The sequence below is a fragment of the Thiomicrorhabdus arctica DSM 13458 genome, assembly GCF_000381085.1.
Lineage (GTDB): Bacteria > Pseudomonadota > Gammaproteobacteria > Thiomicrospirales > Thiomicrospiraceae > Thiomicrorhabdus > Thiomicrorhabdus arctica.
In genome coordinates this window covers 57,672-115,342 of record NZ_KB905900.1, presented here as the reverse complement: position 1 = coordinate 115,342, position 57,671 = coordinate 57,672, and the positions used below count along the sequence as shown (strand labels likewise).

Genomic DNA, 57,671 nt, shown 5'->3' with positions numbered 1-57,671 from the left:
AACTTGAATGCCATTAAAGGTCGCATAAATAAGCGTGACACTGTGGCCGAGCGTAAATGCAGTGATGTATTTAATAATGTCTTTAAACTTGGTTAGAAAAAAGATAATACCAAATATGAACAATAGATGATCATAGCCCGAGAGCATATGGGTTGCACCAATCCATAGGTAGCTCAAATTGCCTCCATCCATAATCGTTTGTTTTTCAGCTTCCGACATACCATGTCCAAAAACTTGGCTAACGGCCAGCATCGCAAATGCGGCCAGTAACCATCGTGACTTTTTAATAAAAGATAACATAATTTTCTCAATAACAATTTATTCAAGGTGTAGTAACCCCTTGAAATGATTAGATCTATTTAAATGTGTGAGGTGTTATGAGAAATAAGGAGGTGCGCGAGGATTGGCCGCTGATTGATCTAGAGAATGGTAAAAAAGAGTCTCTGTAAAGGGTTGTTCAAGCCTGACGGATTGCAGACAAGCATCTTGCTGAAAATAATTTGGGATAGTTGCTAAGTCAGGATGCTTATTGTGACCTGAAGGTGCATTACACTGGTTATCCAGTTCAATGGTGCTTGAAGTTTCGGTAAGCTGAGACGACTCTGTTGCGTCGGAATAGTGCCCGGTAAAATCATGCGCGTGACTTTCTACTTCATGGTAATGAATGCCACCATGATCATGATATTCTGCTAAATGAATATGTGCAGAGGCCCACTGCATGCTGATAAAAGCAAGAATGAGGATAAATAGCAGAGGAGAGTGTCGCCGTAATTTGGTCACGTATCATTTCATTCATTTGTATTGAGTGCAAAACTATACCAAAATTAAACGGAATGTACGAGTTTGAAATGAGTCATTTCATTATGTTTATCACTGACATGCCTAAATAATTTCTAGTAATTCATCCTTTTGCCAATTGAAAAACCGATAGTTTTAAAATAAGGCCGTTAATCCAAGCGTTTGTGAAAACGTTTACTGGCCAGCCATAAGGTTATGAGCATAAAACCAATTAAGGCCAGCAGTTCGGGGAGCAGTTCGCTTAAGCTGGCACCGCGTAACATAATGCCTCGAATCAAGCGTTCAAAATGCGTCAGGGGTAAGAGTTCGGCAATCCACTGTGCAACCACGGGCATACCGCTAAACGGAAACATAAATCCAGAAAGTAAAATCGATGGCAGCATAATAAAAATAGCCATTTGTAAGGCTTGAAGTTGGGTTTTTGCCAAGGTTGAGAATAACAACCCCAACGTTAAATTGGCAGCAATAAACACCATTGCGACAATATAGATCTCTGCCAAAGAACCCACAATCGGCACATTAAAAATCCATACTCCCAAAGCCAAAATCAGCGTCACTTGAAAAAACCCGATGACAATATAGGGCAGAATTTTGCCTAACATTAACTCATTTGACGTGATTGGTGTATTGATAAGTAGCTCAAGGTTACCCTTTTCACGCTCGCGCACTAAAGAGATCGATGTAAAGATCACCATGGTCATGGTGAGAATCACACCGATAAGTCCAGGAATGGTATTAACGGCGGAGCGACGTTCTGGGTTGTAATAGTGGCGCACGGAAAACAGTGTACTTGGCGCTTGGGTTTTTTGGGTGTCTTGATGCCGCTGCAGACTGGTTAATTGACGTGCCGATGCTAAGATAATCGGGTCCGTGCCATCGACCAATAATTGCGCGGCGGCGCGGTCATTTTGTTGCAAACGACGTTCAAAGTCGGCCGGAATAACCAAACCTATACTGACCTTTCCGGTACGCAACTGAGCTTCAATCTCGTTTATTGTCTGAACATAGCCCGTAATTTTAACGACTTGAGAAGCCTCCAAATCAGAAATTAAGTTACGCGATGATTGGGTGCTGGCACTGTCCATCACGACGGTGGGAATCCAGCGAATATCCGTGTTAATCGCATAACCGAAGAGCAAAATTTGGATAATGGGAATGCCAAAGATCATCCCAATGGTCATACGATCTCGTTTGAGTTGCCATACTTCTTTGCGAAAAACGGCCCATAAACGACTGAAAGAGATCACTGGAAATGACTCGCGTTTGTCGTGACACTTTTTTCAGCAGGTGGCATTGGTTGTCTGTGTAAGGTTGCCATGACAAACACATCTTCAATTGATGCTGTGATGGGCGTAATCCGTAAGGATTGGTCAATAGGCGCTAACAATCGCTGCAGATAATCTTGAGGATTGGCGATTTTTTTGGAGAGTAATACCCGTAAACGTTCACCGAGTTGCATCATGCTTAACACCTCTGGACTGGTCGCAAGTTGATGCTTTAAAGGCATGATCGAGGTACCTTCTATTTGGAACACCGAGGCATCAATTTGGGCGATGAGGTTGGCTGGACTTTCATCTGCGACCTTTACACCGTGGTCGAGAATTGCCAAACCATGACAACGTTCTGCTTCATCCATATAGTGAGTAGACACTAAAATAGTAACGCCATCGTTGACCAGTTCAAATAACGACTCCCAAAAATTACGCCGGCTTTGTGGATCGACCCCGCTGGTCGGCTCATCTAAAAACAACAGTTTTGGCTTGTGCAATGTGGCAGCCGCCAGAGAAAGACGTTGTTTTTGTCCACCACTCAGCGTGCCAGTCATCTGTTTTTGCAGTGGTTGTAGCGCATAACGCGAGAGTGTTTCAGCAATACGTTGCGCCTGGGTCTTGCCCGGTAAATTATAGGCTTTTGCCATAAAAGAGAGATTTTCGGCTACGGTTAAATCGTCATAAAGCGCAAATTTTTGCGCCATATAGCCAATTTGGTGTTTGAGTTGTTCGGCTTGTCGCGGAATCTCCAAACCCAGTACCTCTACTTGGCCCGAGCTTGGGGTGAGTAAACCACACAACATGCGCATGGTGGTTGACTTACCGGAGCCATTTGGACCCAGAAAACCGTAGATACTCTGCTTGGGAATGCTCAAATTTAGGTGGTCAACCGCTTGTAAAGAGCCAAAGGATCGGCTGAGTTGCCGACATTGAATGACCTGCTCAACATTCATGATTATTTCGAGGTCGCTTCGGAGTGAATGGATTTTAATTTATCCAGGTTAAACGTCACCGTGAGCGGCAGTCCTGCGGGCAGATTTGTTACCTGGGCTTCAACAAAGTCTAGTTTTGCCAAATAGCTTAAACGTGAACGGTCGGTTTCGGTCAATGCGTAATAGGGGGTGAAGTCCGGGGCTGTGTGAATGCTGCGTACCTTGGCCGTAAAATGTTGATTGACGCCATCAATTTGCACCGTGGCTGGCGTACCGGGCTTAATCCAAGCGCGGATTTGTTCGGGAATGTGAATCCGTGCATAGGGTTGTTTACCGCCGAGCATCACTGCGACCGTACTGCCCACTGGCGGTTGTTCACCGATTTCAAATGGCAAACTGTCTAAACGTCCGGCACGCGGCGCGCGAATTTGCAAGTGTTGTAATGTGATCTCATCATGTTTTACTTGTTGCTCAGCCACTTGCAGTGCTTGTTTAGCCTGTTCAATTTGTTCTATTCGGTTACCGGCCTGTAGTTTGTGTAAGTTGGCGTTGGCGGCAGTCAATGCAGCACCTTGGTTTTGTAAAGCATTAAAGGCCTTATCTAATTCCTCTTGGCTAAGATGGTGTTGTTTCTGGAGTGTTTTAATGCGCTGGTATTCCAAGCGCGCGAGAGTTAACCCACTTTGGCTTTGAATGACACTCTGTTTTGCTTGCTCAACGTCCTCTATACGGCTACCCGCGACCAGCTCTTGTAGCTTGGAGGCAAGCAGGTTTCGGTTGGCGATCAAAGCTTGTAAATTCGCGGCGGTACGCCGGGGGTCCAAGCTTAAAATTAATGCTCCAGCTTGGAGTTCATCACCTTCTGCGGCATGGCGTGCAATGATCGGTTCACTCAACTCATTAATGAGTTCAATCCGTTCCCATTCAAGTTCACCAACGACGGGTAAGGTATGGTTATTATGTTGGCTGCAACTGGTGGTTAAGAGAATAAGAAAAGAGCATACAAAAAGTTTTAAACGCATTCCGAGTAAGTCGTGAGTATCCATAGTGAGCCATTCATCTGCCAGTCATGTGATTAGGTTTTTTACATGAGTTGATTATGAGATCATGTCCATGTCTCATTAATGCTACTCCAATCCGAGGATATATAACAGTTTTTATAGGGTATTTTCAAAAAACGTCTTTTTGGATTCATACTAAGTCAATAAATCGAATAATTTTTTGAGCAGACAGACTCATTAAGCCACTTTGTACTGTTGAAGTTACTCTACAAATGCCATCGCTATGCCTCAAAAGTATTGAGGATGTTTCGCAACAGAATAAAAGGGTTATGCAGAAATTAACGCGGTAATAAAATGCTATTTTTTTCATTATGTAAAAAGCATGAATGAGCTTTTAGCAAGAGTGACCCAGTCAGTCTAATTAAGATAATATGATCAGTGCGATAGAAAAATTAAATCCGTTATCCCGAAATGCTTCTCTGATTGTAACCAAGTGAAGCTTGCTCATTGATTGGCAACGATCCCGGTACGCTGATGAGAAGGTGTTTATATGAAGTTAATCTTTTGTTAAAGGTTTTAAAACCTGTTTTTGTGAAGAAAGCTAATAATAGAACAACGTGTTAGGAACATAATATGACCTCATTGGTGTGGTTACAAAGAGAGTTTAGATTAACAGCCTTGCCGGCTTTACAGATGGCCTTGTCTTCCGCATGGTCTTCAATAGAAGCCGCAGAGAGTTCTCTTGAGCAACGCTCTGAAAAGTCACCAGGCCAGGTCATTTTCGCTTATTTTCATGACCCTCGGCAGACGGTGGGTGACGCGAATACACTGTGGTTAGCGCAGGGTTTGCAAACGTTGCAGCAGACGATTCGAGCGAAAGGCGGTGATTTGTGGATTATTGAAGGTGACTTTGAATCCAAGTTTTCTGAGGTGTTGTCGTCTTATCACGTCAATCAAGTGTTTTACACTTTTCAAGTCGGTGCGCCTTTTAAAAGCATGCAGCAGCAAGCCATGACGGTTTGCCAAAATCAGGGGGTGGTCTTACAACCATTTTACTCAGAGTTTCTGGTAGAGCCTGACAAAATTCGCAATCAACAGAATAATCCCTATCTGGTGTTTACGCCTTTTTATAAAACATTACTCGCTAAACAAGTCCTGATTGAACCTTTAGATGAATCGGTAGGCGATTTGTCTGCCACTGCCATGCTGAAACCCTATGACCAGGCCTGGTTGGGATTTCCGACCTCTTTGCAAATCCTGTTGAGGTTGCCGTGGGCACAAAAAATGATGGCCAATGTGCATGCCTCTCACTCTTGGCAGGTCGGAGAAGAGGTCGCGTGGCAAACGTTACAGCACTTTATTGAAAACGATTTGCCAAGTTACGATGAAGATCGGGATTTTCCAAAACTCAGCGCGACCAGTCTTTTATCGCCACACTTACATTTTGGAGAGATCAATCTGCGTGACATCTTCTTTTATCTGCAAGCTTTAATAGCTGATGGCACAGTTAAATATGACCAAGCCATGCCGTGGTTTAGGCAGTTGGCATGGAAAGAATTTGCGGCTCATCTGTTGGTGAATTTTCCGCAAACGGAGACCGAACCGTTTCAAAGCAAATACCAAAGCATGTCTTGGCAAACCGACAAACAATCCTACCAGGCCTGGCAGAAAGGTTTAACGGGGATTCCAATTATCGATGCTGGAATGCGTGAGCTTTGGCAAACTGGTTTCATGCATAATCGGGTACGGATGCTGGTGGCCTCTTTTTTAACTAAGAATTTAAATCAGCACTGGTTATTAGGTAAGAATTGGTTTGACCACACCTTATTCGATGCAGATCCTGCGAATAATGTCATGGGTTGGCAGTGGGTGGCTGGTTGTGGCGTTGATGCATCACCCTATTATCGGTTGTTTAATCCAGTGACTCAGAGTACCAAATTCGATGCCGATGGCGAGTATATTAAAACCTGGCTGCCCGAGCTGAAGGCTTTATCTAAAAAAGCCATTCACTCGCCCTGGGAACATTCCGCGGAGTGTTTGGCCAAAGGCATTGTATTAGGTCAAGATTATCCATTACCGATTGCAGATTTAAAACAGAGTCGTATCGCGCATTTAGAGCGTGTCGAAGCCATGAAGTCCATGGGACGAAAAGCCTGAAGTCGTGCCAATTAACGGTGCTTGAGTCTAACCTAATTTAACAAGCCTTAAGTAGAAGAGCCACTTCAAAACTTAACGCCACAGATAAAGTCCGTTAACGCTCACTAACGATAAGCTGAGGTTTGGGAGCGCAAAGCCAAATCCGCAGGGTAAGGGTGGAAAAACACCTGCGATGCAAGATAGTCTGAACCATAGTGTTTTAGAAACTGTTCTAAGACCTTAATGACGGCAATCAACGGCACAATATCGTTTATAAATTCGGCAACCGTTTCGAAGTAATGTTCTTTTTCGAGCGGTGTCACCTCATTTTTAAAGTAACCATAGATATGGTCCAGCACATTCTTCATATGGCCTTTTGTAGAACGACAGGCTAATAAAGCAAACATTTTTTGCTCATACTTCAATAGACTTTCAGCTAAATTATGCTTGCGGGTCGCGGCTACTAACGCGCCGAGTTCACGGTAAATCGCTTCGTTTTTAGACTGAAAGAGATATTTGTGATCGCGATGAAATGCCTGAAATTCCACCACGTTTGGCTGTGCTTCAGAAAACTCGCGCCAACGTGCCGACGTGAAAGCATGCAGCATAAAAGATTCTCTTAACCAAGCATCGGTCAAACGACCTTCTTCTTCAATGGCTAAATGCGGGGCGGCTTTTTGTAAGTCACCTGTAAAAAGCCCGGATTGCATCGGATCTTTAGAACCGTGCCATTCCCCGTTTGGTTGGTAAACTTTAATACGTTCTAAACCACAGCTTGGAGAGCGCGATTTTACGACAGCACCATCCATTTTATGGCTTAAAATTTTTGGGATAATTTTGTCATTGTAGGCTTGCAAACCTTCAGTGTAGTCCGAATTCGACTTAGGGCCAATCACCCGTACTTCCGTATCGATTCCAACTAAACGAATGGTTTCCCTTGGCGTACCCATGACCGCCGCTTCGGGACAAAAAGGGTAAAAATCTGCATATTTCGCTAGATGATCATTCACAAAGTCATCTTGAGCATGACCGCCATTGTAACGGCACTCTGTGCCTCTTAAACAATCGGATACGGCAATTTTCAATCTTGGATAATTCATATTTGATCCTTTTACAAACCACGGCTACTGTCTTGATTAAATATAACACAAGAGCGATACATCATTAAAAGTGCTCTTTAAATAAGCGGTCACCCTTTTAAGAATATTTAAGAATATTTAAGAATGTTTAATAAGGTGAAACGTCAGTTATAAAGAAGATGATCCCAAGATTGAATCGGCAGTGACCGATGTATTGGATGAATGGCGGTTGGTAGACAAGCAAAGTACGTTAAAATTTTTGTCGTGATGAATCTTGACCAGGTCTGGTCAAGATAGTTTGTTTAGGGTTCAGTGCAGACACTTTACAAGGTGCACCCTATAATAGGCTGTCTTATGTACTCCATAGAGTAGTTGTTAGGCTTCTTCTTGTGCTTCTCGAATACGTTCTAGACGATTTTGCTCTTCTTCCATAGCGGCTTTAATCTCTTGCATGACGCTATCGACATCCGCATCTTGTTCAACTTCATCAAAGGTTCCGCTGAGTTCAATCTCGGGAGAGAGTTCACCTGCTTCAAATAAAGCCCAAATTTCTTTGGCATATTGAGTGTTTAATAAATCGGGAGCATATTGCGCATAGTAGTTGGTCATGTTGTCGACATCTCGGGTCAGCATGCGTTTGGCGTTATTATTCGCTGCCGCATCAACCGCTTGAGGTAAGTCAATAATCACTGGTCCGTAGCTGTCTACGAGTACGTTAAATTCCGATAAATCGCCGTGTATTAGGCCTGCGTAAAGCATGAGCATTATATAATGCATAACCACAGCATGGTCTTCACGGGCTTGCTCAGCATCCATAGAGACATCATTCAAGCGGGGCGCCACATGATCATCTTCATCGGTAATGAGTTCCATCAATAGAACGCCATCAAAGCAACCGTAGGGCTCTGGTACGCGAACGCCTACAGCGGCGAGGCGATAGAGCGCATCGACTTCGGCATTTTGCCAAACGTCTTCTTGCTCTTTGCGGCCAAATTTAGAGCCTTTTTCCATCGCTCTAGCGCGACGGCTATTGCGAACCTTACGGCCTTCTTGGTATTCCACCGCTTTTTTAAAACTACGTTTATTCGCTTCTTTGTAGACTTTGGCACAACGAATTTCGGTACCCGAGCGAACCACAAAAACGTCGGCTTCTTTACCGCTCATGAGAGGGCGCAGAACTTCATCGACCAGGCCGTCTTCGACTAGGGGTAAAATGCGTATTGGTGTCTTCATGGAGTCCTTATCCGATTGAGAGTGTTTTACAGCGCGTTATGATACACCTCTTAAGCTTCTAATATAATAGGTTTTAACTTGTTGGTATTCAAGCCAAGGAAGATTTTGTAATGGATCACCATCATCTCAACTTGACGAGCGGTTATGGACGCTTATAAATCTTGGTTGTGAGAGATTTAAGAGGTCTCTTCTGGGGTAGCTTTTTGAGCGATTAAGTGCCTTAATAGCGTGAACAGTATGATTGCTTTGCGACGCTTATATAGGTGGTGTAAAGTGGTTATTTGATTTTTTTGTCACATTTGGTAACAGACCGTGTTGAATGCTAAAGTGGCAAAACAGCGTCAGTATGAATGCCTTTGTTCATTTTATCTTATGAATTATTAGTGGTTAGGAGCCAAATTATGAAAGCATCAGATCTCTTTGTTAAGGCTTTGGAAGCTGAAGGCGTCGAATATATTTTTGGAATTCCAGGAGAGGAAAATCTGGATTTACTGAACTCACTCAAAGATTCCCACATCAAACTGATTGTGACACGACATGAACAAGCGGCAGGTTTTATGGCAGCGACCTATGGTCGTTTAACCGGTCATGCAGGTGTTTGCCTCTCAACATTGGGGCCTGGTGCAACTAATTTGGTGACCGCGGCCGCTTATGCCAATTTGGGCGCGATGCCGATGGTGATGATCACTGGGCAAAAGCCCATCAAGTCAAGCAAACAAGGCCAGTTTCAGATTATTGATGTGGTTGATATGATGCACCCTATCACCAAATACGCTTGTCAAATTACCAGTGGTCATAATATTCCTGCCCGTATTCGCGAGGCGTTTCGTATCGCAAAAACCGAACGCCCAGGTGCGGTACATTTGGAGTTGCCGGAAGATATTGCGGACGAAGAGACAAATAGTCAGGTGATTGAGCAAAGCGCCCATCGTCGACCTTTAGCTGAAGACAAAGGGGTGGCAACCGCGGTGAAAATGATCGAAGATGCCAAACACCCATTAATTTTAATTGGTGCCGCAGCCAATCGAAAAACCGCCGGGAAAATGATTCGCCAATTGATTGATCAAACCGGGATTCCCTTTTTCACCACACAGATGGGCAAAGGTGTGGTCGATGAACGTCATCATCTGTATTTGGGATGTGCCGCCTTATCGGATCACGATTTTGTCAATGCTGCACTCAAAAGGGCAGACCTGATCGTGAATATCGGCCATGATGTCGTTGAAAAGCCGCCTTTCTTTATGAAACAAGATGGTTTTAAAGTCATTCATGTCAACTTTACCAATGCTTCAGTTGACCCCGTCTATTTTCCGCAGGCTGACGTTGTCGGGGATATCGCCAATAGCGTTTATCAAATAAAAACTAAATTACAAAATCAATCTCATTGGAAATTTGGCTGTTTTATGGAGGTTAAAGTCCATATTGATCGGAATTTAGCAGAAGGGACTCAGGACAATCGTTTTCCGGTTTATCCACAACGTTTGGTGAGTGATATTCGCAAAGTGGTGCCCGAAACAGGTGTGATTGCCTTGGATAATGGTGTCTATAAGATCTGGTTTGCGCGTAATTTTTTGGCTTATCATCACAATACTGTTTTATTAGATAATGCACTGGCGACCATGGGGGCGGGACTGCCGTCAGCGATTGCGGCTAAGTTGGTCACACCAGAAGCAAAAGTCATGGCGATTTGTGGCGATGGTGGGTTTATGATGAATTCGCAAGAGTTAGAAACTGCCGTCCGCCTGAAATTGGATTTGGTGGTACTAATTTTAAATGACAATGCTTTCGGCATGATTCGCTGGAAACAGGCCAATATGGGTTTTGAGGACTTTGGGCTTAAATTAAATAACCCAGATTTTGTGCTCTATGCCCAAAGTTATGGAGCTTATGGGCATCGCGTGTCGAGTGCCGATGACGTGATTCCAACGGTTGAGAAGTGTTATGCGCAAGGTGGCGTGCACGTTATTGAAGTGCCCATTGACTACTCTGATAATGACCGTATCTTAAACCATGAAATTAGAGAGCAAAGTGACGCTTTAAATGAAATACTGAGTAAGGCCGAAGAACGTTCCATACACGCTTAAAATTAAATATTAAATGATAAAAAAGGCAAGTCAGTCATGTTTTGACTTGCCTTTTTTGTGGGTAAGTTGAGTGAACCCATAGCAATCTCTAGTGAAGGAAGTAAATCAATAGGCTAATGTTGAAGACGAAAGACAAGAGTGTGGTGGCTTTCCAAAAGAGTAACGGATTGCGTTCCAATAGCGGTTTGAAAGCCTCTTCATATTGACTCTCTTTCGGAGTGCTTAAGTCATGCAAGAACTCAGAGAGCAGTTGATAGCGTTTACTTGGATCGGGCGCACAGGCTTTTTTAAGCGTACTATCAACCCACTCGGGCAAGTCAGGGCGATAGTGGCGCACTGAAATATACGACATGTGACTGTAGTTTTTTAACTGGAATTTATGAATGCTCTGCTCTTTAAAGGGGTATTTTCCTGTGAGCATCTCATAAGTGATGACCCCAAGCGAGAACAGATCGGCATTTTTGCCAGCGCGTTCGCCCATCATATACTCGGGCGCTGTATAGTTAAGCGTGCCTTCTGGTTGCTGTCGTTCCAATACGCTGGCCAGTTCCGCCAGGCCTGCCGCATGGACAGCACCAAAGTCAATGACCTTAATACGATCAGCACTGTTAATCATGACATTATCGGACTTCAAATCCTGATGAATCACATCTTGGCGGTGCAAGCTACGTAATGCACTGGCAAGCTGTTCAATATAGTCTCGCACCTGTTTCAACGGTGGGTTAGGGTGGTCAATAATCCATTGACTAACGGTCTGTCCCTTGATGTATTCGGTTGTAAAATAGAGAAACTGTTTAGGACGATTCGAGCGATACGTTTTCATCAGGCCTGGGTGCGATAGGCGTTGGCCAATCCACTCCTCTCTGACAAAACCATCCAAATACCAAGGGTCATCGCTGTAGTTTTGTGATGGCGTCTTAAGGACCAACTCCTTGCCTGTTTCGAGATCTTTAGCCAAGTAGATTTGGCTGCGTGCAGATAAATTGAGCTCTTGGGTGATTTCATAACCGTCGATTTTCATCCCGGGTTCGAGCTCCGGTGGGAACGGCAGTTGTGACAATTTGTTATAGACTTCATCCTTCGTCTCATTCGGTAACTGCTTGATGCGAATCACTTGCGCGGTGAGGTTGTCATTGGATTGATTGGCAATGGCTTTTTCAACCAATCTCTGCGCCATTTCAGTTTCCGAACCATTAGAGCTTAAATGTTGGATCATGACATCGTCGGTGATGAAATCATGCACGCCATCCGTTGTGAGTAGAAATAGATCATCTTGCTCGAGAGCTTCGGCTTTAAAATCGATTTGCAAAGAGGTGTCTACCCCTAAAGCTCGGCTCAGATAACTGCGGTCCTTGTTAAGCCAGGTAATATGGTCTTTCGTCAGAAGTTTTAATTCGCCCTGGCGAAAGCGGTACACACGAGAGTCGCCAATGTGTAAAAGATAAGCGGTGGTCGATTTAAAAATAATCGCATCAAATGTCGTGACCCATCCTTTAAGATCGGATGCTTGGCTACTGCCCTGCTTGTAGAGCCAGCTGTTGATCGAGCTAATGATCTGCTGACAAGATTTTTTGGTGCTCCAAGTATCAGGCGTCGAGTAATAGTCTTGAATAAAGCTTTTGACGGCTGTTTCACTGGCCTGCTTAGCTGCTTCACTGCTGCTGACACCATCGGCAATAACAGCAACAGCGCCTTTAAAATCTAGGGCACTGTCTCGCGGAATGCAATAATTCACAGAGTCTTGATTTTCAGGTTTAATGCCAGCCGTTGTGTGAAACCCCGCACGGATGATTAAAGATAAAGCCATTCAGAACCTCTTTGCTAGAGATGAAAAAAGCCAGGTGGCATTCGCAACCTGGCCTTTCTGTTGTAGATCGAGTTAGATTAACTCAACGATTATTTTACATCAATCATTTGTACGGTACCATCCGGCATCACTTCAGTCATTTGACCTTCAGGCTCCTCTAGGAAGAAGATAATCAGTGTTAAGACAAATGCCGCGACAACGCCAATCACTAAGAAAAATACATCATAGTCGACTAAGCTATTGACCGTCAGGAACATGACTGCACCGACGTTACCATATGCCCCTGCCATGCCTGCGATTTGCCCCGTCATGCGACGTTGAATCAAAGGGACCATCGCATAGACAGCGCCTGAACCTGCTTTAGAAAAGATGCCCGCGATGATGGTGATACCGACCACAAACTCAACTGACCATGTGTTATCTACCGTCCCTAAAAACAAGAAGCTGGCAGCAATTCCTGTGAAAACCACCAATAAGGTTTTACGACGTCCGACTTTATCACTGATCCAGCCGCCACCAGGACGTGCCACTAGGTTGATGAAGGGATAGATACCGGCGAGTAAGGCGGCGGTGATTTTAGGCAGTTCGAACCAGGAGACATAGAACATCGCTAGCATAGAAACAACCGCTAATTCGGTACCGAAGGTGACTAAATAAGCCCAGTCTAAAATCGCAACTTGCTTAAATTTATAACGGTGTAGTTCTGGCACCGGCGCTGACAAAATATGCTTGTTGACTTGCCAAATTTTCCAGACTTGTAATGCATAAGTTCCAACTAAAGCAGCATAGATCGCCAGGGTTGTTTCCGTGGTAATCAAGCCCATTTTTTCGGGAGAAAGCTTCCAGGTTAAAACGGCTAAAGCAAGGTATAAAGGGATGTTCATAACAATGTATAAAATCAAATCACCCTTAGAGGTCACTTCCATCGCACCGGTTTTCTTTGGCTTAAAATACGTTGAGCCTTTAGGTGTATCCGAGACACTGAAGAAGTAAATGACACCGTATACCATCGCTGCAATACTGGCGAAGGTAATCGCATAACGCCAACCGTCCACATCACCCATTGAGACCGCAATAAACGGTAAAGTCATCGCGGCACCCGCAGAACCAAAGTTACCCCAACCACCGTAAATCCCTTGTGCAATTCCCGTTTGCTTTGCAGGAAACCATTCAGAGATCATGCGAATGCCGACCACAAAACCCGCTCCAATGAAACCCGATAAGAATCTTAATAATGCCAGTTGTTCATAAGTCTGAGCCCATGCAAATGCGATACTGACGGATCCCCCTAAGATGAGAATAGAGGCGTACATGATTTTAGGTCCGTACTTATCGACCAATATACCCACCACAATTCGAGCAGGGATTGTCATGGCGACGTTTAGAATCAGCAGGACTTTTGCTTGTTGATTGGTTAAGCCGAGCGCTTCTTGAATAAAAGGCATCATGGGTCCTAAACCTAGCCAGACCACAAAAGACATAAAGAAGGCAAACCACGTTAAGTGCAGTATGCGAGAGTTTCCTGAAAAGGAAAGTAAGTTGAATTTACCATCATTGGCCGACATCTTAATACCTCAGTGTATTTATAAGTGAATCCTGTCTCTTAAAGAACCATTCGTGCCACTTCCAATAAATATAGATATATCAATTAATTAGGCGTTTTTGGGCGGGTATTGTGTCCTCAAGTGGGGGGTTGTTCTGTCAAATCGGTGCGTTTATGTATCTTCATTGGTGCGTTAAGAGTGGTCTGATGTCTGTCGAGCATTGGTATTTAGTTCTAAGTTGTTGATAATAAATATAAAAATTATTAAAAATAAAACTGGCATAGAAGTTGTTATTACCTAGCAAAACTTAACCATTTGGATTCATTACTTTAGACTTTTGCTTATTAGAAGCGCTAAATTTGAATGCCAGTCTGAGGAATGCAATGAAGCAAAAACTGATTCTTATCGGTTCAGGCATGGTCGGTGCGCGATTTATCGAACGCCTATTACATGAAGCGCCTGATACTTACGATATCCGTGTCTTTAATAAAGAACCGACCGGTGGTTATAACCGCATTATGCTTTCTCCAGTACTTTCTGGCGAGAAAACCCTACCCGAAATAATGACCCACGATCATGACTGGTTTGAAGAACGCGATGTTCATCTGCAAGCCAGTACTGAGGTTGTTGATGTCGATCAACACGCTAAGACCGTCACCACGGATTTAGGCGCTGTCTATTCTTACGATAAATTGGTAATTGCCACGGGTTCAAAACCTTTTGTCATTCCTGTTTCAGGCGCGGATTTACCAGGTGTGGTGACGTTTAGAGATACGCGTGATGTCAAAATCATGCTCGACGTTTCTGATGCAGATCAACAGCAACCGCATAAAAAACTGTCAGCAGTGGTCATTGGTGGTGGGCTATTAGGCCTTGAAGCGGCCAATGGTTTAATGATTCGCGGCATGGACGTCACGGTGGTACATCGCGGCGACGTCCTAATGAATATGCAAATGGACGCCGTTTCTGGAGAGTTGTTGCAAAAAAGCCTTGAAGATAAAGGCATGAAGTTTGCCATGTCAGCCAATACCGCTGAAATTTTAGGTGACACCTGTGTCACCGGTGTGAAATTAGCAGATGGCCAAGTCCTTGAGGCTGATTTAGTGGTGATGGCGGTCGGAATTCGTCCCAATGTGGGGGTGGGCAACAAGCTTGGTTTACAGCTCAACCACGGCATTATCGTCAATGACCAACTGGAAACGTCTGCTGAGAGCATCTATGCCTTAGGCGAGTGTGTTGAACATCGTGGTTTGCTCTACGGTTTGGTGGCACCTCTCTATGAGCAGGCTCAAGTCTTAGCTGAGACCTTGGCGGGTAAACCGTCCGCTTATCAAGGCAGTTTTATCTCTACCAAGTTAAAAGTGACGGGTATTAGCTTGTTTTCAGCAGGGGAGTTCGAAGATTCAGAGGATGCAGAATCCCTGGTCTATCAAGATTTAAGTCAAAACATCTATCGCAAGATTGTTTTGAAAAACAACAAAATTCAGGGTGCAGTGATGTTTGGTGATGTCACTGGCTCTAATTGGATATTTGATAATTTGGTAACGCAGAATGATATGTCTGCTTATCGAGATACATTAGTATTTGGCGAAGGTTTTCAGCCTTCGTCAGACAAAAAGGCAGAAAAGGAAGCAGTCGCATGAGTAAGCAAAAAATAGTCGTTATCGGTAACGGGATGGTGGGTCATAACTTCATCGAGAAACTAGTCGCCAGCGAAGGCTACGATAACTTTGAGGTGCATACTTTTTGCGAAGAACCTCGCCTAGCTTACGATCGTGTTTACCTCTCTTCTTATTTTTCAGGGAAAACCGCTGAAGACCTCTCTTTAGTGAAACCTGGTTTTTATGAGCAGAATGGCATTACCGTTTATCTAAATGATAAAGCCGTGGATATAGATCGTACGGCTAAAACAGTGACTTCTGAGGCAGGTGTCACGATCGCTTATGACAAGTTGATTATGGCGACCGGTTCTTATCCGTTTGTGCCACCCATTAAAGGCAATGAGCGCGAAGGCTGTTTGGTCTACCGAACCATTGAAGATTTAGAGGCCATGAAAGACACGGCGGCCAAAGGTAAAGTCGGCGTCGTTGTCGGTGGTGGTCTGCTTGGATTAGAAGCCGCGAAAGCGCTCGTCGATTTAGGGCTAGAAACTCATGTTGTCGAATTCGCACCGCGCTTAATGCCAGTGCAGTTAGATGAAGGCGGTGCGGCACTGCTGAAACGCAAAATTGAAAACCTGGGTGTGACCGTGCATAACAGCAAAGCCACCACGGAAATCATCGATGGCGAAAACTGTATGAATAAGATGGTCTTCGCCGATGGTGAATCACTGGAAACCGATATGATTCTGTTTTCAGCCGGGATTCGTCCGCGCGATGATTTGGGCGGAAAAGTCGGTTTAGAGCTTGGCCCACGTGGTGGGATTCAGATTGATAATCACTGTCAAACCAATGACCCAGATGTGTTTGCAATTGGTGAGTGTGCCCTGCATGACGGCATGATTTACGGTCTGGTAGCACCTGGTTATGCCATGGCACAAGTTGTTGTGAATCTGTTAAATGCCAATCCAGGCAGTTTTGAAGGTGCAGATATGAGCACCAAGTTGAAACTGATGGGCATTGATGTGGCCTCTATTGGTGATCCGCATGGCAGTGATGAAAATGCACTCTCTTATGTCTATGAAAATGGCCCAGAAGAGATTTATAAAAAGATTGTCGTCACCGCGGATGGTAAGAAACTATTAGGCGCCGTCTTGGTGGGTGATGCTGAAGATTTCGGTAATCTATTACAGATCATGTTGAACGACATGGATCTACCAGAGCATCCAGATATGTTGATTCTGCCTAATCGTGATGGCAGCGGTGCGGATCTGTTTGGTCCGGATGCTTTGCCGGACACCGCGCAGCTGTGTTCTTGTTATGACGTTTCAAAAGGCGATATTATCAGCGCGGTGGAAGGCGGCTGTTGTACTATGTCTGACATTAAAGCCACTACTGAAGCCGGAACGGGCTGTGGCGGCTGTGTGCAGTTAGTCACCAACGTACTCAATAACGAATTAGAAAAACGCGGTGTGGAAGTCAATACCGATATCTGTGAACACTTTGGCCATACGCGTCAAGAGCTTTACCATATCTGTCAGGTTGAAGAGATTAAAGACTTTGACACCCTCATCGCGTCTCACGGTACAGGCTGTGGTTGTGAAGTCTGTAAACAGGCTGCGGGTAGTATCTTTGCTTCGCTTTGGAACTCATATGCTTTAGAAGCCGATAAGGTGGCTCTGCAGGATACCAACGATAACTACCTTGGTAATATGCAGAAAGACGGAACTTACTCGGTTATTCCACGTGTGCCTGGGGGCGAAATTACGCCTCAAAAACTGATTGTTTTAGGTCAAGTTGCCACAGACTATAAGCTGTACACTAAGATTAATGGTGGTCAGCGTATCGTCCTGTTCGGTGCTCAAATGAATGATCTGCCGGCCATCTGGAAAGAGTTAATTGATGCTGGTTTTGAATCTGGACAGGCTTATGCTAAAGCGTTACGTACCGTTAAGTCTTGTGTCGGTTCGACTTGGTGTCGATATGGTTTAGACGATTCCGTCACCATGGCGATTGAATTAGAAGATCGCTATAAAGGCTTACGTTCACCGCATAAAATCAAAATGGGGGTTTCAGGCTGTACCCGTGAGTGTGCTGAAGCACAAGCAAAGGACATTGGCCTTATCTCAACTGAGAACGGTTGGAACTTATTTGTCTGCGGTAACGGCGGCATGAAGCCTCGCCACGCAGACCTGTTCGCCACAGACCTAACCAAAGAACAAGTTTTTAAGTATGTTGATAGACTGTTAATGTTCTACATTAAAACAGCCGACAGACTACAGCGTACGGCGACTTGGATGGATAATATGGAAGGTGGTTTATCGTATGTTCAGGACGTTGTTATCAATGATTCACTGGGCATGGGCGACGAGCTAGAAGCGCAAATGCAAGCCTTACACCAGACGTATAAGTGTGACTGGAAAACAGCGATTGAGAACCCAGAGTTCATCAAACGTTTCCGCTCATTCGTCAATGTTGAAACGCCTGCAGAGCAGTTATTCGTGCAAGAACGTGGTCAAATCCGTCCTGCGACCGAAGCTGAAAAGTTATCAGGCATCGCCGTTGAAATTAAACAGATTGCTTAAACAGCTGAGTTAACCACGAAGACACGAAGGCACGAAGAAAGATTAAAAGTAGGCTCGCTATAAGCCCCTGATTTTTCATCAAGAAATGACACAATGTCTGTTGGGTTAAACCAATCAAACCTTCGAGCCTTCGTGGTTCAAAAAGTTTTAAAAGGAAAAGAAAATGAGTGATTTTGTACAAGTTTGTTCAATAGATGATTTAGTTAAAAACTCTGGGGTGGCCGCATTGATAAACGGCACCCAAGTCGCTTTGTTCTATATTAACGATGCTGTCTATGCGTTAAATAATTACGACCCAATTGGTAAAGCTAATGTTATGTCTCGTGGCATGATTGGCGACTTAAAAGGTGAGTTAATGGTCGCTGCACCGTTGAAAAAGCAGCACTACAGCTTAAAAACCGGTGTGTGTTTGGATGTAGAAGGGGTTTCTATCCCAAGCTATGAAACCAAAATCGAAAATAACCAAGTGTTTGTAAAGCTCTAAAACCGAGCTTGGTGCAAACCCTATTCGATTCAACTGAAACACTCTAAAAAAAGCTGTGCACTATGTCCATGTATACGTCCATGTCCACGACCCTGTCAGAAAATAAAATTATCCAAACCACCTGCCCTTATTGTGGGGTTGGCTGTGGCATGGATATTTCACCTAAAATGGCTGAAAATCCAGATAACACGCCTGCAACGGGGATTTCATCCTACGAAGTAAAAGTGATTGGCTCGGAAAGACATCCCGCCAATTACGGTCGTTTGTGTGTCAAAGGGTCTTCTGCGGGTGAAACGGTTGATTTTGATGGCCGTATGCTGGAGCCTCAAGTTAACGGTCAAGTGGTCAGCTGGGATTCTGCTCTAGCAACCGTGGCCGATAAATTTCAATCGGTGATAAAAGAACATGGTTCGCAAGCCGTGGCGTTTTATGTGTCGGGGCAGTTTTTAACCGAAGATTATTATGTCGCCAATAAGCTGATTAAAGGCTTTATGGGCACCGCCAATATCGATACTAACTCGCGTTTGTGTATGGCATCGGCCGTGGTCGGTTACAAACGGGCGTTTGGTTCCGATACCGTTCCCTGTTCTTATGAAGATTTAGAGTTAGCCGATCTCATTATCTTGGTCGGCTCTAATGCCGCCTGGGCGCACCCGATTGTTTATCAGCGCATTGCCGCCGAAAAACGTCGTCGTCCAGAGATGAAAATTGTCGTAGTGGATCCTCGTAAAACCGCGACCTGTGATATTGCCGATTTACATTTAGCGTTAAAGCCAGGCACCGATGCCGTGTTATTCAACGGCTTGCTGTCGCAGTTTGCACAGGCGGGTGTGTTGGATGGTGAGTTTATCAAATTCCATACAGAGGGCTTTGAAGCGACGTTGGCTAAGGCCGAAGAAGCCCAAGATTGTCTGCATGCGGTCGCCGAACAGTGTGAGTTAGACGAAGATGATCTGGTAAAGTTTTTCGATTGGTGTATTTCCAGACCCAAAATGGTCACCCTGTATTCGCAAGGCGTTAACCAGTCTTCATCGGGGGTGGATAAATCCAATGCCATTATCAACTGCCATTTAGCCACCGGACGTGTGGGTAAAGAGGGCTGTGGGCCTTTCTCCATTACCGGTCAACCGAATGCGATGGGCGGTCGAGAGGTCGGTGGTCTAGCCAATCAGTTAGCCGCCCATATGGACTTTAATGACCCTGAAAATATCGATAAGGTTTCGCGTTTTTGGCAAGCCGAAAACATGGCTCAAGAAAACGGTCTTAAAGCCATTGAGATGTTCAATGCGGTGGCCGACGGCACCATCAAAGCCATCTGGATTATGAACACCAATCCCGTAGTCTCTATGCCGGATGCCGATGCCGTCAAAAAAGCCCTGTTAGCCTGTGAAATGGTGGTGGTCTCCGACTGTGTTCAAGCGACCGATACCACCCTGGTGGCGGATGTTTTACTGCCTGCACTGACGTGGGGCGAAACCGATGGTTCAGTCACCAACTCCGATAGAACCGTCTCGCGCCAACGCAAATTTATGGACGGCCCGGAAAATGCCAAAGCCGATTGGTGGATTTTGTCGCAAGTCGCTTTGAAGATGGGCTTTACTAAAGCATTTGATTATCAAACGGCAGCGGATATCTTTAGAGAACATGCCGCGCTTTCAGGTTTTGAAAACAATGGATCACGTGACTTTGATATCTCGCTGTTAGATGAGATTACCGAAGGCGAGTATTCAGCGATGCAGCCATTCCAGTGGCCGCTGAATGCTCAAAACCCACACGGCACCAAACGCATGTTTACCGATAGTAAATTCTTCACGGCCAGTGGCAAAGCGCAGTTTATCCCGATTACACCGCGTGCGCCGGTGCATCCAACCACGCAAGCATTCCCGTTAATCTTGAATACCGGCCGAGTACGTGACCAATGGCATACCATGACGCGTACCGCCAAAACGGCAAAGTTGATGGCGCATAAAGATGAAGCCTATGTGAGTATTCATCCAAAAGATGCCCGACGATATGAGCTAGTACACGGTGAACTCGCGAAATTAACCAGTCCACTGGGTCAAGACAAAATCGTCATTGCACGGGTCGATGTCACCGACACAGGTCGTCCTGGCAGTGTCTTTATGCCAATCCATTGGACAGCACAGTATTCGAGCCACGGCCGAGTGGATGTCTTAGTGCAAGCCGTCGGCGATCCGCTTTCTGGTCAGCCAGAGTCAAAACACAGTCCCGTTAAAATCGAAGCCTATCAAGCAAAATGGCATGGCTTTATCTTAAGTCGTGAGCCGATTGAGACTGAAGGCTTAGAATACTGGGTTAAAATAAAAGGCAAACAGTTCTATCGTTACGAGATTGCGGGCGAACAACCGATTGAAAGTTACCAGGCCTGGTCAAAAAATATTTTAGGTTCAAAAGGCGAGTTACTCGATTATGCCGACACCGCAGGTCAACGCTATCGTGCCGCACATATAACAGACGGACAATTACAATCCGTTGTGTTTATCGCGCCGACCACCGAACTGCCGCCTAGAGGCTGGTTAGGCAGTCTGTTCACCAAAGAGGAACTCGATGCCAAAACCCGTTTAAGTCTATTAGCCGGTCAACAATCGGGTGCCAAAGACGAAGGTAAAACCATCTGTTCTTGTTTCGGAATCGGCATCAACACCATCATCGAAGCCATTGATAAAGATAAACTGATTTCGGTAGAAGCCATCGGCCAAGCCCTAAAAGCCGGAACCAATTGTGGTTCTTGTCTGCCTGAATTGACTGAAATCTTAGCGACAGAGCTGGCGACTGAATTGAAATAGCGTTTAAGAGGCGTTGAACCACGAAGACGCGAAGGCATGAAGTTTTAAAGATTCTTGAATTCACATAAACATTGTCATTTTTATGCAGTAAATTCCATAAAATGACCAGGCCTGGTTGGTTTTGAACTACAAATTGAGTCTGAGCTTTTTAATCTCTAATCTCTAATAACCTAATCCTTTTAACCTTCAGATTTTGGCGGCTGAAATTAAATAACATACGAGATAATATGAAACCGACTCTATTAAAGATTTTTGCACCGATTCTGAATTTGTTTGAAGCACCAGACGATGGTTCAGAATACAGCTACAGTCCTTCGCATCGTAAAATATTAATGGTGATGGGCTTCTTGTTTTTAGGGGTAACCAGCGTTGGAATTTTCTTCGCAATCCAACTCAATGCCATGGCCACTTTGTTGCCGATCATTTTGTTTGGCTCGATTGGTCTGCTGTGTTTAATCGTTGCAGGTTTGGGCAGTGATAGAGCGGTGTCTAAACTATGGAGAAATCGCTGAAATCGGCTTTTGTAGTTACGTTTTGATTCGTTGGTTTTAAATATTAAACCTACCAGGCCTGGTGGGTTTTTTTATGGCTGTAATAAATGATAAAGCTGTGTTTTGTATAAAGGTGGTATACGTAGAGTATCTAGTTTAGGATGGCTGATTATAGTTATACATATGGGGGGCACAATGGCAAAGAGGACGTCGATTCCTAAAAAGGTTAAAGAGATCCTACGCACTGAAGTCGGTTTTGGTTGCCCTGTTCGAGATTGTGGCAATCCATATTTGGAGTATCATCATTTTGATCCACCAGTTCACATTACTCCTCATAACAATCCAGATGGCATGATTGCTCTCTGTGCACAACACCATAAAAAAGCTGATGGAAGTGCTTATACTAATGAACAATTACATGCCTTCAAAAAGAATAAAGTTCATTCGAAGAGCGTGCAAGGTAATCTTGATTGGTTGAGGCGAGATTTACTTTCGGTAGTTGGAGGAAACTTATTTTACGAAACTCCAATAGCTGTTCAAATCGATGGTCATAACGTGGTTTCGTTCAAGAGAGATTCTGAGGGTTACCAAAGACTTAGTGTTTGTATGCTTTCTTTATTACCCGAAGAAAGAATTATAATCGAAGAAAATTCTTGGGAGAACATTGGTGAACCATTAGACCTACGCACCCCTCCTCAAGGTAAAGAGCTAGAGGCCACTTACAATAATGGGGATTATTTATATTTAAAATTTTCAGAAGTGATTAATGAAATCGATCTTCAAGTAAAATTTAATATTTCTCCTAATGTAAGCACTGAGTTTAAGTTTCCGATTACTGTCGTTGAAATTAATTTCGCAATTGGTGGTACAAATATAAGTTTCTCTTCTGAAGGTATTCAAGCATTTGGTGTTAGCGCAAAGCAAAGTGTCATAAGTCATTGTGGTGTTGGCTTTTGCTTAAATTATGGTATCGAGTGGAAGCAGAATCCAAAATGGAAATTGGAAAAAAGGTACGAGGTTAGGCCTGGAAACATTATCAAAGTTGCATTCGGTAAATAATGTATAACAAGTTGCTGTACCTAGGTAAAAGAGAGACGCTACCCTTTTATTTCAACAACCAATTGAGAAGCCTTTCTGAAATTTGTAATTCACCCTTATTTTCGATAAAGGCTTCCCCTGACTATTTTGCTTGTCCATACTACTGTCAAAACCAGTAAGCACAAAAAAACACCCCGCTCAATCAATCGGCATTCCCTAAACTCATTCACTGAAATCCCAGAACTCGCTCGTGCACGCGTAGCAAATGCCCTTGGGGTACTCAGACACCTGGGATTTTTAAATGTTCATTTCGTTAAGGGAATTGCACGATTGCTTTCAAAGGGGACTTCGGCATGGGGTTTAAACGTTCTGATAAACTTAATATTGAAAGTGACCAGGCCTGGTCGGTTTTAAAGCCCAAGTAAAAATAGACTGTAAAACACCAATTCAACGTAGAAAAACCTCCCCTTTTGTAAGCAATCGTCATTTTCATACCCCAAGGGCACTTCCGTTGGGCGCTAGTGAAGGACGCGTTTAAACATTCCCTGTGTTTGAGCGGAACGCGAGTTTAGGGAATGTCAGCGGACAAGCTTAGTGAAATAGAGGGTGTCAGCAGGGTGTCTTTTGTTTGGTTACTTTATTTGGACAAGCAAATAAAGTGACGGGAAGCCGAATAAGGAAAACGATGAAGAATTACGAAGATAAACAGGCTTCTCAACCACATCAGAAATTAGATTAAAAACCCAGCAAAAAACAAGGAATCAACCTCCTTCTTTACGGACAACTAATTGATGACTGAAACACACGCCGTATCACAATGTTTTATCTCAAACTCCAGTGTCGAATGCATTAAATTAAATTGCGTTTGTAAACAGGTTTTTAAAGCGTTTTTAACGGATTCAAGCTGTTCAATATCTTCAATCACCACATGTGCTTCCAAGGCATTTTTGTGTTCATCAAGTTGCCATAAATGAACATGATGCACATTTTTTACGCCCTCGACCGCTTCCATTACCTGAATCACTTCTTCAATAGCGATACCCTCTGGTGCGCCCTGCATCAGAATATGAATGGTTTTAGGCAACATGGTCGCTGCTTGATAGAGCACATAGGCTGCTATCAATAACGTTAAGGCGGTATCGGTCCAATACCAGTCATATAGAATAATAAGCGTCCCTGCAATAATCACCCCAAGAGAGGCCAAAGCATCCGACACATTATGTAAAAAAGCGGCACGAATGTTCATGCTGTTTTTTGACATTCGATAGGTTAGCATTGCAGTGACCACATCAATAACCAGTGCAATGGTGGCGACGATCACGACCATCCAGCCTTCTATGATTTGTGGTTCAAACATGCGCCACAATGCTTCATAGACTAAGTAGAAGCCTACAATGACCAAGGTAATGAGGTTGATCAACGTTGCAATCACTTCGGCTCGTTTATAGCCAAACGTTTTAAAGTGATCGGCTGGTTTTCTACCAATTTTACGTGCCACCCATGCAATTAATAACGACGCTGCATCACTAAAATTATGCAATGCATCGGCAATCAATGCCAAGCTGCCTGAGACAATGCCGCCAATAACTTGCGCCAAGGTCAACAGCATATTAATCGCAATGGCCCAACCTAATTTCCGGTCGTCCATCGCATCGATATCGTGATGGTGATGATGTTCCATAAATTCCTTCCTAATGTGTCGGTCTGTTAGTCAAGTTAACGAATTTCTTCTAGTTTACCTTTAGGCGTTCGGAGACAGAGTAATAATTTTTAATTAAAGGCTAATTAAACCAATGGAACTAGACTTGTTTGAAAACGACTCTCTTGTCTTAATCATGCCAAAAGCTCTAGTGACCAGGCCTGGTCGATTATATAGGGCGGTCATGTTTGCTCAAAAAGTCGTTTTACATAAAGCTGGCATAGGTAGAATATCTGGTTTACGATGTCACTTTACCGTTCAGTTCTCCCGAGGATAATATGATCGAGCCAGTATCAAGCAGTAACCTTAAAGAGGTGCTTCCTTTAATAAGGTTGTACCAAGAGTTTTATAAGGTTGCTGAAATTTCGGATTCAAAGAATGAGGTCTTCTTTTCTCAGTTTGGTGAATCCAATCAAGCCGGCTGTCAGTTTATCTTTCGTGAATCGGGAAGTGTCGTTGGTTTTGCCACCGTTTACTTTAGCTTTACGTCCACTCTTGCAGCCAAAGTTGCTGTGCTAAGCGATCTCTATACATTACCAAGTCATCGCGGTAAAGGTGTCGGTAAAAAACTGTTAGAGCATTGTCGTGGTTATGCGGCTGAGAAGGGTGCTGCAAGACTCCAGTGGGTTACCGCGCCTGATAACGAACAAGCTCAAACACTTTATGATTCATTGAATACCGCTAAAAGTACGTGGCAATTTTATACCTACAACACCTAATAAAGCCGAAATGGTTCATAGAAGTAGAGGCCTGAAATTTATGTCATCCAATATAGAAATACGCTCCATTCAGCCGAATGAATATTATGATCTTTCAATGATGGTTGGAGAGCTTTTGACTGAAATAATGGAAAGAATTGACCATAAAGCCTTTAACTTTGATCGTTTAGAAACGGAAAAACGCGTTAATGACTTAATTTCGAATGGAAAGTATTGGGTTTTTGTTGCTAGAGATATGCAGTCAAACAAGACGGTGGGTTTTGTTTCATTGTATGAAAGCTATGCTCTATACGCTGAGGGCGCGTATGGAACAATGCCTGAACTGTATGTCAAAGAACGCTGGCGCTCAAAATCAGTTGGTCAGAAGTTGCTCAATAAAGTTACTGACTTTGCCAAAGAAAAAGGCTGGCATAGAATCGAGGTAACGACTCCACCATTACCGGAATTTGAGAGTACATTAGGCTTTTACCAAAATAATGGGTTTGAAATAACGGGTGGCAGAAAGCTTAAGGCGGATATACAAGCCTAACAAAAGGATGCATACCAAAAAGAGGCATGCCACATAGGGTTAGACGTACAGGTGAACTTCAGCCCCGAAAGTGACCAGGCCTGGTCGATTTAGTTTGATATTAATGGGTTCTGAACCCCGTGAACATACCATTAATATTCTTCTGTTCTATCTTCTTATCTCGCTTAATACATCAAGTTCCCTAAAGCATCGTCATGATACTTGATGAATTATATAAGGATTATCTTATATATTTGATGGACTTTTCCCAGAGCGTGCTATAACATGCATGTAAGATGAATCTTATAGGGGAGCTATCTTATGTCAGAACAGGTCTTAGATTACAATCACAAAAAACGGGCTAAAACGCCGCATAATATTTTTAATATGAACATTATTGTCTTTCATTTATTTGCACTCGTTATTTTATTTGAGCTTAACCTTCTTCATTGGTTTTGGCTTATTCCCACAGTTTCTCTCAGTATTATGCTCGCTCAATACCTGTACTGGAAATCGCTTCTTTCTGATGCCGAATCAAGCAATCAGTCTCATTGGTATGTGATTGCTAACTGGTCACTGGCGATACGCCATAATAAAATTGTCTTCATGGCTTATCTGATTTGCGGCACGATCTTTCTGATCGGCTACTCTATCTCAAACGGCATGACTGATGATCCAAACATGAGTAACATCGGTATGATCGTTTTTCTCTATTTGTCAGGCAATCTTATGCTTTTAACGTTAGTGGTAACCTTTGTTTTAAGCAGTGGTGCGATTTGGCATACTAATAAAGGTGAAATCACGAATGCTTTAGCAAAAATAAGAGTAGGTTTAAATCGACAAAACATTACATAACCTTATGTAAGATCTGTTTTTTGTATGAGGTGTAAACCGACCAGGCCTGGTCGGTTTTTTTATGGGCTAAATTCAGTCAGCCTCAGTAAGCGATATTCTTTAGGTTTTGTACAGAATAACAATACGTTAAAGTGTATTTAAGCACTGTGATTTTAATGATAAAATCGCATTTTAAATCGACGAATGTGCATTGATAATCTGGTTTTGAATATCGAATGATCGTTAGACCTTAGGAGTCAGCATGGCTTGGATTATTACTAAATATTTTTTGACGGCCGCTGTCGTGGTGCTGGTATCAGAACTGGCAAAACGCAGCGATAAACTGGGTGGATTTATGGCCGCGCTGCCCCTTGTCACCGTTCTCACACTGATTTGGCTGTATATTGAGAACCAACCCGTAGAAAAAATTGCAAATCATGCGTGGTATACGTTTTGGTATGTTGTACCGACCTTGCCAATGTTCCTGATATTTCCGATGCTGCTTACTCGAATCGGTTTCTGGCCATCTTTGTTGGCCTGCGTGTTTATCACGGTTGTTTGCTTTGGTTTGTTCGCGCTGGTGCTTCGCCATTTTGGTGTGGAGCTGCTTTAGTAAATACTGCGAGGGCGAGTCAGGCTCTTGGATTTATTACACGTTTAGCATGCAAAAAGCCCCAGTGATCAGGCCTGATCACTGGGGCTTTTGTGTTTTTATGATATATGTTTATATTACTTGAGTGTAATAGATCCGGTCCCTTTTTCACCGGTATTATCGGTTAAGTCAATGGTGACTTTATCGCCAGCATTGGCTTTCACTTTAACGGCCAAGTAAGGGTTGGCTGAAACCGCGCCTGACCATTGAGCATCAATGGCTTTTGTGCCATTGACCATAATTTGCACCGTATCGATAAATTTCGCTGGGAAAGGCTTGCCTGTTTTCTTATCCATGCGAACCCCAGATTCCATTGGGTGCTTAATAAGGGCCTTTACTTCGGCAATACCATTGGCTGATTTACCACGCATTCTGATTTTGATAGTCATAATGTTTTCCTTTAAATGTCGTTACACATTTCTTTTGATTTTGTTTGAGTCCTAAGAGTGTTTGTTGACGATCACTAACCGCCACATCCACCAATGGTTACTTTCACTTCTTGTTTTGCTTTAAAAAGTTTGCCGCCGGCTTTCACGATCGCTACGACATCCATTGTTTGTCCCATCTTAATTCGGGTTGAAACATACCCCACAGCATTAGCACTAAAGGTATATTCACAAACCAATGGGAGGGGGTTCTTCATGGCTAAAATGGCAATGGACTCAACACCATTCATTTTAGAGGCATCTACCGTTACGGGCGTTACCGCTCCGTTCTCTGCGATGGCAGGTGCTTTAAGAATGATATCCCCAGAATCGGTGGCATTGGTCGAGCCAAATAGATTGCTGAGTGCATCGTCTGTTGTTTTGGCGGTAAAGGCTTTTTTATTCCAGTCCGCTAGAACCGTGGTCGGGATTAGAAGACCTGCGTTTGCAGCAACAACCGCAGCACCAGTGGCTAAACTGTTTTTTAGAAATAATCTACGTTTCATCATGATTGAACTCCTGCTTACAAATTAAAGGTTTTGGAGCTATTAGACATTTCATATAATAACCTCGTCATCTTCTGTAATGATATTAGAGGGGGCTAATGCTACCTTAATTCCAGATTAGGGATTTGGTCTCAGTAAAGCAAGTTAATTCCTAACCTGAGTTTAACCCTAACAAAACTATTGAGGCGTAATGGATTGGGTTTTATTTATTTTATATCAATGGGTTAGCTATTGTCTATGTTACTCTTATTTTTATTTAAGGTATAAACTATCGTCATTGTTCATTAAGGATTTAAACCGGACTTTAACCGAAAAACGGCACTTTTGGTGTTGTTCAGGCCGGGTAAGTTTCATTGAATCTGCTAACGAGTAGGGCACCGTATATATGTTGCTTAAACTCGTCAAAATATTAACTCGCGTATCGTTTAAGGGATAAACTAAACATTTTAGGTCTTGGCACGCCTTTCTAAACGGAAGCGCGGCCCCTTGAGGGTATTCGATCAGGCTAAAATGCCACTATTTTCGCACGCTCTGACTGATACAAAGGTCTTAGTCAATTTTTAGCACAAGGGTTCTACGTGGATTATTTACCGATATTCGTCAATATTAAAGATCAGCACTGCCTTATCATCGGTGGCGGCGCAGTCGCGGCTCGTAAGGCCGATTTGTTTATTAAGGCGGGTGCGATTGTCACGGTGATTGCGCCTGAACTAAAGACTGAGATGAAATTCCACTTGTCGCATGGCAAGATTGTTTGGCAGATGGACACCTTTTCGGTCGAAGCGATGGCCAACCTAACGCCACCGAAATATGTCATTTCAGCAACGGATGATGAGGCGGTGAATCAAGCGGTTTATCACTATTGTCAGTTACAGAAAATCCCCGTAAATGTCGCCGACCAAACAGCCTATTGTGATTTTATCTTACCCGCCATTGTTGACCGATCACCTATGATTATTGCGGTTTCAACCGGGGGTCGCTCACCGGTGTTAGCCCGGGTAATGAAAGCCCGTTTAGAGGCATTGATTCCTGCAGGTTTTGGGCGTCTAGCAGAGTTAGTGGGTCGATATCGTCAAAAAGTTAAAGATACAATTAGTCATCTGGATGGGCGTAAAGCCTTTTGGGAAAAGTTGTTAGACAGCAGTTTTATTGATAAAGCCGTTCAGGGGCGTATTGAAGCTGCAGAGGTCGTTTTACAGCAACAGCTCGATACCGTGAAGGCTGAAGGTCAAGCCTTGCCAGTGGGAGAAGTCTATTTGATTGGAGCCGGCCCAGGTGATCCAGACTTAATGACCTTTAAAGGTCTACGTCTGTTACAGCAAGCCGATGTGATTCTCTATGACCGTTTAGTGGCGCCAGAAATCGTGGAGATGGCACGCCGTGAAGCCGAGCGCATTTATGTGGGTAAAAAAGATAAATGGCATAAAGTTCAGCAAATCGATATCAGTCAGATGATGGTTGACCTTGCCAAACAGGGTAAAAGAGTCGCGCGTTTAAAAGGGGGCGATCCTTATATCTTTGGTCGTGGTGCGGAAGAGGCGGAGTTATTAGTCAAGAATGGGATTCCATTTGAAGTGGTTCCAGGGATTACCGCGGCGGCAGGCTGCTCTGCTTATGCCGGTTTTCCGTTAACCCATCGCGAATTTTCTCAGTCGGTCTCCTTGATCACCGGGCATCAACAAGCGGGTGCAGAGGGCGTTGATTATGCCCGTCTGGCACAGTCTGGCGATACGATGGTGTTTTATATGGGGATCAAAAATGCCGCGAAAATCCAAGCAGGCCTGCTTGAACACGGTATGGATGCCATGACGCCCGCCGCGATTATCGAAAAAGGCACAACACCAGAGCAAAAAGTCACGATTACAACCTTGGGAAAATTGGCCATCACAATTGAAGATAATTTAGTAAAGCCGCCTGCGCTGTTGATTGTGGGCGAGGTTATTAAGGTACGCGAAAGGTTGCTTAAATGAGTAAAAATGACATTAAAATAGCAGAATCCAAAACAGTAGAGTCAAAACCCTTTCAATTTTATATCCAAACAGTGGGCCGTGGCCAAAAGCGCCGTCGAAGCTTAACGCAAGCAGAAGCCCAGGATGCGATGTCGATGATTTTGGCAGGCCAGGTTTCTGAGATGCAGTTGGGGGCGTTTTTAATGCTGATTCGTGTCCGTGAAGAGACCCCTGAAGAAGCCGCCGGTTTTTTACAGGCGATTCGTGACGTCATGAAGGCACCTAACTGTGAGGTAGATTTAGACTGGGGCACCTATGCTGGCAAACGTCGTCAACTGCCTTGGTTTATATTGGCGTTAACGATTTTGAAAGATAAAGGTTATAAGGTCTTTTTACACGGTGTGGTTGGTAATGAATCAAACCGTTTATACACCAAAGAAGTCGCAGAGTTATTAGGATGGCCAATGGCCGACTCCTTAGCAAAGGCCAAGACGATGATTGAAACCTCCGGTTTCTGTTATTTAGATGTCAAGGATTTTGCACCGCAAATCAAAACCTTGATGAATTATCGTGACGAACTCGGTTTACGTTCCCCTATTCACTCATTAGCGCGTATGTTAAACCCATTTAACGCCCGTTTAAGTGTGCATGGCGTTTTTCATAAAGGTTACGACGATATTCACCAACAGTCGGCCGCGTTATTAGATGATCAAATGACCGCTTCTTTTTGTGGCGATGGCGGGGAGGCTGAAGTGCGCCCAGATCGTAAGACTGAAATTAAGATGGTAGAGAATATCTTTGACGATCACGGCGAGCGGGTTACATCAATTGACCAGGCCTGGTCATTCTTTATGCCTAAGACCTATTTGAACTCTGATCCTACCGATAAGTGTTTGGATACAGATGTCTTGTTAGCCGTTTGGCAGGGAAAAGCCGAACATGCTTATGGTCAAGCCGCCGTGATTCAAACCTTGGCAATGGCTTTAATGGCGTTGGATAATCTCACTTTGGGCGAAGCCTTTGCCACAGCTGAATCGCTTTGGTTACAGCGTTTGGCGAGCTAAATCGGTATGGATCAAGCCACCAACCGAGTGATTCACCCACAACCTGACTTTGCCTGGATTATTTTAGCCGGCGGTCAAGGTCGTCGTATGGGCTTGCAAGATAAAGGTTGGCTGGACTATCAAGGGCAAACGTTGATCACGGCTTTAACGGAGCAGCTCTCGGCCTTGAACCCGGACATCCCCATTATTATCAATGCCAATCAAAATATTGAAGCTTATCAAGGGCTCGGTTATCCGGTGATAACCGATGCTAAACAAGACTTTCAAGGGCCTTTATCCGGCATTTTAAATGTCATGCAAACGTCCACGATTCAACCGAAACAGGCCTGGTTAACCTGGCCTGTCGATGCCCCGTTTAGAGTGGAGAATTACGTCCAAAAAATGACGGAATCCATCCTGCTTGAAAAGACCGATCTAGCCGTAGCTAAGCGCTTGACAACATCGAGTGAAAAGATTGAAATGCATCTTCAATATACGCACCTAGCAATGAAACCGAGCGTACAATCCAGTTTAAAAAGTTACTTGCAGCAGGGTCGACGTTCGATCAAAGGCTGGGTAGCCAGTCTGGATATCGAGTCTGTGCAAGCCATCGCATTCTATGACACGGATTCAGATCAGTGGATTAATTTGAATCGACCTGAGGATTTTTAAAGGATGGAACACCCGCAATGAAAATACTCCTGATTGAGGATGAACTTTTATTAGTTGAAAATTTACAAAAAAGATTGATGGCGCTGGATTATCTGGTCGATGTCGCTTTGGATGGCGAAGAGGGTTGTTATGCATTAAAAGAGTTTGCTTATGATTTGGTTTTGCTCGATCTTGGCTTACCCAAACGACCAGGCCTGGTCATTTTAGAAATGCTTAGACAGGGTGAAATGCCACTCAATACCCAGACACCCGTCTTGATTTTGACGGCACGTAATGCTTGGCAAGAGCGCGTTGAAGGACTGAAGAAAGGCGCCAATGATTATTTAGGCAAACCGTTTCAGTTTGAAGAGCTGGTGGCGCGTATTGAGGTCTTGTTAAGAAGGCCCGATAATGGGGCGGAGATACTGACGGTTGGCGATATTCAACTGAATCTAGACAGCAAACAACTGACGGTAGGCGCAGAGCGCTTCGATTTGACCCTGACCGAGTTCCGTTTAGCGAAAGTTTTACTGTCACAACCCAATAAAGTCTTTTCTAAAGAGACGTTACTGAGCCGTATTTCCGATCAAAATTATGACCGTGAAAGTAATATTATTGAAGTCTATATTCGTAAGTTGCGAAAAATGATGGGCAAGCAAGCCATCGAGACCTTACGCGGTTTAGGCTATAAGTTTGTGGTTAAATAGTTTTATGAATTTTGTTCACGTACCCCAGCAGAAAAACCAGGAAAGTCATAGATGAATTTATTTTTGACCAAAAGCCGTTCTTTAAAAAAACAGCTATCCACCTCATTGGTGGTGAGCATACTCGGCATTTTGAGTCTATTCTGGTGGTTATCCGAATCGACCATTCATCATATTACCGAAGACTATCTGCTGACAGGGCTGGCACATGATGCCCAGACCATTGAACATAATTTACATCTTAAGGATGGCGTGTGGACACTTAAGTTCGAAGATCTTGAACCGATTTATTCAAGACTCAATACTGGCCACTATTTTGTAATCAAAACGGCGACTCAAAGCTTTCACTCACCCTCATTGGGTGATTACCCCTTGTATCTAAAGCCGTTCAAATCAAGCGATACCTTGGGCGTGACCAATGTTTACGAAACACGGGGTCCGGTTGAAGATCTGGTGTTGGTCAGAAGTGTTCAGCTGCGTAAAGACAATCAACCGATTGATATCTATGTTGTAGAAGACCATACGCCCATTCAAACACTGCTGCTGAAGTTTGATCTGTTTTTTGGCTTATTTACGATTTTAACGTTGATCAGCCTCTACTTTCTACATCAGTGGTTGATCAAACGCGCGTTTAACCAACTCGCGCCACTGGAGTCCATCTTGCGTGACTTTAATTTAGGCCATAAAGTGCTTATCAAACCAGAGGATTATCCTGTTGAGGTGCAGGCACTGATTGAAAGCTTAAATTCAGCACTAGAGCAGTCTTCGTTGCAGTTTCAAAAGTCCAGACAGTTTAATGGCAATTTATCGCATAGTTTAAAAACACCTTTAAACTTGATTTTTCAGTTATTGGATGCGCCAGAGCTGAAAAAAAGCCCCTTGTTGTTGCAAAACTTAAAGCATCAAAGTCAGAACATACTCGCCTTAACAGAGCGTGAATTAAAGGCGGATAGAATCGCACAGCATCAAGTGATTACGCCCATTTCATTGAATGAGTTAATGGAGGATTTAATTCCTTCATTCGAGCAACTTTATAGGGATAAATCCATCCGTTTTGAATTAAATATACCGCCGACAAGTTTGCTTAGCATGGAAAAGGAAGACGCCTTTGAGCTGCTTGGAAATCTAGTCGATAATGCCTGTAAATGGTGTAATACCACGGTCGCTATCCATTATGATCATCATCAGTTAGTCATTGAAGATGACGGTCCAGGTGCAACGCCTGGACAGTTAACCTTAGTGGCAGAGCGCGGTTATCGCACCGACGAAACCAAACCGGGTCATGGCATTGGCCTGTCGATTGTTAAAGAGTTAATGGTGGCTTATCAGGCTGAGATCCTTTTTTCACATTCGGAATTGGGCGGGCTCAAAGTACAGATTACATTCAGTTAAAAAGTTGTTTCACAACGGTGCATTCGTGCAGATTTAATGTGCCGTCAATCCTATACCTTGCTTAAGCAAATATAATTCCTGTAAAGGCCTTCTATTCAGGTTCATTTCAGTTTCATTGCGTAATATTCATGGCACTCTCTAACATGGATGTTTCAAATGACGTCGTATACACACACACTTCACAGACTATCTCGGTTTGCAGGACTCTCTTTGAGTATGCTGGCCTTAGGTTTCTCTGCCAATGCCTCTGCCGCCTCAACCGCTTATATTGAACTATTGCAACAGGTTGAACAGCAGCAACCGGAGAAGATTACCGTGGCCGGTATCCAAGCGGTTCAAGCCGCAAACCAATCACTCTCCAAAAGTTGGATTGCCGGGGATATCACCCTGAAACTGCATCACGAAACAGATCGTTTTACCGGCAGCCAAGAGACTCAAGTTTGGGCGGCGGGTGCAGAGTTTCCAGTTTGGTTACCAAGCCATAAAGAGGCTCTGGCAGGACTCTCTTCAAGTTACCAACAACAATTTACCGCTCAATCATCTTATTTAACCTGGTTGGCTTCGGGGAAATTACGTCAATTGGCTTGGGACTACAAAAAGGCCACTATTAAAGTGATTGCGGCGCAAAAAGCTGTAGAACAGAGTCTTGCATTACAGGATAAAGTTCAGAAAAAGGTTAAGTTTGGTGAAAGTGCACGCTTAGATTTATTGTTGTCACAAAAGACCGTTTTAAAACAGCAAGCCTTGCTGGCACAAGCTCAGGGTGCATTGAATGTGATACAGAATCAGTATCATCAATGGACTCAATCCTCGATTTTACCGGATTCTATTGAGGAAGTTCAGTTGCAGGCTGTGGCCTTAGAGAATCATCCTCAATTGTTGTGGTTGCAATCTAATACGGATATCTCACAAGCCAAACTGCAACAAGAGAAAGCCTTTAAGACCGCCTCACCGGTCATCTATGTAGGGGCTCAGCATGATAAGAATCTTGTCATTGATAATACCTCTTTGGTTTTTTCAGTCTCTATTCCTTTAGGGCTAAAGTCGAGCAATCGTGTTCAGATTGCAGAACAGCAACAGGCTGTTTTAGCACAAAAGGTTCAATTGACGACTGCGTTGTTTGAACTTAAACAAGGTGTCATTACGGCTCAGCAAAGGATAGATCTTCAGCAACAGAATTTACATTTTGCGAAACAACAAAATGACTTAGATCAAAAAGCATTGGCCTTAGCAGAACAAGCTTACCAGTTAGGGGCTTCCACCATACAAGATCTGTTATTAATTCAACAACAAGCCATGGAATCACACCTAAATTTAGAGTTAGCACATGCTGATTTAGGCCAGTCAATTGCACAGTACAATCAAATTATGGGTTATTCACTGACAAATAATGTCCCGCAAAAATTTAACCCGATCAGCGCATCAGCAGGAGCACGATAATGCACGCCTTAACATTCAAACCCAACGTGGTAACCTTTTTATTTAGCCCTCTCATCGTCTCATGTATGCTGATTTCTACTCCTTTAATGGCGGAGTCAGAGCCCAGTCTGAGTTTAACAACCGAACAACACTCTTCTTTGGGGTTAGTGACTCAAACGGCCCTACAAGTTACGCAATTTCCGAGTGCTAATTTTCCTGCAGAAGCGATGATTCCCTTAAAAACCATCCGTACCTTGTCCAGTCCTTTGTCAGGCATAATGGCGGCACTCAATGTGGTGCATGGTCCAATTGAAAAGGGTCAAATTTTAGCTGAGATTGACAGTCCTGACTTATTGGTTTTACAATCCGATCTGTTGGCAACGGTGGCTGACTTTAAGGTGGCGAACAGCGAGTTAAAGCGTGCTAAGCAACTTGGTAGAAGTGGTGTTTCCTCGGCTAAAAATTTACAGCAGGCATCAGCCCAGGTGAATAAATTAAGTGCTGTTAGGGCGCAGCAAAAACGGGCGTTACTCATGGCCGGTATGGCTGAAGATTCCCTGAATAAGTTGCTAACAACGCAAACGCTACAGTCTCCGACGCTACAAATCACCTCCCCGATTGATGGTCAGCTATATGACTTACAGGTTCGTCTTGGAGAGCGTGTTAACCAAAATCAACCGTTATTCTCTTTAGGTGAGACGGATCCAATTGTTTTAGTGGTGCGGGTACCGGTCAGTTTTTCTGAACAACTTAAAGAAGGGCAAACGGCCATGATTCCTGCGTTGAATAAGCAGGGAATCATTGAACACATTGATCCGGCCGTTGATAGCTTGACTCAGTCGGTGGATGTTCACGTTAAAGTGGAAAATTCAGCGCATACAATTCGCCCAGGTCAGTTATTTGAACTGCATTTTTTAATGAACGCGAATGGCAAAGATCAACAAGCACTTTATCAAGTACCCTCTAATGCCATCAGTCAGTTTGATGGTAAGACGGTGGTGTTTACCCAGGTAAACAATAGTATTCAACCCTTAGAGATTACTGTCAAGAACATCACCGATCAAACGCTCTACTTTAGTGTGCAACAGGTTTCAACAGAGGGTTTGTCTATTTTCGTCAAAGGTTCGACGGCGATTAGATCCGCATTTGAAGCGGCTGAATCCAACAAAGATAAAGGGTAAGGGGCGATTATGTTATCCAGATTCCTCCAGTTTTTTCTCGTCCAACGTACCCTGGTAGTGTTGATCGTTTTAACCTTAATCGCAGGGGGTTGGCAGGCCTTTCAAAAAATGCCGATTGATGCCTTTCCAGATGTTTCGCCTGTACAGGTGAAAATGATATTTAAAGCACCAGGTATGACTCCGGGTGAGGTCGAACAACGTATTATTGCACCCCTTGAACAAGAGCTGTTAGGGGTTCCCAATCAACGTGTATTACGTTCACTCGCCAAATATGCCATTGCGGACATCACCCTCGATTTTGACGAGGGAACCGATGTTTATTGGGCACGTCAATTAGTGTCTGAGCGACTGAATAGCTTAAATTTACCCGCTGGGGTGACCGGTGGTATGGCGCCCCTAACAACGCCGTTGAGCGAAGTCTTTATGTTTACCATTGAAGGTGATTCACTCAACAATATGCAAAAGCGAGATCTTTTGGATTGGGTCATTCGCCCTGCATTACGCTCGGTTGATGGTGTGGCGGATGTCAATATGTTGGGTGGGCTCTCTAAAGCCTTTGTCATCAAACCTGATTATCAAAAGCTGACAGGATATAAAGTCTCATTTGATCAACTGATTAAAGCGGTTGAAGAAAACAATCAAAATGACGGTGCTGGACGCTTAAACCAAGGGGAAGAGGTCCTGTTGGTTCGAACGGAAGGTAATTTAATGTCGATTGCAGACATTGAGAAGATCGTTGTTGTTTATCAAAATGGTGTGGCTGTCACGGTTAAAGACTTAGCCAAGGTTGAGATCGATTCGATCTATCGTAACGGTGCGGTTACTCAAAGCGGTCAAGGGGAAGCCGTAGAAGGCTTAGTCATGGCGTTAAAAGGCGTCAATGCACGTGATATTATCTCAGGGATTGAAGCCCGATTAAAAGACTTAAAGTCTGCTTTTCCTGGAGATACTTCGGTCAGTGTTTTTTATAACCGTAGCGACTTAATTAATACCGCTATTTATGGCGTCTCAGAAGCCTTGTTAGAAGCCGTGGTCCTGGTGCTGTTAGTGCTATTGGTCTTTTTAGGCAATGTTCGAGCAGCCATTACTGTTGCACTCATCCTGCCGTTAGCGGCTTTAATGACGTTCATCTTAATGCGGTGGTTTGGCTTATCGGCTAACATCATGTCGTTGGGAGGTTTAGCGATTGCGGTGGGAATGTTAGTGGACGCCGCTGTCGTTGTGGTCGAAAACATTGTTGCACATCAAGAGGAGGATGCTCAGAAAACGCAAGGTCAGTTGCCGAAGATGCATATTATCTTCCGTGCTTTAAAAGAAGTCTCTGTCCCTGTCACCTCAGGTATTCTGATTATCATGACGGTCTTCTTGCCATTACTCACTTTAGAAGGTCTGGAAGGTAAGCTGTTTGTACCGGTGGCTTTGACGATTATTTTTGCTTTGGGCAGTTCTTTGCTCTTGTCATTGACGATTATTCCAACGTTAGCATCCTTTATTTTGGGTAAACCCTCCCATAAAGAACCTTGGTTGATCCGTAAATTGGTTAGGTTTTATAAACCAACTTTACTCTGGAGTTTGGCACACGATAAAATCATCGTTTTTGGTGCAATCTTGTCACTACTGTTTGCTGGGTTTGTCTATACCCAAGTGGGTAAAACCTTTATTCCACAAATGGATGAAGGCACGGTTATTTTACAAATTGAAAAGTCCCCTTCGATTAGTCTGGCGGCTTCGAATGCGATGGATTTACGTATTCAAAAGGCTATTATGGCCAAGGTGCCAGAAGTCGTGCGAATTGTGGCGCGTGTCGGTTCGGATGAAATCGGTCTCGACCCTATGAGTTTGAACGATACCGATACCTTCTTAATCTTTAAGCCGAAAGAAGAGTGGCGGATGGAAACCAAAGAGGAGTTGATTGAAGAAATACGTAAAGTCTTAGTGACGCAGTTTCCAGGAATCAACTACGCCTTTACTCAACCGATTCAAATGCGTGTCGATGAAATGCTAACGGGAGCTCGAGGTGATCTAGCCATTAAAATATTTGGTGATGATCCCGCAGAGCTGAATGAGGTGGCTAAGAAAATGGTCACTATGGTTGCAGGCATTGACGGCGCGGAAGATGTCTTTACCGCGGTCAATGAAGGTTTACGTTATTTGCAATTAAAGGTAAATCGTCAGATGGCGGGGCGCCTAGGATTGAGCGTTAATCAAGTTGAGAGGTTGCTGCGTACCCAAATCAATGGCTTAGAAGTCGGAATCATTTATGAAGGGATTCGTCGTATTCCATTAATGGTGCGTGCTCCAGAATCGTATAAGGCCTCCACATTTGAGATGTTGCAACAACCGATTACGGTCGAAACACCCGAAGGCATGCGTTCTATTGTTTTAAATCAATTGGTGGATGCGGTTGAAGTAGACGGTCCTGTTTCCATTAAACGTGAACAGAGCAAACGTTTCTCTGTCGTGGTAGCCAATGTGAAAGATCGAGATTTGGTCGGCTTTGTGAATGAAGCCAAGCAAAAATCAGCGGACTTAAATATTCCAGCAGGTTACTACTTTGAGTGGGGTGGAAAGTTTGAAAATCAGCAGCGTGCGGCTAAAAAATTAGCGATTGTCGTGCCGGTTGCATTTGTACTGATTTTCTTAATTCTGTTCAGTACCTTTAAATCGATTCCACAGGCGGTGATGGTCTTAGTGAATGTCCCATTTGCCTTAATCGGCGGCATAATCGCTCTATGGATAACCGGCGAGTATCTCTCGGTTCCCGCGTCGGTTGGCTTTATCGCTCTACTGGGTATTGCGGTATTGAATGGCGTGGTCATGGTCACCTACTTTAACCAATTGATGGCCAAAGGCTTAGACATCGGCCAAGTGGTTGTAGAAGGGGCCTTAAGACGATTGCGTCCGGTATTAATGACGGCATCGATAGCGGCGTTAGGACTTGTGCCTTTAGTGTTTGCAACGGGGCCTGGTTCTGAGATTCAGAGACCATTAGCGATTGTTGTGATTGGTGGCTTAATAAGTTCAACCCTGCTGACGTTATTAATTCTGCCGATCATTTATAAGCGTTTTGGAAAGAAGAAGACGCCACAGTTACTAGGAGTAGAAGGTCATGTATGACTGTAAGGATTGTATTTTAAGGTTGATTTTTAGTCATGAACTCTATGACGAAATGACCGATGTGCTGTTTAGTTTTCCGGAACGGGAGTTGGAGTTTATGAGCCTCGATATACAGGCTCACATGCAGTCCTTGGAAAGTATCACTGAACAAGTCTCTGGGTTTAAGCGCAGAAAAATGGTGGAGGTCACCATTGAACAGGGGGAGGCTAAGCGTTTACATCGACATATTACTCAGAGCTTACCCCAGGTCAAATTTCAGGCGCAGCTGCTACCGTTACTGACGTTAGACGAAAACTTGTAATTTTATGTCAAAAGAAAATGACCAGGCCTGGTCGTTTTCTATTTCCCACATCATGCGCTTGGTATAAGTTGCTTTTTAGGCTATTGTTGCTGATCGTCTTTCATGCCTTACCCAAACGTACATCTATTTAACCATGCCACGATTAGGCACGATGTATGGGATGCAACTTCACTCGCCTACAAAAAAGCCCCATTTCTTGGGGCTTTTTTGTGGGCAGTTTCATACCAATTGATTGGAACATACAAATTGGCTGTTACTCAAATCTGTTGCCTAAACTGAGGGTATTTTAATCTTGTAAGGCACTTAAAATAGCCGTTTCTACAGCATCGATGGGTAAGGTACCATCTACTTTAATGTATTTTAGTGTTGGATTTTGAGCGGCCATTTTCGTGTAGTAGTTGATCAAAGGTGCCGTTTGTTTATGGTAAACATCCAAACGATCTTTAACCACCGCAGGTTTATCATCATCACGTTGTACTAGCTCTTCACCCGTTGCATCATCCTTGCCTTCTATTTTAGGTGGGTTATAGACAAGATGGTAAGTGCGTCCTGATGCTAAGTGAGCACGACGACCAGACATACGATTGACGATTTCTGCATCAGGCACATCAATTTCAATCACAGCATCCATTTCAATGCCCGCTTCGGTGACGGCATCGGCTTGTGGAACGGTACGCGGGAAACCATCTAATAAAAAACCATTTGCACAATCTTCTTGTGTGATGCGCTCTTTAACCATGCCAATAATAATTTCATCTGTGACGAGTTGACCTGCATCAATCGCTTGTTTGGCTTGTTTACCTAACGCTGTACCGGCTTTAATGGCCGCGCGTAACATGTCACCAGTGGATATTTGAGGGATGTCAAATTTCTTAGTTAAGAATTGAGCTTGTGTACCTTTACCTGCGCCCGGTGCGCCAAGAAGAATAAATTTCATCAGTCTGTCCTAAAATGTATATTTGAAGTGCTGAGTATTATACGTTTTTTGTGAAATGGGAAAAAGGGCTTTGCTTTATGGCATGCGATTAAATACTGTCATGCACTACTTATCGTTTGTTTGAACCGTTTTTAAAAGTTGGTCGATGATTTTTTCAGCTTGTTGGGCATAGCGGCCACCAAAGAGATTAAAGTGATTGAGAATGTGGTACAAATTATAAAGAGGTTTGCGACTTTGATAACCGGCATGCAGTGGATATAAAGCATTATAACCGGTGTAAAAATCTGGTGTGAAGCCCCCAAACAATTCCGTCATCGCAAGGTCTGTCTCTCGGTCGCCATAGTAACAGGCTGGATCATAAAAAATGGGTTCGCCCACCGTATCGAAAGCACTGTTGCCTCCCCATAAGTCGCCATGCAATAAAGACGCTTCTGGCGAGTAGTCTTTAAACCAGAAGGGAAGTTGGTCAATTAACTCCATTCCTAATGGATAGAGAGAAGTGGGTGCATTGCGTAAAGTGGCCAGTTCTAATTGAGGTTTTAGGCGTTGTTGACCATAAAATTCAATCCAATCCATATGCCAATGATTATGTTGTTGGTTTAAGCCGATAAAGTTATTTTCGAACCAACCGAAAGGTTTAATATCACGATTTATCTGATGATGCATTTGCGCCAAGGCTCGTCCACGTTGTACTTCATCACTCGGTTGCTTTGACGGCGCTAAATCAATGAATGCCATTAATAACCAGGCCTGATCATTATAAGTACCGGTTGCAAAGGGCTGTGGGCAGGTGATGCTCTTAGAGTGCCGGATAGCATTCAAGCTGTGTCGTTCCGTTTCAAACAGAGGTAGGTATTGGTGATGATTGAGTTTTAAAAAATAATCTTTGCCGGCTGCGTGGAGTTGATAGGCTTGATGAATATCCCCACCAGAAACAACCTGTGCTGACTGAATCTGAATGGGTGAAAAGGGTTCTTTTAACGACTGATTTATGTTTTCCGAAAAAGCTTGCCAGTCCATATTTATGCCCTATTGCAAGGAGTTAAATTAGGTATTCAGGCCGTAAGCCTACTCAAATAACTCTTCAGTCAGATTTTGAATTTGTTTTTGTGAGACGGCCGGAACCTTTGGTGCGAATTCCTCGCGGAATATTTCAAATATCCCGCCTGAAGCCGTTTCTGGTATCGCCTCTCCCGTGTCAGGATCAATTTTGATATTGACGAGCCCTTCAGGACGCACAAACGGGACATTCGGTTCATTTTTTAACGCCAGTTGCATATACTCCATCCAAATAGGTAAGGCAGCACGTCCTCCCACTTCACGACGCCCCAAGGTGCTCGGTTGATCAAAGCCGACCCAAACCGTCGTCGCAATGTTCGGATTGAAACCGGAGAACCAAGCATCTTTCTGTTCATTGGTAGTACCGGTTTTACCAGCAATATCTTCTCGTTTAAGGGCTTTGGCTTGTCTACCAGAACCGATGCGAATGACATCTTGCATTAGGGTCGTCATAATATAAGCATTGCGAGGTTCAATGACTCTTGGGGCATTCAAAGCATCCCCTGGTATGCATTGATTGTCGGTACAGGCTTTTTTGGGAGTGGCTTTATAGAGTATCTCGCCATCAAAATTTCGTACTTCACTAATAATGTACGGATCAATGAGATAACCTGTATTGGCAAACGTTGCATACGCCGTCACCATGGTTAATGGATTAAATTCAACACTGCCTAACGAAAGTGATAAATCACGGTGTTTATTGAGTTCTTCTAATGGAAAACCAAACCGTTGTATGTAATCAATGGCTGTTTTAATCCCCAACTTTTGTAAAAGCCTTACTGAAACTAGGTTGCGGGAGAATGCCAGACCATTTCTTAAACGGGTCGGTCCATAAAAACGGCCTGAATAATTTTCAGGTCGCCAAATATCTTCTAGATTGCTGTCGTGAAAAACGACAGGTGCATCATTAATGGTTGTGGCAGCGGTCATCCCATTTTCAAGCGCTGTGGAATACAAAAACGGTTTGATATTAGAGCCAACCTGACGTTGCCCATGGATGACACGATTATATTTGCTACGGAAGTAGTCAAAACCACCGACCATGGCTTGAATTGCACCGTCATGAGTGTCGATAGAGACCAGTGCCGACTCCGCTTGAGGGTCTTGGGCTAATTGCCATTTGTCGTCGAGCCACTGTAAATAAATCACATCGCCGACGGCTAAGACATCTTGTGGTTTGGTGGGTACCTTGCCTGTATAGTTAACGCTTTTGTAAGGCGCCGCCCATTCCATGGTTTTAAAGTTTATACGGATAGTTTCGCCCGTTTCCATCAGTACTTCTGTGTCTGCTATTTTGCTGTCGGTTGGAATGAATTTCGTCACGACGCCCACTTTAAGAGCACCATAATTAGAGGTGTCTTTCAGAATACCAATGCGCTCTTCTTCATTGGCAAATTCTTCAGTCGTTAAATGACGAATTGGGCCACGGTAACCATGGCGTCTTTCATATTCTTGCAATCCATTTTGCACCGCTAAATTGGCACGTAGTTGCAGACGACTGTCTAGAGTTGTGACAATGGTCAGCCCATTTTGTAGAGCTTCTTCACCAAAACGTTCCAACGCAAAGCTGCGTGCCATTTCGGCTACATAATTCGCTGAAACATCAATGTTAGCGCCATTACGTTGAGCATGCTCTTTGACAGCCTGTGCCGCGAGCATCTCCTCTTCAGTGATATAGTTTTGTTCATACATACGGCGTAAAACATAATTACGACGCTGTATCGCTCGAGTAGGATTGATAATCGGGTTGTAAGCGGAAGGCGCTTTAGGCAGGCCGGCAATCATGGCATATTCATCTAAAGAGAGGTCACCGATGGCCTTGCCATAATAGGTATTTGCGGCAGCTGCAACACCATAAGAGCGATATCCGAGAAATATTTTATTTAAGTATAAAGTGAGTATTTCTTGCTTAGTTAATTCGGCTTCAATTTTATAAGAAAGAATGATTTCATTAATCTTTCTTAGATAGGTTTGTTCTGACGTTAGAAAAAAGTTACGTGCAACCTGCATGGTAATGGTGGAGCCACCTGACTGCTTGTGTCCGGTGGTAATGAGTTCATAAACGGCACGTCCAATCCCTTTGTAGTCTACACCGCCATGTTCAAAAAAGTTCTCATCTTCGGATGAAATAATGGCTTGAGTCATGCGCTCTGGGATTTCATGGTACTCCAGAGGTAGGCGTCTTTTTGCGCCAATTTCACTAATGAGTTTTTCATCTTTGGTGACGATACGCAAGGGGACTTGGTAAGTGACATCGTTTAATTTCGCGACATCTGGTAGGGTCGGATACACCGTCAGTGCATAAAAAAGAACGGCAATCAAAGGGATCAGAATAAAACCAAGGACAATATTCATCCACATAAACCAGCGAACATAACGCAGTTTACTTTTAGCAGGGGGAGGGGATGTTTGGTTTTCTATTTCACTCATGAAAAACTCAAGGAACTCTTAATAGATTATGAAAACGGACTTAAGCGAGCTTAAGAGCGAGGAATTTAGGTTTATTTTAGCTTTAGTAAAGGTGTGAATCATTATAGCGTTTTATAGGTAAATTATGCTAGTGACTTGATGAAGTGAAGTGTACGTAGTTTTAATAATGGTGAGAGGGTGGTTTGTAAAAGTGTGTTATTTTTTTAGGAGTCTAAAGGCTAAAAACCCAGCAAAGCCGGGTTTTTAGATGCAATGTCTTAATGAGCTAAATTAAGACTTTCTGCTGTAACGACCCGATTTAAGATCGCCCCACATGAGATAGAGATTTCCGCCGACAATCACTGCGATAGCCATTGCGACACCGGCTAGGCCGATTCCAACTTGTAGAGATTGTGGTAGGAGACCCGCCCAAATGCCTAATAAGATGGCAAGCGGAACAACGACCGTTACAACGATGACAAGTAACATTTTTACAAAATTATTCATGATATTGCGCCTCAACTAGAATTTTTTGTTGTTATATAACAGTTCGAACTATACTGCGAAATTTGACTAATTTCAAGATGAAAGCTTGATTTGAGTCAATAAATACCCTAATTAAAGCATGTTATTCAATATTCTGAACCTGTTCGCGGATTTGCTCGATCAATACCTTAAGTTCTACACTGGCCTGAGTGGTGCGTTTATCGATGGATTTTGAGCCTAAGGTATTTGCTTCTCGATTTAATTCCTGCATTAGAAAATCGAGTCTTCGCCCAATAGCGCCTGATGACTTTAAAACATGGCGGACTTCTTTTAAATGAGTCTTTAACCGATCTAGCTCCTCTTCAATATCCATTTTCTGTGCTAATAGGGCGATTTCTTGGTGGAGGCGGGTCTCATCGAGTTGGTCACTGAGAGAAAGAATACGCTGCTTAAGTTTTGCAATTTGATTGTCTAAAATTTCAGGCATTATGGGGTCTAATAGTTTTATTTGAGAGTCTATCGCTTGGCAACGTTGCAAGATTAAGTCGGCAAGCGCGTACCCTTCGCGCAGTCGATTGGCATTGAGTTGTTGTAGGCAGGCTTCTAATCCAGCCAGTATCGCCGTTTCTATTTTTGTCTCTTCAGGTGTCGAGGAAGCTTCGTCTTCAAATATGCCGGGCCACTTTAGGATCTCTATTGGATCGACTTGGCTGGCTTCGGGTAAGGTGCGTTGTATCTCGTAAATCGCTTTTGCTAAAGGTTGTAACACCGATTGATTAACGTGGAGTCCTTGGTTTTTTTGGCTGAGGTTTACCGTCAAAATCAGATCGATCTTACCGCGCATTACATACTTTTTAACGGTTGCACGCAGCGGCATTTCTAGAGATCGATAGGCCTCTGGAAGTTTGGGGTTGATTTCTAGATAACGATGATTTACCGAACGCACTTCCCAGTTAAAAGTTCCTGAGTCCAAGTGGGTTTGATGGCGTGCAAAAGCGGTCATGCTCTTAACGGCTGAAAGTGTCTCGATTTGAGTCATGGATTGTTTCTCATAAAAAGGTGGGGTGGTTACGACACTCAAGGGCGTGAATCTGAGTCTGAATCGTTTATAATATCGACCATTCTACAAGCTCAATAAGGCAAAGGAAAATATATGCATACGGTGGTATTAGCGACGGGAAACCAAGGTAAGTTAAAAGAGATGACGGATATCCTGCAACCGTATGGCTGGGATGTAAAAGCCCAATCAGAACTTTTTACCACCGAAGTCGAAGAGACTGGTCTAACGTTTATCGAAAATGCGATTCTAAAAGCACGTTATGCGTCTCAGCAAACGGGTCTACCAGCGATTGCGGATGATTCCGGTATTGAAGTCAGTGCTTTAAAAGGTCGTCCGGGGATCTATTCAGCGCGTTATTCTCAAGATTTACACGGTGATTTAGCCAATGATGAAACCAATCTGCAAAAGCTACTTGCTGAGTTGGAGGGTTTGCCGCCAGAACAACGTCAAGCCAGTTATTATTGCGCGATGGTTTATCTTCAACATGCAGAAGATCCAACACCGGTGATTGGCTTAGGTCGTTGGTATGGTGAAATACTCACTGAAAAACGCGGTGAAGGTGGGTTTGGTTATGATCCGATTTTCTGGGTTGATGAGATGCAGAAAACGGCGGCAGAACTGCCTAAAACTCAAAAGAATCAGATAAGTCATCGTGGGCAAGCTTTAAATGCCTTAGTCATGCAACTCAGACGGGGTGCTTAAGTTTAAAAGCAGCGTTTTTTAAACTTACCAGGCCTGGTAAGTTTAACGTTATGGCATTAATCACCCACCCGCTTTTTATCTGTACATCGTAAAGCATGGTCTAAATCCAAACTTCTTCGGCATATTTCACAATATGCACCGTTTTCTGCAGCTTGTCTTCAATCGCTTGTTTGAAGATGACTTGCTTGTCTGGTTCACCGTGTATTAAAAATACCTTATCCAACTTTTCAAATTTCGACATCCAGTGGAGCATTTCAGTTTGATCGGCATGCGCTGAAAAGCCATTAATTGTACATATTTGAGCTCTGACCTTAATCTTTTCGCCGTAAATACGGATCTCTTCGGCCCCTTCCACTAATAATCGTCCAAGCGTGCCTTCTGCCTGGAATCCTACAAATAAGACGCGGTTGCGCTCATTCCATAAGCGGTGTTTGAAGTGATGCAGAATCCGCCCGCCATTACACATGCCGCTGCCCGCAATGATAATACACCCACTCTCTTCTTCGTTGATGGCCATCGAATCAGAGCCTGTGACCGAATATTCTAAATAAGAGAAGTCAAAAACCGAACCATCCTTATCAAATAACTCTTGCGCGGCTTGATTGAGATTTTTGTGATATCGGTCGTAAATTTTAGTGGCTTTAATGGCCATGGGTGAATCAACAAATACCTTGCAGGTTGGTAGTACCTTGTCGTAATACATCTGTTTAATCAATACCAAAAGCTCTTGAGTACGCTCAATGGCAAAAGAGGGAATAATGATATTTCCCTGGTTATTGAGCGTGCTAATCACTACCTCTCTAAACTCCTCAATGCTGGCTTCTAGGCTACGGTGATTACGGTCACCATAAGTCGATTCAATATACAGGGCGTCTGCCTGTTTAACCAGGGTCGGAGAAGGCATCACCATATCATTTCGATTGCCTAAATCGCCACTGAATACCACCGTTTTAGCTTGGCCTTCTTCTTTAAAGTCAATCTGCAGGGTGGCCGACCCTAGGATATGTCCGGCGTTGCGAAAGGTGACTTGAACGTCTGGTGCTAGTGCAATTGGTTTGTCATATTCTGCATATTGGATGTTTGAATCGAATACGGCTCTAACATCTTCATTGGTATAGAGCGGTTCTTTCACCTCTCCCTCATCGCCACGACGGCGGGCTTTTTTAAGGGCTGTTGCATAGTCCTGTTCGGCAATTTTAGCGCTGTCCAGTAATACGACTTCGGCCAGTTCCATGGTGGGTCTTAAGGCAATAATTCGACCATCAAATCCATCAATTAAGAGTTTTGGGATACGTCCAACGTGGTCGAGATGGGCGTGAGTGATCAGTAAGATATCGACCTTTTTCGGATCAAATCCAAAGCCTTCATAGGCGTGTTTTTCAGCTTTTCCCTGGAACATTCCACAATCGACGAGTATCTGCGGTCCTTGTTTCAGCTGTAAAAAATGACATGAGCCGGTGACGGTTTCGGCGGCGCCAAAAGATTGAATGAGAGTCATGATCGTTTCCTTGATTAGAGAAAGAATAACACTGACTTCACTATAGCATGAAGCGGTGAAAGTGAGTTGATATAGATTAATATGTGAAAAAATATACCTAAGGAGTGTCTTAAATTAGAGACTTTTCGAGGGCGTAAAAACGTTAAAATACAAAGTTATAAAGTAATTCTTTGAGTCCGTGTTTTTACCTGGCCTGGTCGTTTTCAAAATTGGATGTTTCAGTGATTTTTACCCAACCGATCCCCCTTAGCTTATATGTGCACTATCCTTGGTGTGTGCAGAAATGCCCCTACTGTGATTTTAATTCACATACCTTAAAGGCGGACATTGATGAAGCCGCTTATATCGATGCCTTGATTAAACAACTAGAACAAACCTTGCCGTTGATTTGGGGTCGTCCGATTCATTCCATCTTTTTTGGGGGTGGCACGCCAAGTTTGATTTCGGAGGCGGGTTTAAATCGTTTTATGTCACATGCTCGCTCTTTATTGGGTTTTGGGCCAGAGATTGAAATCACTCTAGAGGCCAATCCAGGCACCGTCGATTTTGAGAAGTTTGCCGGTTTTTATGGTGCGGGTATTAATCGTCTGTCGATGGGCATACAAAGTTTTGAAGATGAGAAACTCAAGGCGCTTGGTCGTATCCATAGCGCCGAGGAAGCGTTTAAAGCGATTGAGGCCGCTAGGAGTGCGGGATTTAAAAACTTTAATCTTGATCTGATGTTTGCTTTACCAAATCAAAGCATAGATCAAGCTATTCGTGACATCGATCAAGCGATTGCTTTTAATCCGCCACATCTGTCTCACTATCAATTGACCTTAGAGCCGAATACGCCGTTTTATAAAAACCCACCTGTACTTCCAGAAGATGATTTAGCCTGGGAGATGCAGTTGGCTTGCCAAGCACATATTGCCAATGCGGGTTATGAACATTATGAAGTCTCAGGTTATGCGCAAAACAATCGTCAATGTCGACACAACCTTAATTATTGGCAGTTTGGAGACTACATTGGTTTGGGCGCTGGCGCACATGGTAAAATCACCTCGCCACCCGACGGTAAAATTTGGCGCACCCAAATGCCTGCCTCACCAGGTGGCTATGTGAAGGAGATGAGCCGATTAAATCCTGGGCGTACCACCTTGGTCTCGAATGAAGATGCTTGTTTCGAATTTATGCTCAATACCTTACGTTTACAAGAGGGGTTTGACTTATCGTTGTTTACGTTGCGAACTGGATTACCCTTGGCTATGATTGAACCGAAATTAAACATGATGCTAGAGCAAGGTTGGGCAACCATTTCTCCCTATGAGAAACTGGACCTCACGACTAAGGGTAAGCATTACTTGAATGATGTGGTCAGTCTGTTTTTATAACATGCATTCGAATACGTATTGATATGATAAAAAACAAACCTTTACGAAATGAGTACAATTGATTTATGACGGCCTTAAAGATAACGAAATTTGATGATTTAACTCAGATGCCAAATCGTATGGGCTGGGTTCAGGCTGCCGAAAGAGCGATTGAAGCCGCTGAAAATGATTCTACGGTGTTCACAAAAGCGGTACTGTTTATCGATTTGGATCGTTTTAAATGGGTTAATGACTCTTTAGGACATAACGCTGGGGATTTGCTATTGCAAAAAGTCGCTCGACTGATAGAGTCGGCTTTAGACTTGCGCGGGGAAATCCCAGACATTGTTGGGCGACTGGGAGGGGATGAATTTGTCGTGCTATTACAAGCACCTGAATCGATTGCGCGTTTAGAACAGGTTGCGAATGCGATTGTTGAGCAGTTGTCTCAACCGATTTTGTTAGAAAATATGAGCAGTATTGATAATATTGAAGTCGAGATAGGTGCTTCGATTGGCATCGGTCGTTACCCTCAGGATGCTAAGGATATTGAAACCCTTTTAAAATTTGCAGATTTGTCCATGTATCGGGCTAAGCATTCTGGGCGTAATCAGGTGGTGTTATATCAACCAGAAATGCTACGTCAAATTGAACGTCGCAGAACTGTTCAGATGGAGTTGCGTCGCGCCTTGAAAGAGGAGCGTTTAGCGTTAGATTATATGCCTGTGTATGACAGTCGTAGCCAAATGATTGTGTCGGTTGAAGCACGGCTTAATGTTGAACAGAGTCCTCTCTTGAATAATATTGATGCCCGCGACTTATTTTCCATTGCCGATGAGTCTCAAGTGGCCATGTATTTAAGTGAATGGATGATTCAAACCGCATTAGGTTTTAATCAGAAATTGCTAGAAGAACATATTGAAATGCCTTTTATCTTGGACGTGCGTCCGAGCCACTTCCACCAAAAAGGTTTTGTCGATTGGTTTTCTGATCAGTTGGAAGAGTACGAAGTTGCACCGGAGCTCATTGTTCTGTCATTGAATGAGGCTTGTTTAAATGCCCAACGGTTTGACGTCGCAAGTCAATTAAGTGCCTTATCAAAACTGGGTGTTGAGATCGCTGTGCAAGGCTTTGGATCGGGTAATTGGTCCTTATTAAGGCTGCATGATTGGAATATTGATCGTTTACACCTAAGTTCACGTTTAGTACAAGAGATTACCAATAGTCGATCATTAGAAGCCATGACCGGTGCGCTTATTCAGTTAGGACAGACCTTAAATAAAAAGGTCATTGCATGTGGTGTTCGTTCAGCAGAACAGTTGGCCTTTTTAAACAGTCATCAGTGTTACCTCATGCAGGGCGCGTTTTTAAGTGAAGTCCTTACTGAGCATGATATGGAAAGATCTTTATTGGAAGCGTCTGTGGGTAATACCTGTGATTTAGCACCTTATTATGACCATTTCTCAGAAACATCGCCTAATGATGTAAGCATGGACGAAGGGCTAGAACATGATGATTAGAGTGATTCAACATGTTAAACAATAAAAATTTTAAGAGTGAATGAAAGTGAGTAAACAGATTTTTTTTAAATGGTTAAAGCGCGGAATACTGATCCTTGCGATTATTCCAATATTGTTGTTTTTGGGATTTGCAGGCGCGGTGAGTCTGATTGATTTTAATCAGTATAAGCCCCAAATTGAACAAGAGATCGAGAAAATGACGGGTCATGATTTTAAAATTGAGGGTGCGGTAGAAGTCTCTATTTTGCCTTTTATGTTCAATATAGGGCAGATGTATTTGAGAAATACCGAGGGGTTTTCAGAAGAAAATCTTTTGTCGGTTCGAGAAGTTCAAGTAGAGCTTTCATTGGCTTCACTGTTTATGGATAAAGAAATTTCGGTCATTAGTTTGGAGTTGATTGAACCAAAATTACACTTAATCAAAACCAAAACAGGTGATAACTGGTCCGATATTCAACTTATTTCACAATGGTTCTCAACATTACCTGGTGCCTCGATCTCTCCCTCATTAGCACATTTAACGCACCCTTTAACTCGAGATGATCATCCCCCGACTGCATCAGAGTGGTTTGATACCTTAAAGCGGGTTGACGTGAATACTCCGCAGCCGAAAGCGTTACAGCCGAGTTTTGATTGGGCATTTGACAGTCTCGTTATACGTCAGGGTGAATTTCAGTTAGAGAACCAGGTTTCAGGAGAGTTGACGAAACTTTCAGCCATCAATATTCTGACCTTTGATGTCATCAAGGGAAAGCCTTTTGACGTGAGCAGTGAGTTTACTTACCAACAGAGTCCTTCTTTAAGAACCTATGATTTTCATCTGAACACCACTTTGGAAATGTCTAATCACTTCCAACAGTGGACTTTAACGAATTGGGATGGCCTGTTTACATTTAATTTACCGGCCAAAGAGAATGTCCCTTCCGTCCGTTTGACCACGTCTGGACAGCGTTTTGTTGTGGATTTGCAAACACAAAATATTCATGTTGTTAACGCCAAATTAGCCGGGTTAGATGCTGAATTGACCACCAGTTTTTCAGGTCTTTTTGGACGACACTCGGCTCTGAGTGGTTCGGTTGATTTGAAGGGTTTAAACTTTAAAGACTGGGCCTATCATCTGGGCTTACCGTTGCCGGTTTTTATTGAGCAAAAAGCACTCACAGAAGGCAATGGTCAGTTTGCATGGCAGTGGGATGGTCAAGCACTTTTATTGAAAGAGATTAAGTTACAAGTTGATCAAACTCAGTTAAAGGGATCTATCTCCTACCGAGTAGGAGATGAGCCGACTTTAACATTCGATTTGAGTCTTGACCAGCTGAACTTAAAGACATATCTTGCTGAATATAACTCCAAATACAGCGCCAAAGATCCGTCGCCTACAAAAAAGACCAGGCCTGGTAAGGTCAGTTTACACCATGCCCAAAAATCACCTGATGTCATGCCTCAAGTCCCCCGGGAAAGTTATTTGCCAGTGGGTTTGCCGATTGAAAAATTGCGAAATTTAACGGCCAGTGGTCAGTTGAGGATTAATCAGTTAAATGGCAGAGGGCTAAGCATGTCGTCCCTGCAAGTCACGCTACAAGCAAAGCAAGGTGTATTGTCATTTGCCCCTCTGGATGCAGAGCTCTATCAAGGTCAGTTACGTTCTAAGCTCATCTTGGATGTCACTCAGGAAACTCCAAGCTATCATTGGAGAGGTCGTTTAAATCAAATGGATTTACAGATGGCTTTTGCTTCTAATGCCGACCAGCCTATATTAGATGGTGTGATGAGCAGTCGCTTCGATTTGCAGACTAAAGGTGTCAGCAATAAGACACTTAAGAAAAATCTTGAGGGTCTCTTTTCATCTGAAATGAAACACGTAAAACTTCAGGGCTTAGATGTAAACCAGCTATTAAATGGGACGTTGGAAATGCAGAATGCCAGTACCTTGCTGGAGGATGTCTATCTGGCTGGAAAATGGCATCAAGGGGTTTATTCTGCAAAACGCCTTCATGCCAATAGTGAACGTTTTTCGGGCAGTGGTTCGGGGACCTATGACCTGAATACGGCTGAAATCGATAGTCAGTTTTTATTGGCGATAGAAAAACCAACACAGGCCTTATCCGTGTTAAAAGGGGTCACGGTACCTTTGAACTATCAAGGGTTTTTACAAACGAAAGGTGAAATTGCTTCTGAGAATGGTGTTGAGAAGCGGGCTGGAAAGGATGGTCTTTATGAAAAAGCCCGTTGGAAAGTCGATATGAGTAAACTTATGGCCTCGCCAGCATATCACCAACAGCAGAAACAACTGATCACGCAGTTAAGCAGCCTATTGCAATAGGTCAGTTTTCACAGGATCTTAAATTCGTTCGAAGATTAAATCCCAAACACCATGGCCTAAACGATGACCGCGTTGCTCAAATTTTGTCAGTGGACGGTAATCTGGGCGAGGCGTATACGCTTGATCTCCTGCCGTATTGCGATAATTGGATGCTTCACTCATCACGTCCATCATCTGCTCGGCATAATGTTCCCAGTCCGTTGCCATGTGAAAATGTCCACCTAATTTAAGGTGGCTAGCAACGGTTTGTGCAAATTCGGCTTGTAGAATGCGGCGTTTATTGTGTCGCTTTTTATGCCAAGGATCTGGAAAGAACAGATAAAGTCCGGCTAAGCTGGCTTTTGGAATGCATCGGGCTAAAATTTCAATGGCATCATCGTTAAAAACACGCACATTGGTTAAACCTTTCTCTCCTATCAGTTTCAACAAAGCGCCAATGCCAGGACGATGTACTTCAATACCGATATAGTTTTTATCGGGGTTGGCTTCAGCCATAGCAGCTAGGCTGGTACCCATACCAAAACCTATTTCAACAATTGTCGGTGCAGCACGGTCAAAGACTTCTTTAATATCGATGAGTTCATCTTGTAACTCTAAGCCGAAGGTCGGCCAAAGTGCATCAATCGCATTCTGTTGGGCTTGAGATAAGCGGCCTTGACGCAGCGCAAAGCTCCTAATTCTAAAGTCTTTAGGTGCTGTATTTTCATTCGCAATGTTCGGGTCAAGAGTGGATTCTGATGAGCCGATTGCAGGTGTGTCTGAAGGTATTTGAGTCATAATGAAATCTGAATGGGTTACGTTAAAAATAATCGGTATAGTATACCGTAATTCACAGTCTATTTACCCGAAGAAACGTCCATATGTCTGATAGCTCTACTTTAAAGGAATCCCATTTTTCCGCCAAATTGCTCGCTTGGTTTGACCAAAGTGGTCGCCATGACCTACCTTGGCAACTGGATATAACACCTTATCGCGTTTGGGTTTCTGAGATTATGTTACAACAAACTCAAGTCAAAACGGTAATACCCTACTTTGAACGCTTTATGCAGAGTTTTCCAAATATGCAGGTCTTGGCAAGTGCTTCTCAGGATGAAGTGTTGGGGCATTGGGCAGGTTTGGGTTATTACGCCAGGGGACGAAACCTACACAAGGCTGCGGTGATGATTCGGGATGAATTTGAGGGAGAATTCCCAACTACTTTTGACGAAATTCTATCCTTGCCTGGTATCGGGCGTTCTACGGCCGGAGCTATCTTATCGATATCGCTTGGACAGCGCCAAGCCATTTTAGATGGCAATGTGAAGCGTGTATTAAGTCGCTATCTAGCGCTAGAAGGCTGGCCGGGTGAGAAGAGTAACGAGAAAATGCTGTGGTCTGTTGCAGAGTTGTTAACTCCTGATGTGCGATTTAATGATTACACTCAAGCGATTATGGATTTGGGGGCGACTCTGTGTACGCGTTCAAAACCGCAATGTGGAAAATGCCCCGTTGCGGAATATTGTGAGGCGCGACAGCAGGATAGAGTGTCAGAGTTTCCTTTTTCTAAGCCTAAAAAAATCAAACCCATTAAAACAGCCTATTTTTTAATTCTAGAGAATCAGCAAGGTCAAGTGCTGTTGCAACAACGGCCGCAGAAGGGCATTTGGGGTGGTTTATGGAGTTTCCCTGAGTATCCCTGTCTGCAAAGTTGTCAGACGGAGGTGAAAAGGGCGCAAACAGGAACCGGGTCTGCTCAGAGTTTGGTAGAATGGGAAGTATTCCGTCATACATTTAGCCATTATCATTTGGATATTCATCCAGTGATGTTTCAAGGTGTTCGCGAAAATAGTATGCAATTGGAAGGTGAGTGGGTTAACAAACAACAGTTGTGTCAAGCTGAGGTGAGTTTCGGAGTGCCTGCTCCAATTAGTAAAATAATGACTCTTATGGAGAAATAAAATGTCTAGAAAAGTAAAGTGCGTCAAGATGGGTGAAGAGTTGGAAGGTTTAGATTTTTTACCTTTTCCAGGAGAGCTCGGTCAGAAAATTTATGACAATGTCTCTAAAGAAGCATGGAAACAGTGGTTAGCCCAACAAACGATTTTGATTAATGAATACCGCCTTTCAAGTTTAGACCCAAAGGCGCGTAGTTTTTTAGCAGAAGAGATGCAGAAATATTTATTTAACGATGAAGACGTTGATATGCCTGAAGAATTTAAAGCGTTATAGATAAATAAATGTGCATAGTTTGTGCAAAGGATGGTTAATGCCTTTGTCATAAATGCCAACAACCCTAAAGGTCTGCTTAATGACTTGGGGGTTCTAGCGTAAAAAAGCCCGCATCGCGGGCTTTTTTGTCAGTTGGTTTTAAGAATGCCTTAAATGCTACTTGTGATACTGACCACTTAATTCGGTTACCGCTGTAATAAAGGCACCTGCATGCTCTGGATTGATCTCTGGGTGAATACCGTGTCCCAGATTAAAGATGTGCCCTGTACCATGCCCATACTGCTCTAGGATAGTAGCTACTTCTTGGCGAATGCGTTCTGGAGAAGCGTATAGGATACAAGGGTCCATATTGCCCTGAAGCGCAACTCTGTCTCCCACACGCGCACGAGCTTCATCTATATTGATTGTCCAGTCGAGTCCGAGCGCATCAGCCCCCGTGTCCGCCATGGCTTCTAACCATTGTCCGCCACCTTTAGTGAATAAGATAACCGGCACTTTGCGACCATCATAGTCACGTATCAGACCATCCACAATTTTATGCATATAACGTAAAGAGAATTCGTTATAGTCGCGTGGGGTTAAGACTCCCCCCCAAGTGTCAAAGATTTGTACAGCTTGTGCACCAGATTGAATCTGCGCATTTAAGTAAGCGATAACTGAGTCGGCTAACACATCCAAAATGTGGTGTAGTGTTGCCGGTTGGTCAAACATCATCGCTTTTATTTTAGCGTAAGTCTTACTTGATCCACCTTCAACCATGTAAGTTGCGAGTGTCCAAGGACTTCCTGAAAAACCGATTAAAGGGACGCTACCGTTTAGCTCTTTACGGATAGTGCTAACAGCATCCATCACGTAACCTAAGTCAGAAGCCATGTCTGGGACAAATAGTTTTTTCGCATCTGCCATGGTGCGAACAGGCTTACCAATGATTGGGCCTTCGCCTGTTTCAAATCTTAAATTTAACCCCATGGCATCTGGAATCGTTAAGATATCAGAGAATAAAATCGCTGCATCTAATGGGAAACGCTCTAACGGTTGAAGGGTTACTTCACAAGCAAGTTCTTTATTTCGACATAAATCCATAAAGGAGCCAGCTACTTGACGGGTTGCACGGTACTCCGGAAGATAACGTCCTGCTTGTCGCATCATCCAAACAGGCGTGCGGTCAACTTCTTGTCTAAGAAGTGCACGTAAGAAACGGTCGTTTTGTAGCTCTGCCATCGGAGGGCCCTTTATCTGAATAAAAGAAAGAGACTATTCTAGCGGAAAGTAGGCCGTGCGAAAACTAAAAATGACCAGGCCTGGTCATTTTTAAGTAAGTCTCAATGGTTATGACGAGAGTTAGAGTGGTTTAAGACGACTATTATGTGGCCGGATTCAATTTATCGATTGAGTAAGGGTGGTCGATAATCATAAACATCACGCCTTGATAGAGGTAAGCCTGGCCACGTACCTCAATGGTTTGACCTTTGAGCTTTTTAATTTGACTGTAATCAAAAAAGTCCCAATATCTTTTTGGAACGCGAATGCCAGTGGTATCCATATTAATGATGTAGTTAGTTGAACTTTTTTCAACCTTTAAAACCTTCCCCTGAATAATACGAAAGCCTTCATCTTGCGAGGTAAGCTCACTGCTTTTGGCAAGTGGGAAATGTGACTCCGGATGCTTGGCAAGGTAATCCCATAACTGAAAACCGCCTTTACGCGCTTTTTTCTCAGCATCAAAGTAACATTTCATATGCTTGATATTGCCATTTTCGATGCGGGTGACGGCAAAACCACTTTCCAGAATTTTTTGTTGAACATTGGTGCCGTCTCTCAGAAAGAGATGAACCAGTTGACGACCAAATTCATCGACTTTAGTCTTATCATATTCCACGCCGACCTCTAGGTCATTATTTGCGAGGAGCTTATTGAAAAAGGTTTGCGATTCTTTCGCCAGTGGCTCGCCTGGGGTGTGGAATTTTTGCTTACGTTCAATTTGTGGTGCATACAGACCGTTTAAACGGACGCGTTTGCCCTGAATGATCAGGTTGCTACCGTTGGTTGCGTAGGTGGCTTTGGTCCATAGGTCGATTTTGTCGGCCGCGCAGGAGTCCTCGGCGGCTAAGGTGGACCAGGAGAGTAAG

General features: G+C 43.6%; 48 protein-coding genes (2 of these 48 cut by a window edge). 27 read left to right on the top strand and 21 right to left on the bottom strand.

Annotated features, from left to right (window positions below):
- The 5 genes from F612_RS0109000 to F612_RS12495 form a co-directional block, all read right to left on the bottom strand.
- On the bottom strand, nucleotides 1–300 hold the beginning of the coding sequence (locus tag F612_RS0109000; RefSeq protein WP_019557439.1) for a HupE/UreJ family protein. 501 nt of this gene lie to the left of the window's left edge; 300 of the gene's 801 nt are visible here — the first part of the coding sequence; its start codon is at nucleotides 298–300; its stop codon lies beyond the left edge, outside the window.
- A 75-nt stretch (nucleotides 301–375) separates the two neighbouring features.
- Nucleotides 376–780 carry a hypothetical protein gene (locus F612_RS0108995; RefSeq protein WP_019557438.1) on the bottom strand — a complete coding sequence of 135 codons (405 nt, stop codon included), beginning with the start codon at nucleotides 778–780 and terminating at the stop codon, nucleotides 376–378.
- Nucleotides 781–947: 167 nt separating this feature from the next.
- Nucleotides 948–2,045 carry an ABC transporter permease gene (locus tag F612_RS0108990; protein ID WP_019557437.1) on the bottom strand — a complete coding sequence of 366 codons (1,098 nt, stop codon included), beginning with the start codon at nucleotides 2,043–2,045 and terminating at the stop codon, nucleotides 948–950.
- Nucleotides 2,042–3,022: an ABC transporter ATP-binding protein gene (locus tag F612_RS0108985; protein ID WP_019557436.1), complete on the bottom strand. Its 981-nt coding sequence runs from the start codon at nucleotides 3,020–3,022 to the stop codon at nucleotides 2,042–2,044. Before F612_RS0108985 ends, F612_RS0108990 begins: the two co-directional genes overlap by 4 nt.
- A gap of 2 nt (nucleotides 3,023–3,024) precedes the next feature.
- Entirely contained in the window at nucleotides 3,025–4,047 is a 1,023-nt protein-coding gene (locus tag F612_RS12495) for an HlyD family secretion protein (RefSeq protein WP_019557435.1), read from the bottom strand.
- Nucleotides 4,048–4,635: 588 nt separating this feature from the next.
- Here F612_RS12495 and F612_RS0108975 point away from each other — a divergent pair.
- Nucleotides 4,636–6,159: a cryptochrome/photolyase family protein gene (locus F612_RS0108975; protein WP_019557434.1), complete on the top strand. Its 1,524-nt coding sequence runs from the start codon at nucleotides 4,636–4,638 to the stop codon at nucleotides 6,157–6,159.
- Between the two features lie 104 nt (nucleotides 6,160–6,263).
- On the opposite strand, the gene F612_RS0108970 is transcribed toward F612_RS0108975, so the two are convergent.
- Together F612_RS0108970 and F612_RS0108965 are read right to left on the bottom strand one after the other, a co-directional pair.
- The gene (locus F612_RS0108970) at nucleotides 6,264–7,238 is read right to left on the bottom strand and encodes a YbgA family protein (RefSeq protein ID WP_019557433.1); all 975 of its coding nucleotides are present in this window, start codon (nucleotides 7,236–7,238) and stop codon (nucleotides 6,264–6,266) included.
- Between the two features lie 354 nt (nucleotides 7,239–7,592).
- Nucleotides 7,593–8,450, bottom strand: coding sequence for a PA4780 family RIO1-like protein kinase (locus F612_RS0108965; RefSeq protein WP_019557432.1), 858 nt, complete (start codon nucleotides 8,448–8,450; stop codon nucleotides 7,593–7,595).
- Between the two features lie 401 nt (nucleotides 8,451–8,851).
- On the opposite strand from F612_RS0108965, the gene F612_RS0108960 reads away from it, so the two are divergent.
- On the top strand, nucleotides 8,852–10,534 hold the full coding sequence (locus F612_RS0108960; protein ID WP_019557431.1) for an acetolactate synthase large subunit: 1,683 nt from the start codon (nucleotides 8,852–8,854) through the stop codon (nucleotides 10,532–10,534).
- A gap of 88 nt (nucleotides 10,535–10,622) precedes the next feature.
- On the opposite strand, the gene F612_RS0108955 is transcribed toward F612_RS0108960, so the two are convergent.
- Entirely contained in the window at nucleotides 10,623–12,341 is a 1,719-nt protein-coding gene (locus F612_RS0108955; RefSeq protein WP_019557430.1) for a bifunctional protein-serine/threonine kinase/phosphatase, read from the bottom strand.
- 89 nt (nucleotides 12,342–12,430) lie between these two features.
- The gene (locus F612_RS0108950; RefSeq protein WP_019557429.1) at nucleotides 12,431–13,906 is read right to left on the bottom strand and encodes a NarK family nitrate/nitrite MFS transporter; all 1,476 of its coding nucleotides are present in this window, start codon (nucleotides 13,904–13,906) and stop codon (nucleotides 12,431–12,433) included.
- A gap of 362 nt (nucleotides 13,907–14,268) precedes the next feature.
- On the opposite strand from F612_RS0108950, the gene F612_RS12490 reads away from it, so the two are divergent.
- The 6 genes from F612_RS12490 (at nucleotide 14,269) to F612_RS0108920 (ending at nucleotide 22,909) form a co-directional block, all read left to right on the top strand.
- Nucleotides 14,269–15,528, top strand: a complete 1,260-nt coding sequence (locus F612_RS12490) for an NAD(P)/FAD-dependent oxidoreductase (RefSeq protein WP_019557428.1) — start codon at nucleotides 14,269–14,271, stop codon at nucleotides 15,526–15,528.
- Nucleotides 15,525–18,068, top strand: a complete 2,544-nt coding sequence (nirB, locus tag F612_RS0108940) for a nitrite reductase large subunit NirB (protein ID WP_019557427.1) — start codon at nucleotides 15,525–15,527, stop codon at nucleotides 18,066–18,068. The genes F612_RS12490 and nirB overlap by 4 nt, the downstream gene beginning before the upstream one ends.
- Before the next feature lie 163 nt (nucleotides 18,069–18,231).
- Entirely contained in the window at nucleotides 18,232–18,552 is a 321-nt protein-coding gene (gene nirD / locus F612_RS0108935; RefSeq protein ID WP_019557426.1) for a nitrite reductase small subunit NirD, read from the top strand.
- 62 nt (nucleotides 18,553–18,614) lie between these two features.
- Entirely contained in the window at nucleotides 18,615–21,359 is a 2,745-nt protein-coding gene (locus tag F612_RS0108930) for a nitrate reductase (RefSeq protein ID WP_019557425.1), read from the top strand.
- Between the two features lie 227 nt (nucleotides 21,360–21,586).
- Nucleotides 21,587–21,871 carry a hypothetical protein gene (locus F612_RS0108925; protein WP_019557424.1) on the top strand — a complete coding sequence of 95 codons (285 nt, stop codon included), beginning with the start codon at nucleotides 21,587–21,589 and terminating at the stop codon, nucleotides 21,869–21,871.
- A 174-nt stretch (nucleotides 21,872–22,045) separates the two neighbouring features.
- On the top strand, nucleotides 22,046–22,909 hold the full coding sequence (locus tag F612_RS0108920) for a hypothetical protein (protein WP_019557423.1): 864 nt from the start codon (nucleotides 22,046–22,048) through the stop codon (nucleotides 22,907–22,909).
- Nucleotides 22,910–23,672: 763 nt separating this feature from the next.
- Here F612_RS0108920 and F612_RS0108915 read toward each other — a convergent pair.
- Entirely contained in the window at nucleotides 23,673–24,569 is an 897-nt protein-coding gene (locus F612_RS0108915) for a cation diffusion facilitator family transporter (RefSeq protein ID WP_019557422.1), read from the bottom strand.
- 296 nt (nucleotides 24,570–24,865) lie between these two features.
- Here F612_RS0108915 and F612_RS0108910 point away from each other — a divergent pair, with 296 nt between their 5' ends.
- From F612_RS0108910 to F612_RS0108895, 4 genes are all read left to right on the top strand, one after another.
- Entirely contained in the window at nucleotides 24,866–25,306 is a 441-nt protein-coding gene (locus F612_RS0108910; RefSeq protein WP_019557421.1) for a GNAT family N-acetyltransferase, read from the top strand.
- Between the two features lie 40 nt (nucleotides 25,307–25,346).
- Entirely contained in the window at nucleotides 25,347–25,835 is a 489-nt protein-coding gene (locus F612_RS0108905; RefSeq protein ID WP_033394635.1) for a GNAT family N-acetyltransferase, read from the top strand.
- 300 nt (nucleotides 25,836–26,135) lie between these two features.
- Complete coding sequence (locus F612_RS0108900; protein ID WP_019557419.1) at nucleotides 26,136–26,669, top strand: hypothetical protein; 534 nt, start codon at nucleotides 26,136–26,138, stop codon at nucleotides 26,667–26,669.
- Nucleotides 26,670–26,910: 241 nt separating this feature from the next.
- Complete coding sequence (locus tag F612_RS0108895) at nucleotides 26,911–27,261, top strand: DUF3147 family protein (protein WP_019557418.1); 351 nt, start codon at nucleotides 26,911–26,913, stop codon at nucleotides 27,259–27,261.
- A 116-nt stretch (nucleotides 27,262–27,377) separates the two neighbouring features.
- Here the strand turns inward: F612_RS0108895 and soxZ are convergent, their stop codons facing one another.
- Together soxZ and soxY are read right to left on the bottom strand one after the other, a co-directional pair.
- On the bottom strand, nucleotides 27,378–27,689 hold the full coding sequence (soxZ, locus tag F612_RS0108890; RefSeq protein ID WP_019557417.1) for a thiosulfate oxidation carrier complex protein SoxZ: 312 nt from the start codon (nucleotides 27,687–27,689) through the stop codon (nucleotides 27,378–27,380).
- Between the two features lie 74 nt (nucleotides 27,690–27,763).
- Entirely contained in the window at nucleotides 27,764–28,231 is a 468-nt protein-coding gene (soxY, locus tag F612_RS0108885; RefSeq protein WP_026329706.1) for a thiosulfate oxidation carrier protein SoxY, read from the bottom strand.
- A gap of 578 nt (nucleotides 28,232–28,809) precedes the next feature.
- Here soxY and cysG point away from each other — a divergent pair.
- From cysG to F612_RS0108840, 9 genes are all read left to right on the top strand, one after another.
- Nucleotides 28,810–30,201: a siroheme synthase CysG gene (gene cysG / locus F612_RS0108880; RefSeq protein WP_019557415.1), complete on the top strand. Its 1,392-nt coding sequence runs from the start codon at nucleotides 28,810–28,812 to the stop codon at nucleotides 30,199–30,201.
- Nucleotides 30,198–31,244, top strand: coding sequence for a glycosyl transferase family protein (locus F612_RS0108875; protein ID WP_019557414.1), 1,047 nt, complete (start codon nucleotides 30,198–30,200; stop codon nucleotides 31,242–31,244). The genes cysG and F612_RS0108875 overlap by 4 nt, the downstream gene beginning before the upstream one ends.
- A 6-nt stretch (nucleotides 31,245–31,250) precedes the next feature.
- Nucleotides 31,251–31,895, top strand: a complete 645-nt coding sequence (locus F612_RS0108870; RefSeq protein ID WP_019557413.1) for a molybdenum cofactor guanylyltransferase — start codon at nucleotides 31,251–31,253, stop codon at nucleotides 31,893–31,895.
- Nucleotides 31,896–31,912: 17 nt separating this feature from the next.
- On the top strand, nucleotides 31,913–32,581 hold the full coding sequence (locus F612_RS0108865; protein WP_019557412.1) for a response regulator transcription factor: 669 nt from the start codon (nucleotides 31,913–31,915) through the stop codon (nucleotides 32,579–32,581).
- Between the two features lie 51 nt (nucleotides 32,582–32,632).
- Nucleotides 32,633–33,970 (top strand): sensor histidine kinase, encoded by a 1,338-nt coding sequence (locus F612_RS0108860; RefSeq protein WP_019557411.1) that lies wholly within the window; start codon nucleotides 32,633–32,635, stop codon nucleotides 33,968–33,970.
- A 156-nt stretch (nucleotides 33,971–34,126) separates the two neighbouring features.
- Nucleotides 34,127–35,410, top strand: coding sequence for a TolC family protein (locus F612_RS0108855; protein WP_157760527.1), 1,284 nt, complete (start codon nucleotides 34,127–34,129; stop codon nucleotides 35,408–35,410).
- A gap of 65 nt (nucleotides 35,411–35,475) precedes the next feature.
- Entirely contained in the window at nucleotides 35,476–36,570 is a 1,095-nt protein-coding gene (locus tag F612_RS0108850; RefSeq protein ID WP_157760526.1) for an efflux RND transporter periplasmic adaptor subunit, read from the top strand.
- Between the two features lie 9 nt (nucleotides 36,571–36,579).
- Entirely contained in the window at nucleotides 36,580–39,687 is a 3,108-nt protein-coding gene (locus F612_RS0108845; RefSeq protein ID WP_019557408.1) for an efflux RND transporter permease subunit, read from the top strand.
- The gene (locus tag F612_RS0108840; RefSeq protein WP_019557407.1) at nucleotides 39,680–39,988 is read left to right on the top strand and encodes a DUF3240 family protein; all 309 of its coding nucleotides are present in this window, start codon (nucleotides 39,680–39,682) and stop codon (nucleotides 39,986–39,988) included. The genes F612_RS0108845 and F612_RS0108840 overlap by 8 nt, the downstream gene beginning before the upstream one ends.
- Nucleotides 39,989–40,274: 286 nt before the next feature.
- On the opposite strand, the gene adk is transcribed toward F612_RS0108840, so the two are convergent.
- From adk to F612_RS0108815, 5 genes are all read right to left on the bottom strand, one after another.
- A complete protein-coding gene (adk, locus tag F612_RS0108835; RefSeq protein WP_019557406.1) occupies nucleotides 40,275–40,925 on the bottom strand; it encodes an adenylate kinase in 651 nt (216 codons plus the stop codon).
- A 105-nt stretch (nucleotides 40,926–41,030) separates the two neighbouring features.
- A complete protein-coding gene (locus F612_RS0108830; RefSeq protein WP_019557405.1) occupies nucleotides 41,031–41,945 on the bottom strand; it encodes a fructosamine kinase family protein in 915 nt (304 codons plus the stop codon).
- Nucleotides 41,946–41,993: 48 nt separating this feature from the next.
- A complete protein-coding gene (locus F612_RS0108825; protein ID WP_019557404.1) occupies nucleotides 41,994–44,414 on the bottom strand; it encodes a penicillin-binding protein 1A in 2,421 nt (806 codons plus the stop codon).
- A gap of 270 nt (nucleotides 44,415–44,684) precedes the next feature.
- Nucleotides 44,685–44,900, bottom strand: coding sequence for a hypothetical protein (locus F612_RS0108820; protein WP_019557403.1), 216 nt, complete (start codon nucleotides 44,898–44,900; stop codon nucleotides 44,685–44,687).
- A 121-nt stretch (nucleotides 44,901–45,021) separates the two neighbouring features.
- Nucleotides 45,022–45,918: a YicC/YloC family endoribonuclease gene (locus F612_RS0108815; protein ID WP_019557402.1), complete on the bottom strand. Its 897-nt coding sequence runs from the start codon at nucleotides 45,916–45,918 to the stop codon at nucleotides 45,022–45,024.
- A gap of 114 nt (nucleotides 45,919–46,032) precedes the next feature.
- Between F612_RS0108815 and rdgB the strand changes: the two genes are divergently transcribed.
- Nucleotides 46,033–46,641: an RdgB/HAM1 family non-canonical purine NTP pyrophosphatase gene (gene rdgB / locus F612_RS0108810; protein WP_019557401.1), complete on the top strand. Its 609-nt coding sequence runs from the start codon at nucleotides 46,033–46,035 to the stop codon at nucleotides 46,639–46,641.
- 100 nt (nucleotides 46,642–46,741) lie between these two features.
- Here the strand turns inward: rdgB and F612_RS0108805 are convergent, their stop codons facing one another.
- Nucleotides 46,742–48,139 (bottom strand): MBL fold metallo-hydrolase RNA specificity domain-containing protein, encoded by a 1,398-nt coding sequence (locus F612_RS0108805; RefSeq protein ID WP_019557400.1) that lies wholly within the window; start codon nucleotides 48,137–48,139, stop codon nucleotides 46,742–46,744.
- 221 nt (nucleotides 48,140–48,360) lie between these two features.
- Here F612_RS0108805 and hemW point away from each other — a divergent pair, with 221 nt between their 5' ends.
- From hemW to F612_RS0108790, 3 genes are all read left to right on the top strand, one after another.
- The gene (gene hemW / locus F612_RS0108800; RefSeq protein ID WP_019557399.1) at nucleotides 48,361–49,512 is read left to right on the top strand and encodes a radical SAM family heme chaperone HemW; all 1,152 of its coding nucleotides are present in this window, start codon (nucleotides 48,361–48,363) and stop codon (nucleotides 49,510–49,512) included.
- Nucleotides 49,513–49,577: 65 nt separating this feature from the next.
- The gene (locus tag F612_RS0108795; protein WP_019557398.1) at nucleotides 49,578–51,011 is read left to right on the top strand and encodes a putative bifunctional diguanylate cyclase/phosphodiesterase; all 1,434 of its coding nucleotides are present in this window, start codon (nucleotides 49,578–49,580) and stop codon (nucleotides 51,009–51,011) included.
- 46 nt (nucleotides 51,012–51,057) lie between these two features.
- The gene (locus F612_RS0108790) at nucleotides 51,058–53,334 is read left to right on the top strand and encodes an AsmA family protein (protein ID WP_157760525.1); all 2,277 of its coding nucleotides are present in this window, start codon (nucleotides 51,058–51,060) and stop codon (nucleotides 53,332–53,334) included.
- An 18-nt stretch (nucleotides 53,335–53,352) separates the two neighbouring features.
- Here F612_RS0108790 and trmB read toward each other — a convergent pair whose 3' ends face one another.
- The gene (gene trmB, locus F612_RS0108785; protein WP_019557396.1) at nucleotides 53,353–54,111 is read right to left on the bottom strand and encodes a tRNA (guanosine(46)-N7)-methyltransferase TrmB; all 759 of its coding nucleotides are present in this window, start codon (nucleotides 54,109–54,111) and stop codon (nucleotides 53,353–53,355) included.
- Nucleotides 54,112–54,194: 83 nt separating this feature from the next.
- Between trmB and mutY the strand changes: the two genes are divergently transcribed.
- Nucleotides 54,195–55,271, top strand: a complete 1,077-nt coding sequence (gene mutY / locus F612_RS0108780) for an A/G-specific adenine glycosylase (protein WP_019557395.1) — start codon at nucleotides 54,195–54,197, stop codon at nucleotides 55,269–55,271.
- A gap of 1 nt (nucleotide 55,272) precedes the next feature.
- Complete coding sequence (locus F612_RS0108775; protein WP_026329702.1) at nucleotides 55,273–55,542, top strand: oxidative damage protection protein; 270 nt, start codon at nucleotides 55,273–55,275, stop codon at nucleotides 55,540–55,542.
- 156 nt (nucleotides 55,543–55,698) lie between these two features.
- Here the strand turns inward: F612_RS0108775 and hemE are convergent, their stop codons facing one another.
- Nucleotides 55,699–56,763 carry a uroporphyrinogen decarboxylase gene (gene hemE / locus F612_RS0108770; RefSeq protein WP_019557393.1) on the bottom strand — a complete coding sequence of 355 codons (1,065 nt, stop codon included), beginning with the start codon at nucleotides 56,761–56,763 and terminating at the stop codon, nucleotides 55,699–55,701.
- Nucleotides 56,764–56,905: 142 nt separating this feature from the next.
- A protein-coding gene (locus tag F612_RS0108765) for a thermonuclease family protein (protein WP_019557392.1) crosses the window boundary here: on the bottom strand, nucleotides 56,906–57,671 show its 3' portion. 44 nt of this gene lie beyond the right edge of the window; the window shows 766 of its 810 coding nt (coding positions 45–810); its start codon lies beyond the right edge, outside the window; the stop codon is at nucleotides 56,906–56,908.

Coding starts and splice junctions, on each gene's coding strand:
- F612_RS0108985 (WP_019557436.1), bottom strand. CDS start 3,022: ATGAATGTTGAGCAGGTCATTCAATGTCGGCAACTCAGCCGATCCTTT.
- F612_RS12495 (WP_019557435.1), bottom strand. CDS start 4,047: ATGGATACTCACGACTTACTCGGAATGCGTTTAAAACTTTTTGTATGC.
- F612_RS0108975 (WP_019557434.1), top strand. CDS start 4,636: ATGACCTCATTGGTGTGGTTACAAAGAGAGTTTAGATTAACAGCCTTG.
- F612_RS0108970 (WP_019557433.1), bottom strand. CDS start 7,238: ATGAATTATCCAAGATTGAAAATTGCCGTATCCGATTGTTTAAGAGGC.
- F612_RS0108965 (WP_019557432.1), bottom strand. CDS start 8,450: ATGAAGACACCAATACGCATTTTACCCCTAGTCGAAGACGGCCTGGTC.
- F612_RS0108960 (WP_019557431.1), top strand. CDS start 8,852: ATGAAAGCATCAGATCTCTTTGTTAAGGCTTTGGAAGCTGAAGGCGTC.
- F612_RS0108955 (WP_019557430.1), bottom strand. CDS start 12,341: ATGGCTTTATCTTTAATCATCCGTGCGGGGTTTCACACAACGGCTGGC.
- F612_RS0108950 (WP_019557429.1), bottom strand. CDS start 13,906: ATGTCGGCCAATGATGGTAAATTCAACTTACTTTCCTTTTCAGGAAAC.
- F612_RS12490 (WP_019557428.1), top strand. CDS start 14,269: ATGAAGCAAAAACTGATTCTTATCGGTTCAGGCATGGTCGGTGCGCGA.
- nirB (WP_019557427.1), top strand. CDS start 15,525: ATGAGTAAGCAAAAAATAGTCGTTATCGGTAACGGGATGGTGGGTCAT.
- nirD (WP_019557426.1), top strand. CDS start 18,232: ATGAGTGATTTTGTACAAGTTTGTTCAATAGATGATTTAGTTAAAAAC.
- F612_RS0108930 (WP_019557425.1), top strand. CDS start 18,615: ATGTCCATGTATACGTCCATGTCCACGACCCTGTCAGAAAATAAAATT.
- F612_RS0108925 (WP_019557424.1), top strand. CDS start 21,587: ATGAAACCGACTCTATTAAAGATTTTTGCACCGATTCTGAATTTGTTT.
- F612_RS0108920 (WP_019557423.1), top strand. CDS start 22,046: ATGGCAAAGAGGACGTCGATTCCTAAAAAGGTTAAAGAGATCCTACGC.
- F612_RS0108915 (WP_019557422.1), bottom strand. CDS start 24,569: ATGGAACATCATCACCATCACGATATCGATGCGATGGACGACCGGAAA.
- F612_RS0108910 (WP_019557421.1), top strand. CDS start 24,866: ATGATCGAGCCAGTATCAAGCAGTAACCTTAAAGAGGTGCTTCCTTTA.
- F612_RS0108905 (WP_033394635.1), top strand. CDS start 25,347: ATGTCATCCAATATAGAAATACGCTCCATTCAGCCGAATGAATATTAT.
- F612_RS0108900 (WP_019557419.1), top strand. CDS start 26,136: ATGTCAGAACAGGTCTTAGATTACAATCACAAAAAACGGGCTAAAACG.
- F612_RS0108895 (WP_019557418.1), top strand. CDS start 26,911: ATGGCTTGGATTATTACTAAATATTTTTTGACGGCCGCTGTCGTGGTG.
- soxZ (WP_019557417.1), bottom strand. CDS start 27,689: ATGACTATCAAAATCAGAATGCGTGGTAAATCAGCCAATGGTATTGCC.
- soxY (WP_026329706.1), bottom strand. CDS start 28,231: ATGAAACGTAGATTATTTCTAAAAAACAGTTTAGCCACTGGTGCTGCG.
- F612_RS0108875 (WP_019557414.1), top strand. CDS start 30,198: ATGAGTAAAAATGACATTAAAATAGCAGAATCCAAAACAGTAGAGTCA.
- F612_RS0108870 (WP_019557413.1), top strand. CDS start 31,251: ATGGATCAAGCCACCAACCGAGTGATTCACCCACAACCTGACTTTGCC.
- F612_RS0108865 (WP_019557412.1), top strand. CDS start 31,913: ATGAAAATACTCCTGATTGAGGATGAACTTTTATTAGTTGAAAATTTA.
- F612_RS0108860 (WP_019557411.1), top strand. CDS start 32,633: ATGAATTTATTTTTGACCAAAAGCCGTTCTTTAAAAAAACAGCTATCC.
- F612_RS0108855 (WP_157760527.1), top strand. CDS start 34,127: ATGACGTCGTATACACACACACTTCACAGACTATCTCGGTTTGCAGGA.
- F612_RS0108850 (WP_157760526.1), top strand. CDS start 35,476: ATGCTGATTTCTACTCCTTTAATGGCGGAGTCAGAGCCCAGTCTGAGT.
- F612_RS0108845 (WP_019557408.1), top strand. CDS start 36,580: ATGTTATCCAGATTCCTCCAGTTTTTTCTCGTCCAACGTACCCTGGTA.
- F612_RS0108840 (WP_019557407.1), top strand. CDS start 39,680: ATGTATGACTGTAAGGATTGTATTTTAAGGTTGATTTTTAGTCATGAA.
- adk (WP_019557406.1), bottom strand. CDS start 40,925: ATGAAATTTATTCTTCTTGGCGCACCGGGCGCAGGTAAAGGTACACAA.
- F612_RS0108830 (WP_019557405.1), bottom strand. CDS start 41,945: ATGGACTGGCAAGCTTTTTCGGAAAACATAAATCAGTCGTTAAAAGAA.
- F612_RS0108825 (WP_019557404.1), bottom strand. CDS start 44,414: ATGAGTGAAATAGAAAACCAAACATCCCCTCCCCCTGCTAAAAGTAAA.
- F612_RS0108820 (WP_019557403.1), bottom strand. CDS start 44,900: ATGAATAATTTTGTAAAAATGTTACTTGTCATCGTTGTAACGGTCGTT.
- F612_RS0108815 (WP_019557402.1), bottom strand. CDS start 45,918: ATGACTCAAATCGAGACACTTTCAGCCGTTAAGAGCATGACCGCTTTT.
- rdgB (WP_019557401.1), top strand. CDS start 46,033: ATGCATACGGTGGTATTAGCGACGGGAAACCAAGGTAAGTTAAAAGAG.
- F612_RS0108805 (WP_019557400.1), bottom strand. CDS start 48,139: ATGACTCTCATTCAATCTTTTGGCGCCGCCGAAACCGTCACCGGCTCA.
- F612_RS0108795 (WP_019557398.1), top strand. CDS start 49,578: ATGACGGCCTTAAAGATAACGAAATTTGATGATTTAACTCAGATGCCA.
- trmB (WP_019557396.1), bottom strand. CDS start 54,111: ATGACTCAAATACCTTCAGACACACCTGCAATCGGCTCATCAGAATCC.
- mutY (WP_019557395.1), top strand. CDS start 54,195: ATGTCTGATAGCTCTACTTTAAAGGAATCCCATTTTTCCGCCAAATTG.
- F612_RS0108775 (WP_026329702.1), top strand. CDS start 55,273: ATGTCTAGAAAAGTAAAGTGCGTCAAGATGGGTGAAGAGTTGGAAGGT.
- hemE (WP_019557393.1), bottom strand. CDS start 56,763: ATGGCAGAGCTACAAAACGACCGTTTCTTACGTGCACTTCTTAGACAA.